At 50.3% G+C, this 57,671-nt stretch carries 42 protein-coding genes, 2 pseudogenes and 1 riboswitch (1 of these 45 only partly in view); of the genes and pseudogenes, 29 read left to right on the top strand and 15 right to left on the bottom strand.

The features are described 5' to 3' along the window. A protein-coding gene (locus HRM2_RS13250; protein ID WP_187149249.1) for an LPS-assembly protein LptD crosses the window boundary here: on the bottom strand, positions 1–254 show its start. It extends 2,050 nt beyond the left edge of the window; the window shows 254 of its 2,304 coding nt (coding positions 1–254); it begins with the start codon at positions 252–254; the stop codon falls past the left edge of the window. A gap of 167 nt (positions 255–421) precedes the next feature. Between HRM2_RS13250 and tmk the strand changes: the two genes are divergently transcribed. The 7 genes from tmk (at position 422) to HRM2_RS13215 (ending at position 8,720) form a co-directional block, all read left to right on the top strand. Further along, a complete protein-coding gene (gene tmk / locus HRM2_RS13245) occupies positions 422–1,105 on the top strand; it encodes a dTMP kinase (RefSeq protein ID WP_015904532.1) in 684 nt (227 codons plus the stop codon). A 6-nt stretch (positions 1,106–1,111) separates the two neighbouring features. Beyond that, on the top strand, positions 1,112–3,391 hold the full coding sequence (locus HRM2_RS13240; protein ID WP_015904531.1) for a cysteine synthase: 2,280 nt from the start codon (positions 1,112–1,114) through the stop codon (positions 3,389–3,391). A 10-nt stretch (positions 3,392–3,401) separates the two neighbouring features. Further along, a complete protein-coding gene (locus HRM2_RS13235) occupies positions 3,402–4,415 on the top strand; it encodes a hypothetical protein (RefSeq protein WP_015904530.1) in 1,014 nt (337 codons plus the stop codon). A 92-nt stretch (positions 4,416–4,507) separates the two neighbouring features. Further along, positions 4,508–4,696 carry a 4Fe-4S binding protein gene (locus tag HRM2_RS13230; protein ID WP_015904529.1) on the top strand — a complete coding sequence of 63 codons (189 nt, stop codon included), beginning with the start codon at positions 4,508–4,510 and terminating at the stop codon, positions 4,694–4,696. A 683-nt stretch (positions 4,697–5,379) separates the two neighbouring features. Continuing rightward, entirely contained in the window at positions 5,380–6,354 is a 975-nt protein-coding gene (locus HRM2_RS13225; protein WP_015904528.1) for a TAXI family TRAP transporter solute-binding subunit, read from the top strand. A gap of 77 nt (positions 6,355–6,431) precedes the next feature. After that, on the top strand, positions 6,432–8,162 hold the full coding sequence (locus tag HRM2_RS13220; protein WP_015904527.1) for a TRAP transporter permease: 1,731 nt from the start codon (positions 6,432–6,434) through the stop codon (positions 8,160–8,162). 24 nt (positions 8,163–8,186) lie between these two features. Beyond that, positions 8,187–8,720, top strand: a complete 534-nt coding sequence (locus tag HRM2_RS13215; protein WP_015904526.1) for a universal stress protein — start codon at positions 8,187–8,189, stop codon at positions 8,718–8,720. Here the strand turns inward: HRM2_RS13215 and aat are convergent. From aat to argC, 6 genes are all read right to left on the bottom strand, one after another. Then, positions 8,717–9,406, bottom strand: a complete 690-nt coding sequence (aat, locus tag HRM2_RS13210) for a leucyl/phenylalanyl-tRNA--protein transferase (protein WP_015904525.1) — start codon at positions 9,404–9,406, stop codon at positions 8,717–8,719. The two genes, HRM2_RS13215 and aat, sit on opposite strands and share 4 nt — an antisense overlap. Next, positions 9,407–11,656: an ATP-dependent Clp protease ATP-binding subunit ClpA gene (gene clpA / locus HRM2_RS13205; RefSeq protein ID WP_015904524.1), complete on the bottom strand. Its 2,250-nt coding sequence runs from the start codon at positions 11,654–11,656 to the stop codon at positions 9,407–9,409. Positions 11,657–11,658: 2 nt separating this feature from the next. Further along, a complete protein-coding gene (gene clpS, locus HRM2_RS13200; RefSeq protein WP_015904523.1) occupies positions 11,659–11,973 on the bottom strand; it encodes an ATP-dependent Clp protease adapter ClpS in 315 nt (104 codons plus the stop codon). Positions 11,974–11,980: 7 nt separating this feature from the next. Continuing rightward, complete coding sequence (secA, locus tag HRM2_RS13195) at positions 11,981–14,503, bottom strand: preprotein translocase subunit SecA (protein WP_015904522.1); 2,523 nt, start codon at positions 14,501–14,503, stop codon at positions 11,981–11,983. A gap of 286 nt (positions 14,504–14,789) precedes the next feature. Next, a complete protein-coding gene (locus tag HRM2_RS13190) occupies positions 14,790–15,719 on the bottom strand; it encodes a M23 family metallopeptidase (protein WP_015904521.1) in 930 nt (309 codons plus the stop codon). Between the two features lie 57 nt (positions 15,720–15,776). After that, on the bottom strand, positions 15,777–16,814 hold the full coding sequence (gene argC, locus HRM2_RS13185) for an N-acetyl-gamma-glutamyl-phosphate reductase (protein WP_015904520.1): 1,038 nt from the start codon (positions 16,812–16,814) through the stop codon (positions 15,777–15,779). Positions 16,815–16,972: 158 nt separating this feature from the next. Here argC and HRM2_RS13180 point away from each other — a divergent pair, with 158 nt between their 5' ends. Beyond that, positions 16,973–18,244 (top strand): CinA family nicotinamide mononucleotide deamidase-related protein, encoded by a 1,272-nt coding sequence (locus tag HRM2_RS13180; RefSeq protein WP_015904519.1) that lies wholly within the window; start codon positions 16,973–16,975, stop codon positions 18,242–18,244. Here the strand turns inward: HRM2_RS13180 and HRM2_RS13175 are convergent. Further along, positions 18,222–18,962 (bottom strand): alpha/beta hydrolase, encoded by a 741-nt coding sequence (locus HRM2_RS13175; RefSeq protein ID WP_148214623.1) that lies wholly within the window; start codon positions 18,960–18,962, stop codon positions 18,222–18,224. The genes HRM2_RS13180 and HRM2_RS13175 overlap by 23 nt on opposite strands. Before the next feature lie 89 nt (positions 18,963–19,051). Here HRM2_RS13175 and rlmD point away from each other — a divergent pair, with 89 nt between their 5' ends. The 9 genes from rlmD (at position 19,052) to HRM2_RS13130 (ending at position 31,212) form a co-directional block, all read left to right on the top strand. After that, positions 19,052–20,440 carry a 23S rRNA (uracil(1939)-C(5))-methyltransferase RlmD gene (rlmD, locus tag HRM2_RS13170; RefSeq protein ID WP_015904517.1) on the top strand — a complete coding sequence of 463 codons (1,389 nt, stop codon included), beginning with the start codon at positions 19,052–19,054 and terminating at the stop codon, positions 20,438–20,440. A 328-nt stretch (positions 20,441–20,768) separates the two neighbouring features. Further along, positions 20,769–22,748 carry an FAD-dependent oxidoreductase gene (locus HRM2_RS13165; protein ID WP_015904516.1) on the top strand — a complete coding sequence of 660 codons (1,980 nt, stop codon included), beginning with the start codon at positions 20,769–20,771 and terminating at the stop codon, positions 22,746–22,748. 14 nt (positions 22,749–22,762) lie between these two features. Further along, positions 22,763–24,562, top strand: coding sequence for an NADH-dependent [FeFe] hydrogenase, group A6 (locus HRM2_RS13160; protein ID WP_015904515.1), 1,800 nt, complete (start codon positions 22,763–22,765; stop codon positions 24,560–24,562). Further along, a complete protein-coding gene (locus tag HRM2_RS13155) occupies positions 24,559–25,482 on the top strand; it encodes an ABC transporter substrate-binding protein (RefSeq protein WP_041273267.1) in 924 nt (307 codons plus the stop codon). The genes HRM2_RS13160 and HRM2_RS13155 overlap by 4 nt, the downstream gene beginning before the upstream one ends. After that, positions 25,457–26,206 (top strand): ABC transporter permease, encoded by a 750-nt coding sequence (locus tag HRM2_RS13150; protein ID WP_041273266.1) that lies wholly within the window; start codon positions 25,457–25,459, stop codon positions 26,204–26,206. The genes HRM2_RS13155 and HRM2_RS13150 overlap by 26 nt, the downstream gene beginning before the upstream one ends. A 34-nt stretch (positions 26,207–26,240) precedes the next feature. Beyond that, positions 26,241–26,855, top strand: a complete 615-nt coding sequence (locus HRM2_RS13145; protein ID WP_015904512.1) for an ATP-binding cassette domain-containing protein — start codon at positions 26,241–26,243, stop codon at positions 26,853–26,855. Positions 26,856–27,074: 219 nt separating this feature from the next. Next, complete coding sequence (gene hrpB / locus HRM2_RS13140) at positions 27,075–29,609, top strand: ATP-dependent helicase HrpB (protein ID WP_015904511.1); 2,535 nt, start codon at positions 27,075–27,077, stop codon at positions 29,607–29,609. A gap of 226 nt (positions 29,610–29,835) precedes the next feature. Then, positions 29,836–30,303, top strand: coding sequence for a hypothetical protein (locus tag HRM2_RS13135; protein WP_015904510.1), 468 nt, complete (start codon positions 29,836–29,838; stop codon positions 30,301–30,303). A gap of 12 nt (positions 30,304–30,315) precedes the next feature. Further along, positions 30,316–31,212 carry a pseudouridine synthase gene (locus tag HRM2_RS13130; RefSeq protein ID WP_015904509.1) on the top strand — a complete coding sequence of 299 codons (897 nt, stop codon included), beginning with the start codon at positions 30,316–30,318 and terminating at the stop codon, positions 31,210–31,212. Between the two features lie 50 nt (positions 31,213–31,262). Here HRM2_RS13130 and HRM2_RS13125 read toward each other — a convergent pair whose 3' ends face one another. Next, complete coding sequence (locus HRM2_RS13125) at positions 31,263–32,555, bottom strand: tetratricopeptide repeat protein (protein WP_015904508.1); 1,293 nt, start codon at positions 32,553–32,555, stop codon at positions 31,263–31,265. A gap of 292 nt (positions 32,556–32,847) precedes the next feature. Here HRM2_RS13125 and recC point away from each other — a divergent pair, with 292 nt between their 5' ends. From recC to recD, 3 genes are read left to right on the top strand one after another with little or no spacing between them, the layout of a single operon-like run. Further along, on the top strand, positions 32,848–36,468 hold the full coding sequence (gene recC, locus HRM2_RS13120) for an exodeoxyribonuclease V subunit gamma (RefSeq protein ID WP_015904507.1): 3,621 nt from the start codon (positions 32,848–32,850) through the stop codon (positions 36,466–36,468). A 2-nt stretch (positions 36,469–36,470) separates the two neighbouring features. Then, positions 36,471–40,199, top strand: coding sequence for an exodeoxyribonuclease V subunit beta (recB, locus tag HRM2_RS13115; protein ID WP_015904506.1), 3,729 nt, complete (start codon positions 36,471–36,473; stop codon positions 40,197–40,199). Continuing rightward, the gene (gene recD, locus HRM2_RS13110; RefSeq protein ID WP_015904505.1) at positions 40,183–42,180 is read left to right on the top strand and encodes an exodeoxyribonuclease V subunit alpha; all 1,998 of its coding nucleotides are present in this window, start codon (positions 40,183–40,185) and stop codon (positions 42,178–42,180) included. Before recB ends, recD begins: the two co-directional genes overlap by 17 nt. A gap of 389 nt (positions 42,181–42,569) precedes the next feature. On the opposite strand, the gene HRM2_RS13105 is transcribed toward recD, so the two are convergent. Beyond that, positions 42,570–42,887 carry a TRAP transporter large permease subunit gene (locus HRM2_RS13105; RefSeq protein WP_332306318.1) on the bottom strand — a complete coding sequence of 106 codons (318 nt, stop codon included), beginning with the start codon at positions 42,885–42,887 and terminating at the stop codon, positions 42,570–42,572. A 58-nt stretch (positions 42,888–42,945) separates the two neighbouring features. On the opposite strand from HRM2_RS13105, the pseudogene HRM2_RS26630 reads away from it, so the two are divergent. The 3 genes and pseudogenes from HRM2_RS26630 to HRM2_RS13090 form a co-directional block, all read left to right on the top strand. After that, positions 42,946–43,334 (top strand): annotated as a pseudogene (locus HRM2_RS26630) (ISNCY family transposase); the annotation flags it as partial. 262 nt (positions 43,335–43,596) lie between these two features. Next, positions 43,597–43,935, top strand: coding sequence for a type II toxin-antitoxin system RelE/ParE family toxin (locus HRM2_RS13095; protein ID WP_015904501.1), 339 nt, complete (start codon positions 43,597–43,599; stop codon positions 43,933–43,935). Further along, positions 43,932–44,231, top strand: a complete 300-nt coding sequence (locus tag HRM2_RS13090; RefSeq protein ID WP_232364023.1) for an addiction module antidote protein — start codon at positions 43,932–43,934, stop codon at positions 44,229–44,231. Before HRM2_RS13095 ends, HRM2_RS13090 begins: the two co-directional genes overlap by 4 nt. A 271-nt stretch (positions 44,232–44,502) precedes the next feature. On the opposite strand, the gene HRM2_RS13085 is transcribed toward HRM2_RS13090, so the two are convergent. Continuing rightward, positions 44,503–45,195, bottom strand: coding sequence for a transposase (locus HRM2_RS13085; protein ID WP_015904499.1), 693 nt, complete (start codon positions 45,193–45,195; stop codon positions 44,503–44,505). Between the two features lie 445 nt (positions 45,196–45,640). Beyond that, positions 45,641–45,720: riboswitch (cyclic di-GMP riboswitch) on the top strand. 62 nt (positions 45,721–45,782) lie between these two features. On the opposite strand from HRM2_RS13085, the gene HRM2_RS13075 reads away from it, so the two are divergent. Together HRM2_RS13075 and HRM2_RS28355 are read left to right on the top strand one after the other, a co-directional pair. Continuing rightward, positions 45,783–47,837: an Ig-like domain-containing protein gene (locus HRM2_RS13075; protein WP_015904497.1), complete on the top strand. Its 2,055-nt coding sequence runs from the start codon at positions 45,783–45,785 to the stop codon at positions 47,835–47,837. Between the two features lie 816 nt (positions 47,838–48,653). Beyond that, positions 48,654–49,214: pseudogene (locus tag HRM2_RS28355) on the top strand (reverse transcriptase domain-containing protein); the annotation flags it as partial. On the opposite strand, the gene HRM2_RS28350 reads toward HRM2_RS28355, so the two are convergent. From HRM2_RS28350 to HRM2_RS13040, 4 genes are all read right to left on the bottom strand, one after another. Then, positions 49,136–49,720, bottom strand: coding sequence for a reverse transcriptase domain-containing protein (locus HRM2_RS28350; protein WP_269719621.1), 585 nt, complete (start codon positions 49,718–49,720; stop codon positions 49,136–49,138). The pseudogene HRM2_RS28355 and the gene HRM2_RS28350 overlap by 79 nt on opposite strands. Before the next feature lie 891 nt (positions 49,721–50,611). Continuing rightward, a complete protein-coding gene (locus HRM2_RS13050; RefSeq protein ID WP_015904493.1) occupies positions 50,612–51,625 on the bottom strand; it encodes a site-specific integrase in 1,014 nt (337 codons plus the stop codon). After that, positions 51,612–52,628, bottom strand: coding sequence for a tyrosine-type recombinase/integrase (locus HRM2_RS13045; RefSeq protein WP_015904492.1), 1,017 nt, complete (start codon positions 52,626–52,628; stop codon positions 51,612–51,614). The genes HRM2_RS13050 and HRM2_RS13045 overlap by 14 nt, the downstream gene beginning before the upstream one ends. After that, positions 52,595–53,824: a site-specific integrase gene (locus HRM2_RS13040; RefSeq protein ID WP_015904491.1), complete on the bottom strand. Its 1,230-nt coding sequence runs from the start codon at positions 53,822–53,824 to the stop codon at positions 52,595–52,597. The genes HRM2_RS13045 and HRM2_RS13040 overlap by 34 nt, the downstream gene beginning before the upstream one ends. A 147-nt stretch (positions 53,825–53,971) precedes the next feature. On the opposite strand from HRM2_RS13040, the gene HRM2_RS13035 reads away from it, so the two are divergent. The 4 genes from HRM2_RS13035 (at position 53,972) to HRM2_RS13020 (ending at position 57,434) form a co-directional block, all read left to right on the top strand. Then, positions 53,972–54,634, top strand: a complete 663-nt coding sequence (locus tag HRM2_RS13035; RefSeq protein WP_332306317.1) for a group II intron maturase-specific domain-containing protein — start codon at positions 53,972–53,974, stop codon at positions 54,632–54,634. Then, positions 54,615–55,286, top strand: coding sequence for a group II intron maturase-specific domain-containing protein (locus tag HRM2_RS13030; RefSeq protein ID WP_015904489.1), 672 nt, complete (start codon positions 54,615–54,617; stop codon positions 55,284–55,286). The genes HRM2_RS13035 and HRM2_RS13030 overlap by 20 nt, the downstream gene beginning before the upstream one ends. 421 nt (positions 55,287–55,707) lie before the next feature. Continuing rightward, a complete protein-coding gene (locus HRM2_RS27685; protein WP_232364021.1) occupies positions 55,708–55,878 on the top strand; it encodes a hypothetical protein in 171 nt (56 codons plus the stop codon). Next, positions 55,830–57,434, top strand: coding sequence for a S8 family serine peptidase (locus tag HRM2_RS13020; protein ID WP_015904487.1), 1,605 nt, complete (start codon positions 55,830–55,832; stop codon positions 57,432–57,434). The genes HRM2_RS27685 and HRM2_RS13020 overlap by 49 nt, the downstream gene beginning before the upstream one ends. Positions 57,435–57,671: the final 237 nt, after the last annotated feature.

Genomic DNA, 57,671 nt, shown 5'->3' with positions numbered 1-57,671 from the left:
TCTTCTCCAGAGATCAAGAGCACATGACCCCTTGCCATGGCATCATTTGTGGCGCTGTTAAACTCCAGATGGTCTGCCTCAAGTCGGGTTGTGCCGCCTTTGATTACAACCTCTCCGTCGGCAATATAGAGACCTCTTTCATAGTCGTGGGTTCCCTTTGCTGCTGAAATATGCCAGGCGACCGGCTGATCTTGTTTGTCCATGAGGGCTTTAGCCGTGGCGGGCAGAGCCAGCAGTAACAGTATCAGCAGCATGGCTGCTCGTCTTTGTATGGGGGATGGGGATGATTCCATAGTTTGGTTGTCCGGCTTTTGGCAGCAACGCCTTTGCATTTTAACTTGGTTTGGTTTTGCACTTAACTAAAATTTACTGTATAAAGCCATTTTAAGCCTTAAAAGTCAAGCAATGTCGGGAGTCATTTATGTTTATCACACTTGAAGGGATTGAAGGTTCAGGCAAGACAACACAGATTAAACCATTGGTCGACTGTTTGGGTCAAAATGGGTATGAAGCCGTTGTCACAAGAGAGCCTGGAGCTACGGTTATTGGAAAAAAAATACGAGCCATCCTCCTTGATCCCGGGAACAGCGGGATGTCGGATCTGTGTGAGCTTTTTCTTTATGGTGCAGACCGGGCCCAGCATCTGTCTGAAGTGATAATTCCTGCATTGGGGGCGGGGAAAACCGTTGTTTGCGACAGGTTCACCGATGCCACCACGGTCTATCAGGGGGCGGCCCGGGGAATATCCAAAGAGCTGATCGACATCATCCATTCGGTGGTTGTCAAGGACCTTTGCCCGGACCTCACCATTTTGTTTGACCTTGATCCTGAAACAGGCCTCGCCCGGACAGTTAAAGCATTGACGGATGGTGAAAGGACCCTTGATGAAAGCCGGTTTGAAAGGGAAACCCTCGAGTTCCACGAACGGGTAAGACAGGGTTATCTTGCCCTTGCTGCAGCAGAACAGGACCGTTTTCTTGTGGTTGATGCAAGGGGAACCCAGGAGCAGGTTTTTACCGAAATTGTTTCTGGAATTAACAGACGCCTTGGTATTGATCTTGTCGGCATTGATTCGGCCATGATTGATCCCAGGGTTAAAGGATGAGCCACCATGACCTATTCTATTCTTGACGCCATTGGAAACACCCCACTGGTTGAAATAAAAAACATGCATTCCTTTCCAGGTGTTACCATCCTTGCCAAGCTTGAGTATTTGAATCCTGGCGGGTCCATTAAGGACCGGGCTGCCCTGTCCATGATTGAACAGGGGGAGATCAGCGGTGAGTTGATTCCGGGGAAGACAGTAATCGAAGCAACAAGCGGGAATACGGGAATTGGACTTGCCATGATCTGTTCGGTAAAGGGGTATCCCTTGCTTTTGACCATGGCCGAATCCGCAAGCGAAGAGAGAAAGAGCATTCTTAAGGCAAGGGGTGCTGAAATCAGGCTTACACCGGGTCACCTCGGATCGGACGGTGCCATTGAGGAGGTGTACCGGCTTGCCCGGGAAAATCCTGACACCTATTTCATGACAGACCAGTACAACAATCCTGCAAACTGGCTTGCCCACTACCGGACAACGGCACCTGAGATCTGGGAACAGACCTGTGGAAAGGTGACCAGCGTTGTGGCTTCCCTTGGCACCAGCGGCACTCTTATGGGTATCTCCCGCAGATTAAAGGAGCTTAATCCCCTGATACGAATCGTGGGTGCAGAACCCTATCTCGGCCACGGGATTCAGGGGCTTAAAAACATGAAGGAGTCGTACCGGCCCGATATATTTGATAAAACATTGTTGGATGAAAAAATAAACATCGACGATGAAACCGCCTTTGCGACGGCTCGAATGCTGGCAAAAAAAGAAGGATTGTTTGTGGGCATGAGCAGCGGTGCTGCCATGGCCGTTGCCCTTGTTGAGGCAGCCAGGATAGAGAAGGGCACGGTGGTGGTTATTTTCCCAGACGGTGGTGAAAGATATCTTTCAACCTCTCTTTTCAAGGTCAAGGACAATATTAACCTTACGCTTTACAACACCCTGACCCGCAGCCAGGAGCGGTTTGAACCAAAGGCCCAGGGCAAGGTTGCCGTCTACACCTGCGGGCCAACGGTTCATAAAGCCATGGACCCGACCCGGTTCAGGCGCTTTGTGGCAACGGATCTTCTGGTTCGCTACCTTGAATACCGTGGACTGACCGTCAACCATGTGGTGAACATAACAGATCTGGATGATCGGACCATCAAGGGATCTGAGCGTATGGACATGACGGTTCCTGAATTCACACGCCCCCATATTCGATCATTTAAAAAAGACCTCACTCGTCTGGGGGTGCGTCCGGCCCAGGCCTATCCCCTTGTTTCTGAGCACATCGAAGATATGGTGGCGGTTGCAGAAAGGCTTGTTGAACAAGGGGTTGCCTATGAAAAACTCAACTCCCTCTATTGTGATATTTCAAGCCTGGAAGGTTATGGCTCTCTTTCCGGGGTGAATCTTGATAAAATAAGGGTTGGGGCAACCGTTGACCTGGATGATTATGAGAAAGATAATCCAAGGGATTTTACCCTCCTTAAAAGGGTGGGGCTTTCCGAGCTCAAAAGGGGGGTGTGCGTCCGGACAAAGTGGGGCAACGTTCGACCTTCCCTTCATCTCCAGTGTGCGGCCCTTGCAATGAAATACCATGGTGGCGGGTTTGACATCCATACGGGGTCAAGGGAGTTGTTGTTTCCCCACCATGAGAACGAGAACGCCATGTCAAGGGCTCTTGTAAAAGAGCCCCTTGCAAGAATCTGGGTGCACTGTGATTGCGTGACCTATGATGGCAGTCTGGGAGTGGAAACCCTTGGGGAGGTTGACCTTGATCTGCTTGAAAAACTTGGTTGGGAGCCGAGGGTTGTACGGTTTTTTCTTCTCTCCTGTCACTATCGTAAACCCCTGACCTTCTCAAGCCAGGGGCTCATTGACGCAGGGAGGGCCCTTGACCGGTTTGATCGTTGTATTGAGTCCCTTTCCCAGGTTCGGGAGGGGGAACCCTTTCCTGGGATGGATCAGCTCCTTTATGACATACGCAATGGTTTCATCTCTTCAATGGACGATGATCTTAAAATTTCAGGGGTGATGGCTGTGCTGTTCAAAGGGGTAAAAACCCTCAACCGTCTCATTGCCTGCCATCAGATTGACGCCAGGGGTGCCCGGGAGGTTTTGGCGCTTTTCAGGGAGATCAACGGCGTGTTGAACATATTTGAATTCGAACCGGGAAAATCGGTTTCCCATGAGGCAGCAGCCCTTATTGAAAAGAGAGAGGCTGCAAGGTTGAGCGGGCAATGGACCCTTGCAGACCGACTCAGACAGGAAATCAAAGCCCTGGGTGTTGAGATTAACGACAAAAAGGTGTGAGACTAAATAGATGAAACCCCTGTTTTTTCCGTTTACCCATGTGAGTGAAGAGGATGCTGCAGCCCTGTTAACCTGTTTTAACGGATTCTGCCGTTTGGGTGTCAGTCGGTTGGAAGAACTGACGCCCCAGGAACCGGCCGCTGAGGTTGTGCTGCCGTCCGACAAGGAGATCGGTTCTGTTTTTGCCATGATCGAGGATTATCGACAATGGGCAAGGGTCAACCAGGGCGGGGCAGGACAGCTCAAAGCCCGGGTGCCTGACATTCCTTATTTTACAAGCGATACCGGGATATCTTCCCTTAAATCAACCATTGAAAGCCAAGCCGGTGACGGGGTCGGGCAAGACCTGGATGGCGGGGATAAACAACGGAATGCCTTGCTCAATGCCCTCGTGTTTTTAAGGATGGCCCAGGAGGCTGATGGGGAAATTGATCAAATCGACAAGAAATTTTCTTTGATTTCAAAGAGTGAAGCCAGGCTTTTTTCAGCCCTTAGGGGCAACGGTCTGCCTTCTGCCGTTGATGTTGCTTCTTCTGACAGCTCCCCGGTCGTGAACAAGGATAGGGGTTGTTCCAGAACGGACAAGCGAATTCTCTCATGGGCCTGTTTTTTCCGGGAAAAGATAGCGTTTTCAACGGATACAGAACCCCTTCTTCCCGTCACCACAAGCTCGGCTGTTATGGACTATTTCCTGTCAATGGCAAAAAAGTCCACAAAGGTCCTTGACATTGGTAATTTTAAAGTGCATGAAAGGTCATGTGACCAGAGCAACCCGTGGAAACGTCACTTAAATGATGTCATTTGGGATGCTGTTTCGGGCATCCACAGGGATGAAAATAGATTGATCGAGGCAAGTGACGGCTGTGCCGTTATTGTTGACGTTCAACTCCATCTTTTTTCAGACAAGGCCGTGACCGACATATTCTGCCCGCCGGGCCAAAAGGGTAGAAAAAACAGACTGATCCAAGGGAAGGGAGGCGAAATTCCCATTTGCCTTGTTCATGTGAAGAATAAAAATGCTTGATTTGATGGGTTACCTGTTATAATAGGCGCTCTTGTTAGTGTTATTTATAATAGACTTTACGTTAAACTTTTTTTTTATGGAGGCTTTAAAAAATGGCTTTTAATCCAGTAGTTGATGAGGCAAAGTGCGTTGGCTGTGAAGAGTGTGTTGATGTGTGTCCTGTAGAGGTTTTTGAGATGCAGAACGAGAAATCAGTTCCTGTCAATGCCGAAGAGTGCATGGGTTGCGAGAGCTGTGTTGAAGTATGTGAGCAGGACGCCATCACCGTAGAAGAGGACTGATTCTCTCTTATACCGGGCACCGCTTTAAACATTAAAGCCCCTGGAAAAGTCTGTATCGGGCTTTTCCAGGGGCTTTATTTTTTTGGAATACCTTTCCGAACCCTAACATTCCATGCTTCGTTGTGGCCGAGAGCTCCATACCCCGCTCCGGCCGTGCCGGTTATATAAGAAACTCCCGTTGAAACATCATTGTGAAAGTATCGACTTTAGAGCCCCCTTTGGTTACCCTGACCGGAACCTTGTAAACCAAAGGGGATAGGATTTTTGCCCTTCCAGGCGTTAAGAAGCGCAGGCTATTTGAGGACTTTAGCCCGCAGTTCCTGCGCTTTAGTCTGGAAGGGCAGAAATCCCCCCGACGTTTACCGTTCCGGTCAGGGTAACCAAAGGGGGCGGAATGGTACGGTCACCTCTGCTGTCGAAGGTTTAAGTTTTATGCTTTATTGTGTTTGAGAGCCCATACCCCGTTCCGGCCGTGCCGGTTATACTGAAAGTTTTTTCCCCTTGTTTTATCCATGGCCGATCGGTCAAAATGTAAGAAAATTACCTACATAACAATCAGAAATCTGCCAATTGACCCGGGGTGTTATTGCTGCTACTGTTACCAAAATGGAGGTGTTTCTCCACTATTGTCGACCCAGAATCATCAATAACCGGTTACGTTTTATTACAATCAGGAGGATTTTATGGGAAGTAAACAGTTCGCAGCCAGTATTGCCGTCACACTATTGACAGGTGTCTCCTTGCTCTTCACCCCTTCAGCCTTTGCAAAGGAACGGGTTGTCTTTGGCGGCGGCCCTGCCGGAGGAACCTTCCAGGTGGTCGCAAATGCAATTCAAGTGTTTAAACCCATGAAATCGGTGGCTGAATTCAAGGTTCAGGCGCAGTCCTCTGCAGGTTCCGTTGAAAATCTGCGTAAAACAGATGCCAACCGTCAGCAAATGAGTGTTGTTTACTCCGGTCATGTCTGGCTTGGCCGCAACGGTAAGATGAAGAATGACACTAAAAAATATGAGAATGTTCTTGCCGTATCCTATCTTTATGGAGCACCTGCCCAGCTGGTAACAAGAAAAGGCTCGGGCATTAAAAGCGTTGCTGATCTTGCCGGGAAAAAAGTCGGTGTGGGCAATGCCGGATCCGGCGCCTTTGCCAATTGTGAGCTTTTCTTTAATTACATGAAGGTGTGGGACAAGGTCGAAAGAAACGCCATGGGTTATAATGATGCAGCACAGGCCTTTGGCAACAATCAGCTGGACGCATTCTGGCTCTTTACCGCCTTCCCAAGCGGTGCCGTCATCATGGCAGCCCAGACCAACGACATCGAGCTTGTAAATCTCCATGAGGATGCTGTCAACAGCGGTTTTTATAAAGAGTACCCCTATTTTGCAAAACTCATTATTCCGGCCAACACCTACAAGGGTGTTACCATGGATATGCCATCATTCCAGGATTCGACCCTGTGGGTTGCAAGCTCCCAGGTTCCTGCTGATACGGTCTACAAAATGCTCTCCCTTGTTTATTCTGATGAAGGTCTAAAACACATGGTCAGCCAGAAAAAAACGTTTAAGGAAATGAGTATTGAAACGGGTGCCAAAGGAATTGTAACCCCTCTCCATCCGGGTGCAGAACGGTTCTGGAAGGAAAAAGGCGTTTTAAAATAGAAATTTGACCCCGGGGACGGAGTTTATATCCGTCCCTTTGTTGCTAATTGTTTTAAATCAACATAGGCAGGCCAATTGTGTACGAAAAATTAAACAGGTACGAACAGATATTATTTGATGCATGTTCGGTGATTCTTGTTCTCTTCTACTCCTATGCAGCCGTGATTCAGCCCATGGCAACCCAGTATCACAGGGGGGTCTACGTTATCATCACCTATCTGCTCATTTTTCTGCTCTACCGTTCCAAATCAAAAATCATGCGGGTGGTGGATTATTGCCTCATGGGACTCTCCGTGGGAACCATCGGTTACTGGATAGTCAACTTTGAAACGATCAACTACCGAACCGGCGCTGAAACCCAGCTTGACATGATCATTGCCATTATCGGCGTACTCATCGGCATCGAGCTTGCCAGAAGGGTGGTGGGCAGCGTATTTGTCATCATCGGGGTGGTGATGCTCCTCTTTGGTGTTTACGGTTACATGGCACCGGATCTTATTTCCCATGCAGGCGCGCCGTTTACCGAACTTTGCGTCAGCATTTTCTACAAGAGTGACGGCGTATTCGGCATCATGGCCAACGTTCTTGCCACCTATGTGATTCTTTTTGTCATCTTTGGTGCGTTCCTTGAAAAATGTGGTGCCCAGAAGTTTTTCATTGACTGGCCCCTGGCAGCTGTGGGGCATAAGATCGGCGGGCCTGGCAAGGTGTCTGTCATTGCATCGGGGCTTATGGGTTCTATTTCCGGGAGCGCCATTGCCAATACGGTCTCCACGGGCATGTTCACCATTCCCATGATGAAAAAGGCAGGATTTAAACCCCATGTGGCAGGCGGCATTGAACCTGCGGCTTCCATCGGCGGGATGTTCATGCCGCCCATCATGGGGGCCGGTGGTTTTATCATGGCCGAACTCACGGGCCTTCCCTACTCAAGGATTATGCTGGTGGCCATCTTTCCTGCCATGATGTACTTTTTTTCAGTGTTTGTCATGGTTCACTACGAGGCCAAGATGCACAACATCGTGGGTGAAAAATCCGAACATTCATCCATGGAAATTTTGAAAAAAGAGTGGTTTTATACCCTTCCCCTGGTGGTCATCACCATTTTCATGCTCACGGGTTATTCTCCGGCCTACTCGGCAATCCTGGGTCTTGCCAGCTGCCTTGTAATTTCCTATTTTAGAAAAGAGACCCGCATCGGGGTCAAGGAGTTCATTGAGGCGTCAAGGGAAGGTACCAAGAGCAGCCTCAAAATCGGCGCCACCGTAGGTATTATCGGTATCATCATCGGGGTGTTGACCTTTTCAGGGCTGGTGCTCACCTTTGCAGACATCGTGATCGAGCTTGCAGGCGGTTCCCTGCTGATGACCATTTTTCTCATTGCCCTGGCTTCCCTTGTTCTTGGTATGGGGGTTCCGGTGACAGCTGCCTATCTCATCACTGCCGTTGTCGCCGTTCCGGCCCTGACCCATCTGGGGGTTAACGAGCTTGCAGCCCATATGATCGTGTACTGGCTCTCCCAGGATTCCAACATCACACCACCCGTCTGTATTGCCGCTTTTGCAGGGGCAACCATTGCAAAGGCAAATATGTGGAAAACTGCCTTTACCTCATTTAAGTTTGCCAAGTTTCTCTACCTAGGTCCTTTGCTTTTTGCCTATGTACCAGGGTTCTCCCTGGACGGATCATCCGTTGACATTGTCAAGGCGTTTATATATATACTTCTCGGAACCTGGGCCTATTCCTGGTTTATGAGCGGCATCTGGATTGGGTCGCTCAAACGGGTTTTCATTAAAGCAGATAATTAATTTCAGGAGAAAAAACAGAGCGCCATGATATTACCGGAAGTTAAAATAAAAAATATACTCTATGCAACGGACCTGTCGGACAGTGCGCGTTATGCCTTTGCCCATGCTGTAAGCCTTGCTGAGCACTATGGGGCAAAAATAACCATTCTCCATGTGATTCCCGAAACCCATGACTATTTTGAAAAAAGCATCCTCGGCTATGTGTCCAAGGAGAGCTGGGATGAGATCAAGGTCAAAAACCTCCAGGAGGCCCGCCATTCCCTGATCGGTAAAAAAAGGGACAACGTGATGATCCATGAGGTGCTGGAACAGTTCGCCAATGATGCGAAGCGTGAATCAAACGCTGAAATTGAATTTGCCGATGAAATTGTTATTGACCGGGGAAATCCGGTCAAGCAGATTTTAAAGCAGGCAGAACTGAGGGATTGTGATATTATTGTCATGGGCAGCCACGGGCAGAGCACTCTTACCGGTGTGGTCATGGGAAGTATCACCAAACGGGTCCTCAGAAGGTCCCGGAAACCTGTCCTTGTGATCCGTCTGCCGGAAATAGATTAAAACCCTGTAAATATCCACGGTCCCTTGATCGTTTTTTTTTCAAGGGAGCCGTGGATCCGGGTCAGGAAATCTTTCCTTGGGATTTCCACCCCTCCCATGGAGACCAGATGATCTGTTTTTACCTGGCAGTCAATGAGATCAAATTTTTGTTTGACAAGGTGGCGGTCCAGGGCTGCAAGGGCTGTTTTTGAGCTGTCCGCCATGGTTGAAAACATGGATTCTCCAAAAAAACATCCTCCAAGTGATATTCCATAGAGACCCCCTGCCAGCGTTCCAGCGTTCCACGCCTCAACCGAGTGGGCATACCCCCTTTCATGCAGTCCGATATAGGCCTCAATCATTTCCTGAACAAGCCAGGTACCCTGGCCCGAGCGGTTACGTAAATCTGCGCAGGCGTTTATCACCCTGCCAAAGGCCTGATCCATGGTGATGGTATAAACATTTCGGTTGATTCTCTTTTGAAGGCTTCTCGAAACCCTAAGTTGTCCGGGAAGGATGACAAGCCTTGGGTCTGGAGACCACCAGAGCAGGGGATCTCCCGGGGAGAACCATGGAAAGATCCCATTTTGATACGCAAGGAGAATCCTTTCGGGTGTGAGGTCTCCTCCTAGGCAGAGGAGACCGTCATGTCTTGCCAGATGGGGGCTTGGAAATACAAGTCTGTCAGAGAGTCTGAAAACCGGCATTCACTGCTTGAAACTGAAGGTGACAGCGTTGTTTTTAAGACCCAGAGTTACCTTTCCACCCTTTTCAAGGGCGCCGAACAATATCTCGTTGGTGAGCTTGTCCTTGATCTTTTTCTGAATCACCCGGTCCAGGGGCCGGGCACCGAATTTGGGATCATACCCCTTTTTGGCAAGCCAGGTTCTCACCTTTGGCGGATACTGGATGGTTATTTTCCTGGGTTTCAAAAGGGCCTTGAGTTCCAGCATGTTTTTATCCACAATACGTTCCATGATCTTCTGGGACAGGGCGTGGAACTGTACAACGGCATCCAGCCGGTTTCGAAATTCAGGACTGAAGGTCTTTTCAACGGCCTTTGCCCCCTTGGCATCCACATCCTCCAGTTGATCACCAAAGCCGATGCGGTTGGCACTCATCTCCCTTGCTCCGGCATTGGAGGTCATGATGATGATGACATTCCTGAAGTCGGCCGCCTTTCCGTTGTTGTCGGTCAGGGTGGCGTAATCCATCACCTGGAGCAGGATGTTGAAAAGGTCTTGATGGGCCTTTTCTATTTCGTCCAGGAGCAACACGGAATGGGGATGCTTTCTGATGTTGTCGGTCAGAATTCCCCCCTGGTCAAAGCCCACATACCCTGGAGGTGCCCCGATGAGTCTTGATACGGTATGTTTTTCCATGTATTCACTCATGTCAAACCGTAAAAATTCAATGCCAAGGTTTGCGGCAAGCTGTTTTGCCACCTCTGTTTTGCCGACCCCGGTGGGACCGGTAAAGAGAAATGAACCAATGGGCCGACCTGGAGACGAGAGTCCTGCCCTGGATCGTTTGATGGAGGTTGTCAGGGTTTCAATGGCATGGTCCTGGCCAAAGATGGTCTGTTCAAGTTTGGTGCTAAGCTGTTCAAGGTTGGTTTTGTCCGATGCCGTGACGTTCTGGGCTGGGATCTTGGCCATTTTTGCAACGGTTCTCTCGATGTCGAGGGGGTGAACCTTTGTTCTTCTGGCCGACCCTGAAAGCCGTATGAACGAACCTGTCTCATCCATGACATCAATGGCCTTGTCCGGCAGGAATCGGTCGTTGATGTGTTTGGCGGCAAGGCGGGCACAGGCCTCAATGGCTTCATCCGTGTATTCAAGCCCGTGGTGCTCCTCATAGCAGCTCTTGAGACCCATCAAAATTTCTATGGTCTCTTCAACCGTGGGCTCTGCCACTTCGATTTTCTCAAATCTGCGGGAGAGTGCCCGGTCCTTTTCAAAGAAGTTCTTGTACTCCTCGTAGGTGGTGGATCCAAGGCAACGGAGGGCGCCTGAGGAAAGTGCAGGTTTCAGGATGTTTGATGCATCCATGGAACCGCTGCTTGTGGCACCTGCACCCACCACGGTGTGGATCTCATCAATGACCAACAGGGCGTTTTCCTTTTCTTCAAGGGCTGAAATGACATCCTTGAGCCGCTGCTCAAAGTCTCCCCGGTATTTGGTTCCGGCCAAAAGGGCGCCCATGTCAAGGGAGAACATTTCTGAATCTTTTAGAAAATCAGGGACATCCTTGTTAAAGGCCTTTAGGGCGATACCTTCGGCAATGGCTGTTTTCCCCACACCTGGATCCCCGACAAAAACAGGGTTGTTCTTGCGCCTTCGGCAGAGAACCTGCATGGCACGCTGGGTCTCATTTTCCCTGCCGATGAGTGGGTCAATTTTTCCCTGCTCTGCCTTTTCCAGAAGATTGGTTGTGAAAAGGGTCAATGGATCGGGCTTTCCCGATTTTTTGGGTTGTTTTCCCGGCTTTAAAAAGCCCTGGTCCGGTTTGTTGAGGCCGGCCTTTGGCAGGTCCGAACCATGGGAGATATAGTTTAGAACATCCAGACGGGTGATTCCTTCGGCCTCGAGAAAATAGGCCGCATGGGAATCTTTTTCCTGGAAAATGGATGCAATGATATCACCCAGGCTTACCTCGTTCTTTTCGGCTGAGCGGGCATGGTTGATGGCCCTCTGGATCATTCTTTGAAAACCGATGGTCTGTTGGAGGACATACTCTTCGCCTTCGCCCATGACGGTCATCTTTTCCTGGAAAAAGGTATCCAGGTTTTTCTTTATGACCTCCGGATCTCCACCGCATTTTTCAACGGTTTCAGACCCGGTTTCGTGGTGCAAAATTGCATAGAGAACATGTTCAACGCAGACGTACTCGTGGCGTCTTTTTTTGGCTTCCCGAACGGCCGCTCCGAGGGTTGCACTAAGTTCCTTGCTTATCATGGCTACTCCTTCTCCATCGTGCTCTTTAAGGGGAATCCCTGCTCTCTTGCCAGGTGATGAACCGTATTTACCTTGGTCTCTGCAACTTCCCTTGTGTAAGACCCGCAAATACCCTTTCCCTGTTTATGTATATTAAGCATTATTATGGACGCTTTTTCAAGGGATTTTCCAAAAACCGTTATGAGAATCTGAACGACAAACTCCATGGTGGTGTAATCGTCATTGTGAAGAACAACCCTGTACATGGGAGGGTACCCTTCTTTTTTTTCAACTTTTGACGAAGTTCTCTGTTTTATTGAAGGTTCGTTAAGGCTCATGATTTCCTTAAGCCCCACAGCATTTTTTGTATTTTTTACCGCTGCCGCAGGGGCAGAGGTCGTTTCGCCCCACTTTTTCCTGGGCACGTTTAACGGGTTTTTTAACGTTTGAATCATCAGAATGGGAAAAAACCAGGTTTTCCTGCCTCGGTTTCTGAATGGGTTCAAGGGGTTCACTTTCGGCGATCTGGATTCTGAAAAAGATGCCAAGGGTTTCCTCTTTTATCCGTTCCACAAGGCCCTCAAACATCTCATATCCCTCTTTTTTGTAGAGAATCAGCGGGTTCTGCTGGGCATAACCCCTGAGGCCGATTCCCTCTTTGAGATGATCCATGTTGAGAAGATGGTCTTTCCAGAGGCTGTCAACGGTCTGGAGCATAATGTACCGTTCAAGGCGTTGGGTGTCAATGGGGCCCAGAAGGGACTCCTTGGCTTTATACGCGTCTATTGCGGTTGTTTCAATGAGTTCTCCCAGAGCGTCAGCGTCGATATCCTCGCACACCGCCGGGGAAAGATCGATTTCAAGGTTAAACTGTTTTTTAACGGTGTCCTTCAACCCCTCAAGGTCCCATTCCATTGGGTGCTGCTTGTCGTTTTTGTACATGGCGTGGATCTGCCATGCCTGGTCTTGAATCATATCCTTAAACAGGGTTGAAAGATCGGAGTCCGTGAGAATCTGGCGCCTCTGGCGGTAGATCACCTCTCTCTGCTGGTTCATGACATCATCATACTCAATCAGCTGTTTTCTGATCTCAAAGTTGTGCCCCTCGACCTTGGACTGGGCATTTTCAATGGCACGACTGATGAGGCCGTGCTCAATGGGTTCTCCCTCATCAATGCCCAGTTTGTTCATAATAGCGGTGATTCTATCTCCGCCAAAAATTCTGAGAAGATCATCCTCAAGGGAAAGGTAAAAGCGTGAGGATCCAGGATCTCCCTGGCGACCTGAACGGCCCCGCAACTGGTTGTCAATTCGCCTTGATTCATGGCGACTGGTACCAAGAATGTGTAGCCCCCCAAGTTCTTTTACTCCTTCCCCCAGAACAATATCAGTTCCCCGGCCTGCCATGTTGGTGGAAATGGTAACAGCCCCCCGCTGACCTGCATTAGCAACGATTTCAGCCTCTGCCTTGTGGTGCTTGGCATTGAGAACCGTGTGGGGAATGCCCCGTTTTTTCAGTTTGTCACTGATGTCTTCTGAAACGTCAATGGCGATGGTGCCCACAAGAACGGGCTGTCCCTTTTTATGCAGGGAGATGATTTCCTGGATGGCTGCCTGGTATTTTTCCTTCTGGGTCTTGTAGATTAAATCAGGAAAATCTTTTCTCACCATGGGTTTGTGGGTGGGGATGACCAGCACGTCAAGATCATATATTTTCTTGAACTCTGCTGCCTCGGTTTCGGCAGTACCGGTCATGCCGGAAAGTTTTTTGTACATCCTGAAAAAGTTCTGAAAGGTGACCGAGGCAAGGGTCTGATTCTCATTGGCGATCTTTACCCCCTCCTTTGCCTCCAGGGCCTGGTGAAGACCTTCGCTGTAGCGCCTTCCAGTCATTAACCGGCCGGTGAACTCGTCAACGATCACCACTTCGTCGTTTTTTACAATATAGTCCACATCCCGCTTGAACAGAGTGTGAGCTTTGATGGCTTGATTCAGGTGATGGAGGATTTCAATGTTTGAAGGATCGTAGAGGTTTTCAACCCCAAGCAGTTGTTCACCCAGGGCGACCCCCTCTTCGGTCAGGGTGGATGATTTTGCCTTTTCATCCACATTGTAGTGGATGTCCTTTTTAAAGGCTGAAATGATGGTGTCTGTCTGGGCGTAGAGGGTGGTGGATTTTTCCGCAGGTCCAGAAATGATCAGCGGTGTCCTTGCCTCATCAATTAGAATACTGTCCACCTCATCCACAATGGCGAAATTGAGTTCTTTCTGGGCAAGGGATTCCCGGTCAAATTTCATGTTGTCCCGAAGATAATCAAAACCGAACTCGTTGTTGGTTCCATAGGTGATGTCTGAAGCGTAGGCTTTTTTTCTTTCTTCATCGTTCAGATCGTGGACAATTATGCCGACGGAGAGATTCAAAAAGTTGTAGATGGTGCTCATCCATTCGGCATCACGCCTGGCAAGGTAGTCATTGACCGTAACAATGTGGACCCCTTTCCCGGAAAGGGCATTCAGGTAAGCGGGGAGGGTGGCGGCAAGGGTCTTTCCCTCACCGGTTTTCATCTCGGCAATAATGCCCTGGTGTAGGGCAATGCCTCCGATGAGCTGGGCATCAAAGTGGCGCATTTTTAAGGTCCGCCAGGAGGCTTCCCTTACCAGGGCAAAGGCTTCGCAAAGAAGGTCATCCAGGGTTTCACCATTGGCAAGTCTGAGTTTAAAGCTCGCCGTGGTCTCGGCCAGTTCATTGTCAGTGAGTTTCTGGAACCGGGGCTCAAGGGCATTGATCTTGTCAACCAGGGGTTGTAGCCTTTTTACTGCTCTTTCATTGCTTGAGCCAAACACTCGTGTAAGAAAATTGAGTACCATATGATTGCGTTACCTTCGATAATAGGGTTTATATGAAACTTCCACCGAAGCATTGCAATCAGAGGCGTTTCATTATTTTTTGTGGCCGGAGCCGATATCATGTTCCAGCCATGCTGGTTAGTTCGTTTTTGTTTTACTAAACATATAAGCACTATTTTTGAAAATTAAAATTATTTTTGCAAGAAAGATGCTGTTTGTAGAAAATGTTTCACGTTTCCTGGGAGGAAGGCAAAACTACATCATGGGGGGTATGGGGCATGGGGAGGCGGTTTCAATTCCTGGGGGTTCAGTTGACGATGTATTTTTCAGGATTCACAGGTGTACCGTTTATTCTGACCTCATAGTGAACGTGGGACCCTGTGCTTCGGCCGGTGTTGCCCATGAGGCCAATGACCTCTCCCCTGTTCACCTCTGCTCCTTTTTTTACAAAAATTTTGTCCATATGACCGAATTTGGTCACGATACCATGGCCATGATCTATCATGACCATCTTGCCAATGAGCCTCTTTTCACCTGCATAGGCAACCACACCGTTTGCCGTAGCAACGATTTTTTTGCCCTTTTTGTTTGCAATGTCAAGGCCCGAGTGGAATTCTTTTTTCCCGGTAAACGGTGAGGATCGATAGCCAAAGGGTGAGGTGATCCATCCCTTGGCCGGCCGGATCGAAGGGGTTGCGGCAAGCAGGTTACGTTTTTTATTCAAGATGGTTAAAAGTTCTTCAAAATTGACCTTTTGTTGCTGGGCCGAAAGATTGATCTGGTCTGTCTGCTGGTGCATCTCCCGCATCAGGCTGTTGTGTCGCTCGTAGAGGGGGATATCAGGGTCGATATCTTCTCCTGAGACGCCGCCAATGCCAAAAAAACCACCATTGACGTCATCTTTCTTTTTTATGTTTGCAACGATTCTGACCTTGTTTTCAAAGTTTGACAGGGCAGAGACATTGTCCTTTATCTTGTTGATCTCACTGGCCAAGGCCTGGAGTTGGGATCTTTGGAGACTGATTTCGCTGTCTTGATTTTCAATCTGCCTGCACAGAAGATCATTTTCAAAGGAGGCGTTTTTAAGTTTTGCGTAATCATACCCAAAATAGACAAGGACCGTTACCACTAAAAAAGGGATGAACAAAAGGCCTATGAGTTGTGGTTTTGAGACGGTAAATTCCCTGATGTTTGAAGTCGAGTCCGTGTGAAGCCATATTTTTATTTTTTTTTTCATAGATGTATTTTAATAAATCAAATAAGGGACTCTGTCAAGTCAGGGGTGCGCAGTTTATTATAGTGCCCCCGGGAATAGCTCAAGTCCGGTTTGTTCTTCCAGGCCAAACAAGATGTTCATATTTTGAACGGCTTGGCCAGCTGCACCTTTCAGAAGATTGTCAATGGCAGAGACCAAAATGAGCTGCCCGGATCCTGGGTCAAGGTGAAACCCGATATCGCAGAAATTGGTTCCCCTGACATGGCGGATGTCGGGAAATTCTCCCTGGGGAAGCACCCTCACAAATGTGTCTGAGTCATACTGGTCCATGAGGGCCGTTCTGATCATGGACTGGGTGGTACCCGTTGTTACCCGGGCATAGATGGTGGAGAGCATTCCCCGGGTCAAAGGCAGAAGATGGGGAACAAAGGTGATGCTGACCGGCTCGTTTGCCTCAAGGCTTATCACCTCTTCCATTTCAGGAACATGGCGGTGGTTGCCGATTTTGTAGGGCTTGAACGACTCGTTGACCTCGCAGAAATGGCTGCCAAGGGAGGGGGCTCGACCCGCACCGCTGACCCCGGATTTTGAGTCTGAAATAATGCCGCAGGTTTCAACAAGCCCTTTTCTGACAAGGGGAACAAGGGGAAGAAGAACGCTTGTCGGATAGCATCCCGGGTTGCCCACCAGGTTTGAACCGGCAATCTTGTCCCGGTAGAGTTCACACAACCCATATACCGCCTCGTTTAAAAGACTTTTTGCCGAATGTTCCTGGTAGGCGGCTTCATAGGCTGAAGCATTCTGAAATCTGAAGTCAGCGGAAAGATCCACCACTTTAACCTTGTTCTCTATAAATTGCGGTGCATACCCCATGGAAACTTTGTGGGGAAGGGCAAGAAAGACACAGTCCACCCGCTGACTGATGGCGTTGATGTCAAGGGGTTCGCACACAAGATCCACAACGCCTCTCATGGCGGGAAATATCTCCTGGATGGCCCGGCCACTGTAGGATTGTGATGTCACGGCCGCGAGCTTGGCCTCTTTATGTCCTGTGATTAATTTAACAAGTTCAGCCCCGGTATAGCCTGTAGCCCCTGCAATGGCGACTCTGATCATTGTTCTCTCTCCCGTGTTTTCCGTGTTGTCCGATGACCGCTTGGGGTAAAAAATACTAAAAGACTTTAGCAGATAACCCGGTTATTTTCAAGTGAAGAATAGTGTGTTACCATGCGTTACGATTGGGCCTTTGCTCACTAATAAATGGACACAAACCTATGAAAATAAAAATTTTATCAACCGGAGATGAGATTGTTTCAGGAGGCGTGGTTGACACCAACGCTTCCTGGCTTGCTGCCTCCCTGTTGGGCCTGGGGTTGACTGTTGATTGCTTTGTCGCCGTGGGGGATGATTTTGGAACGTTGCGCCGCACCATTGCTGATTTGGCAGCAGAGACTGATATTCTGATTGTTACAGGAGGGCTTGGGCCTACGAATGATGATATCACGGCAGAGGCTGCGGCAGGTGCTGTGAACACAAAGACCATCCTCAATCCCGAGGCCCTTGGGCTCGTGACGGATTATTTTAATCGAAAAGGATGGCCCATGAACCCATCCAACAAGAAACAGGCCGTACTTCCCAGGGATTGCCGGGTTATTGAAAATGAGGTGGGTACGGCCCCTGGGTTTTATCTGCGTATTTCAGGTTGCCATGGTTTTTTCATGCCCGGTGTGCCAAAGGAGATGAAGGCCATGACCCTCAATTGGGTTTTGCCCTGGATTCAACGGTATGCAGCAAAGAACCTTGGTCGTACCCTGACGGATATTACCCCAAGAACCATTACCGTGTTTGGTCTGCCCGAGTCCGAGGTGGGTGCCCGATTAAAGGATTTGGCAACCCAGTTTCCCGGCGTCAGGCCGGGTTTCAGGGCGGATTTTCCCCTGATCCAGGTGAAGCTCTATCCTGATTCGGAAAAAAGAGGTGGGGGTGAAAATATCCTTGATCAGGCTGAACAATTTGTTGTGACCACCCTGGGGCGTTGGGTGATTTCAAGGGAGGGACTTACCATGGAACAGGAGGTGGGTAGACTTCTGGTTCAGAAAAAGGCAACCATAGCCCTTGCCGAAAGCTGTACCGGCGGTCTCATGGCAAGCATGCTCACCGACGTTCCAGGCAGTTCAGAATATTTTATCTTTTCCGGTGTCACCTACTCAAACGAGGCCAAGATCCGTGTCCTTGGCGTCAGGCAATCCACCCTTGAAAGCCATGGTGCCGTATCTGAAGAGACAGCAGGGGAAATGGCCCAGGGGGTGAGGCGTCTGACCCAGGCAACCTATGGCATTTCAACATCGGGTGTCGCAGGACCCGGTGGAGGTAGTCCTGAAAAGCCCGTGGGAATGGTTTGTATCGGTATTGCAGGACCTGGATTCTGTACGACAAAGCGTTATGGTTTCGCCTTTAATGATCGAACCATGAACAAGCAGATCTTTGCCGTAACCGCCCTTGGAGCGCTAAGAAAACGGATGCTCATGCAAGGAGGCAGTGTTTGAACCAAAGGGCTGTTCTACGGGTAAAATCCTTCTGGTGCTCCGGGTCAGACATCCTGTGTCCGCCGTTTGGGTGGATGACCAACTCCTTGGGATCAAGGGCCAGATCAAAGAGTCTATGGGCATTTTCAACCGGAACCACCTCATCCTTTCCGCCGTGAAAGACAAGTAGATGGTGAATACTTCCAGCGGACCGGGTCAGGTCAAAGAGCAGGTTTTGCTCAAAAAATTCAATGGGCAGGGCAGGGCGGTGCAGGTTTCCCTCAAGGGGGATGTTCTTTATGGTTCGACTGACCAGGGGAGTGGCACACACCACTGCCCCCAGGGGGAAAATTTCCTGGGATTCAAGAAGTGTCCACGCCTTAATGGCCGTGGCGCCGCCAAGGCTGCTGCCAAAAAGGGCTATCCTTTGGCTGGTCAGGCCAAGGGAGATAACGTGGGCTGTTGCTGCCACCATGTCGGCTGCCCGAAGGTCAAGGGATGTATCGTTTTCAAACCGGCCATCGCTCTTGCCGCATCCCCTGTGGTCAAAGCGTAGAAAGGCAATGCCAAGACCCGGCAGAAGGTCGGCAAGCAGTCGTTGCTTGGCAGAATCCATTGTGCCTTCAAGTCCATGGGAGCCGATGACGACGGGCGGATTTATGGTGTCAGGAAGGTGGAGAACGCCATGGAGAGTCATGTTGTCGCTGGTGAATCTCACCTGTTGTGTTCGTATATTCATCCTTGTTTTTATGGCACAGAACAGGTAATATCTCAAGTTTATTTGCACCCTGCCAACCAATAAAAAAGCCCCCAGGGGCTGGGAAACATATGAAGATACAAAAGAGAAAGCCCGTTGAACTTGAAATTATCGATCTTGCCTTTGGTGGCAAGGGCCTTGCCAAACCTGACGGCTACCCCATATTTGTGGATCGCACCGTGCCGGGTGACAGGATCATTGCCAGGATCACCAAAAAAAAGAAAAGTTATGGTGAGGCAACCCTTGTCTCCCTTGTGACGCCCTCAGTCCTCAGGCAGGACCCGCCCTGCGAATATGCGGCCCATTGCGGCGGATGCCGGTGGCAGACCCTTGCCTATGAAACCCAGCTTGAGTACAAACAGCGCCATGTGACTGAATCCCTTGAGCACATCGGTCTGTTAAAGGATGTTGAGGTGCTGCCCGTGATCCCCTCCCGAAAGATTTTCGGGTTCAGAAACAAGATGGAATTTTCCTGCACCACCAGTCGCTGGCTGATGCCGGAAGATCTTGAAAATCCTGACATTAAAAAGGGGTTTGGCCTGGGCCTCCATGTGCCTGGAACCTTTGATCGCATCATTGATATTGACAAATGTCTGATCCAGCCGGATACGGGCAACCAGATCATGCAGGTTGTGAGGCAATATATTGTTGAATCCGGGGTGCCGGCCTACGGCCTTCGTTCCCACGAGGGGTTCTGGCGTTTCCTCATGCTCAGAAGTTCGTCGGCATTCAATACCTGGATGGTCAACATTGTTACCAGTGAAGAGAACGACGCCCTTCTGATTCCCCTTGCCGAACACCTTAAAAATATGTTTCCCTCAATTGTCTCCATTGTTAACAATGTCACGGCCAAAAAGGCCGGTATTGCCACGGGGGATTATGAGAAACTCCTTGCAGGCGAACAATTTATCCGGGAAAAACTTGGCCGGTTTACCTTTGAAATTTCAGCTAACAGCTTTTTTCAGACCAATACCGCTGGTGCGGAACAGCTTTATTCCCTGGTCTCTGAATATGCCGATCTGACGGGCAACGAAACCGTGGTGGATCTCTATTCCGGCACGGGCACCATTCCCATCTGGTTGTCTGACCGGGCCAAAAAGGTTGTGGGTATTGAAATTGTGGAGAGCGCCGTTGTTGATGCTAAAAAAAATGCAGCCCTGAATCAGATCGACAACTGTGAATTTTTTGTGGGCGACATCAAAGATGTGCTGCCCCAGCTGGATGCCACCTGCAACGTCATGATCATTGATCCCCCAAGGGTGGGGATGCACAAGGATGTGGTCGCCCAGGTCATGGCCATTGCACCGAAAAAAATTGTCTATGTCTCGTGCAATCCTGCAACCCTTGCAAGGGACCTTGGTATGCTCAAGGAACGCTATCGGGTAGTCAAGGTTCAGCCCGTGGACATGTTTCCCCACACCTTTCACATCGAATCCGTTGCCCTGCTTGAGGCCTTGTAGTTCGCACTGTCGAGCACAGCCAGGCGTGAAACTCGACAACAGAGGCGGGCGGGAACATTAAATGGCAGCGGTCAACAGGAATATTCAAGGAGCTGCCATTCCCCTCGGAGCTGCCCAGGACGGGCTGCGGGAATGGGTGGAAGGCAACGCCTGTTCCCGTTCGTCGGTTCGAAGCGGTTCGTCGGTTCGAAGCGAATTCATGCTTTCCTGTGTTTCTACTATGGTATTTATTTTGCATAAGGCTATCCTAAACGGATAAAGGCTAAGGGGATGCAGTGACCCCCCTGAATAAAAAATAACAGGGTTAATAAAAAACGGGACGCTATCTATGGCTAAAGTAATTTTTGGAGCATGGGACGGCAAGGTGATTGACAATAGAACCCGGCCGATCTTTGAAATCGAAGATCAACCTGAGTTCAGTGATTTTGATGAGTTCAACGCAGGAAATCCCATCAAAGCGTTTTTCGGCGGGCACGGGTTCTTTGTGTTTGAAAAGAAAGTCAATCTTCTGGATGCCCTGCTTCAGTATATGGAGCGGGTTGCAAAGGAGTCGTGCGGCAAGTGTACCCCCTGCAGGGTGGGCACCCAGATTATCCGGCATAAGTTGGAAGACCTGGTGAACCGCAAGGCAGATGCGGAGGCCCTTGATGAGATTGCGGTTATTGCAGAGCATGTGAGGGATACCTCCCTTTGCGGGCTCGGGCAAACGGCGACCGTTGCCCTGTTAGAAGTGCTGGCTCACTTCAGGGAAGAACTGGTGGCGGAACTTTCCACCCCTGCCCCTGTTCGCCAGCGGTGCGTGACCTATGTTACGGCTCCCTGCATTGAGGCCTGTCCGTCCAAGGTGGATGTGCCCAAGTATATCGACTATATCAAAGACGGTAAATTTACCCATTCCCTTGGGGTCATTCTTCAGAAATACCCCATGGCAGCCACCTGTGGCCGGGTTTGTGTCCGTTTCTGCGAGATGGCCTGCCGTAGAACCCAGGTGGATGAGGCCGTAGGCATCAAGGTGCTCAAGCGTTTTGTTGCTGACCACGAGGAGGGGGTGATCAACCAGTGGTTTTCCGCCTATACCCCGGATGAACCAAAGGATCCCAACCTCAAGGTCGCCGTTGTGGGTACAGGCCCTGCAGGTATTTCCGCGGCCTATCACCTGCTGCTCAAGGGGTACAGGGTGGATATCTTTGAGGGGAAATCAATCCCGGGCGGCATGGCAGCCACGGGAATTCCCGAGTACCGCCTGCCAAAGGCTGTGCTTGCCAAGGAGGTCTCGATTATTGAAACCCTTGGTGGCCGTATTTTTTACAACCAGAAACTGGGCAGGGACTTTACCCTGGATGACCTTTCACAGCGGTGCTACGCCGCTGTTTTCCTAGGTATTGGAACCCACAAGGGCAAAATGATGGAGGTGGCCTATGAAGACCCGGAGCTTGAGGGATATGATTTTGGCGTCGACTTTTTGCTGCGCATCAACCACGATTACATAGACCGTGGCATTCCCATGTCCCTTGGCCAAAAGATGGTGGTGGTCGGCGGCGGTAACGTGGCCATGGACTGTGCCCGTTCGGCCCTTAGAATGGGTGTAAATGAGGTACATCTCGTTTACCGGAGAAGCAGGAAGGAGATGCCCGCAGATCATGAAGAGATTGAGGCAGCCATGGAGGAAGGGGTGGTTTTTCACTTCTTGACCAATCCCACCAAAATTATAGTAAAAGATGGAAAAATAGAGGGTATCGAAGCCGTTAAAATGAGCCTGGGAGAGCCTGACGAGACGGGGCGGTCAAAGGTCATGCCCATTGTCGACAGTGAATTCATCATCAAGACCAATCATATTATTCCGGCCATTGGCCAGCAGGTAGAGCTTGGGTTTGTCAATCCCAGGGACGGCCTGGAACTCAATCCCTGGGGAACCATTCGGGTGAATCCTTCTTCCCTCATGACCACAAGAAAGGGCGTTTTTGCAGGTGGTGACTGTGTGACGGGCCCTGCCACCCTGGTTCAAGCCATGGCCCAGGGGGAAAAGGTGGCAAGGAACATTGATGATTACCTGACCCTTGGCCGTGTCAGATTCCAGCCCAACGAGAGAATGTCCCAGCTTGTGGCCGATGTTCAGCCCATGATCTCAAAGGGGATCAACATCCCGGTAAAACATGAATACAGGGTAAAGATCAAAGAACTTGATCCAGTGATCCGCAAGAAGATCTTTGAAGAGGTTGCAAAGCCCATCTCTGTGGAAGAGGCTTATGCCGAAGCCCAGCGATGCATGCGCTGTTACCGTGTCTATTCAGTTATTACCGAGCAATAGGGAGGGCCATAGGAATGATAGGAACCATTAATGGTAAAAAGGTAGAATTCAGCAAGGACCAGACCGTTCTGGAAGTAGCCAGGGCAAACGGCCATTTTATTCCCACCCTTTGTGAACTTGCAGACCTTGATCATACACCGGGTACATGCAGGGTTTGCCTGGTGGACATAAAGCGCAGGAATGATGTAAACCACCGGATTGTCACCTCCTGCACCACCCCCATGGAAGAGGGCATGGCCGTGCTCACAAGGACACCCAAGGTCAGACAGATGCAGCGGCTTCAAGTGGAGCTTCTCCTTGCCGACCATAACCAGGATTGCGCCTCCTGTGTTCGCCATGGAAATTGTGAACTCCAGGATGTGGCCCAGTTTGTGGGCCTTGAACAGACCCGATATAACTATCCTGAATTTTATGAGCGGCGTACCCGGGATTACTCGTCCCCTTCGGTAGTCAGGGACATGAGCAAGTGTATCCGCTGTTTTCGCTGTGTCAAGGTGTGCCGGGAGATCCAGGGAATAGACGCCCTGGTGATCACGCAAAAAGGTCTTGAAACTGAAATCAGCGTCAGGGATCACCTGCCCCTTAACGAGTCAGACTGTATCTCCTGCGGCCAGTGCATCCTTGTCTGTCCCGTGGGGGCACTTGCCGGCCGTAACAATATTGAAGATGCCATGGATCTTATTTACAACCCTGAATTGATCACCGTGGTTCAATTTGCCCCGGCAGTGAGAACAGCTATGGGGGAAGAGTTCAACATGGCCAAGGGAGAAAATGTCGAGGCAAAGATGATCACTGCCCTTAAACGCCTGGGTGTTGACGTGGTGCTTGACACCAATTTTGCCGCAGACCTTGTAATCATGGAAGAGGGCAGCGAACTTCTTCATCGCTTAAAGAACAAGGGAACCCTTCCCATGTTTACCTCCTGCTGTCCCGGTTGGGTCAATTTTGTCGAAAAGAACTATCCTGAGATGACCCCCAACATCTCCACCACAAGTTCTCCCCAGCAATGCCTGGGTGCCATGGCCAAGACCTATCTTGCCGAAAAAATGGACCTCGATCCGGATCGTATACGGGTCATTTCCATCATGCCCTGTACGGCCAAAAAGGGCGAAGCCCAGCGACCTGAATTTCAGAGAAACGGCCGTCCAGATGTGGATGTGGTGTTGACCACAAGGGAGTTTTCAAGGCTGCTCAAACGTGAGGGTCTTGATCTTGCCAAGCTTGAAGATTCTCAATTTGACAATCCCTGGATGACCGATTACTCGGGCGCTGCCGTGATCTTCGGCAACACCGGCGGTGTCATGGAGGCTGCCGTAAGAACCGTTCACAAACTGGTGACGGGCAATGAGCTTGACGCCGTTGAGTATACCGATCTTCGGGGGGATGCCCTCCGCAGGGAGGCAACGGTTGATCTGGGCCCTGCCCTGGGAGAGGTAAAACTCGCCGTGGTGCACACCCTTAAAGAGGCCCGCAGGCTCATGGATGAGATAAAGTCTGGAAACAGCCCCTATGGGTTTGTGGAAGTAATGGCATGTCCTGGTGGCTGCCAAGGTGGAGGGGGACAGCCAAGGAGCAAGCACTCCTACCATGGCACTGCCCGGGAACGAAGCCAGGGGATTTACAATATTGACAAGAACCGTACCATCCGCCAGTCCCACAACAACCCCATGATAAAAAGGCTTTATGCTGATTTTTTAAAAAAACCCCTGGGCCACAAGAGTCATGAGCTTCTCCACACCACCTACAGGGATCGTCGGCGAAGGATCAACCACTCCATGCACGAGATATGGAAGGAGATCGAAGAGCGCTCGTGAGAATATTTTTTATCAGAATTTTTCTTGTTCTCCTTGTCTGCCTTGCCCCCCTTGAAAGGGGCAGGGCAGATGCCCAATCCGACCCGAATCCGCTGCTGCTTGTCCCTGCATCCCCGGCCGCCATTCCCCTGATCCTTGCCGCCCAAAGCCTTGAGCATTTGGAGGTAAAGGTTTTTCACAATCACTCCCAGGCCCATGCCCTTTTTTTAAGGGGGCAGGCCCAGCTTCTTTCAACCGGACTGAGCGTGGGTGTCCATTTCTTTAACCAGGGCGTGCCGGTAAAGATCATCAGTTCCCATGTGGCAGGGCTGAGTTATCTTGTCTCCACCCGGCCCGTCAACGGATTTGGGGAGCTTGCCGGACAGAAAATCTGGTTGCCCTTTCCAGGCTCTCCCCTGGAGGAGATCTGCCGGTTCTTTGCAAAGCAGGAGGGGCTTGTCTGGACAACTGATATTCTTGTGGGTTACTCAATGTTTGACGCTTCGGTCAATATGCTCAAAATGCACAAAATTGATTTTCTTCCATTGCCTGAACCCTTTGTTACCCTGGCTACGAAGGGAGCGTCGGATCTCTTTGTCAGTCTTGATTTTGCACGTCTTTGGGAACATTATACGGGCAATCCCAACGGTTGCCCCCAGGTGGGCACCCTTGTCAATAAAACCTGGGTCGGGACCCATGGGGATCTGATCGTTCTGTTCAACCAGGCCCTTGAACAGGCCATTGTTCTTTGCGCCCAGGATCCGGATTTTGCAGTTAAACAGTCCCAGCCCCTTCTCGGGTTCTCCCTGGATGTTTTAAGGGTTGCCCTGGAGCGTACCCGGTTTCACCTGATGACGGGCCAAACATTGAAAGACGGTGTTTTTGACTACTATGGGACCATTGGTTCTCCCCTTGATGAAACCTTTAACGAATTTTTTTAGGCCCCTTCTCTCCCTTGGGGCCTTTATGGGCATCTGGTCCCTGGCCTCGCTTTTTTTTGAGCCCTATGTGCTGCCTTCCCCCCTTGAAATTGTAGAAGATTTTGATCACCTGTACACCCCTGATCTGCTGGATCATTTAAGGATTACCCTTTTAAGGGTGATAGCGGGATTTATGGTCTCGTTTGCCGCAGGCACCTCCATGGGCATCCTGGGCCATGTGCTGAAAATCACCCCCTGGGTTGAAGGGGCAATGATGATGGTCCAGGTGATACCCGGGGTCATCCTGGGAGTCATTTTGCTGCTGCTGGTCGGGCAGGGAAGTGAGGTCCCTGTGATGCTCATCATTGTCCTGACCACGCCTTTAATCGCCATGAACACGGGCGCTGCGCTCGCCCGGCGCAATCCCTCCATGGAGGGGGTTATCCTGTCCTTTGGCGGAACACGTCGGCATCTTGTAAAGGATCTTTATCTGCCCATGCTTGTTCCTGCCATGCGCTCCAATGCCGGAATCGGCATGGCCATGGCGGTCAAGGTTGTCGTTCTTGGCGAATTCATCGCAACAGACAACGGGCTTGGCTATCTGATAAATATGGCAAGGATTTATTTTAACATGGCAGACGTGCTTTTTTATGTGATGATCATCCTTGTTCTGATTCTTGGGTTCCAACTGATGATCGACGCTGTTTTCTTCTTTTTTTTAAAAAAGTATTTTTATCCGGGTTGATCGCCATTGACCCCGCAGTGTGGAAAGGAATTTTATGCTAAAGGTATCTGAAGTTACCAAGAAATGGAACGATCAGACCATCCTTCATTGCTTGAGTTTCAGCGTCAAACAAGGAGAGCGGGTCGCCTTGACCGCACCGTCGGGCACGGGTAAAACCACCCTGATTTCCATTCTGGCTGGGATTGACAAGGAGTTTTCAGGTACTGTTGCCTTAAAATGTAAAAAACGAGGGGTGGTATTCCAGGAGCCGGGCCTGTTCTGGTATAAGACCGTTGGACAAAATATTTTATACCCCCTTGAACTTGAGAAACTTCCCCTGGACAGGCAGATTCAGGAACGCTATCGCCTATGGCTTTGTGTGACCGGTCTTGGCAAATACGAGGATCATTATCCCCATGAGATTTCCCGGGGCATGAAGCAGAAAACAGCATTGGTGAGAGCCCTTATCTTAAACCCGGATTTTCTGCTCATGGACGAGCCCTTCAGTGCCATGGACAAAGCGTCTGTAACGTCCATTGTCAATCACATCCATTCCTCCTGTCCCGGCATTACCCTGGTTGCGGCAAGTCATACCCTTGAGGGGTCCCTGGATTTCTTTGACAAGGTTCTGGTTGCTGAAAAGACTCCCATTACAAAGTTTGAAATCTGAAGTGTCCGTCAAGCTTGCTGACACCTGGGGTTGCAAGTTGTAAAAAAATCAGGCAGTTTTTTTATCTCCATTGTGAGAAAGAGATGATTTTAAGCTGAAGAAATAGCGGTTTTCTGCTATTGTTTATTTTTTTCAAAATTGTCAAGGTATCGAAAAGATGCTTTGGATACAAATTGGTAAAAAACTTAAATTTTAACCCTACCAGCTTCCCAGGCTTCCATGGAAAATGTTCTTCTTCCAATTGATCGGGTAATGCCCGAAATTAAAGCGGCCCTGATGACAAATCAGCGGGTGATTATCAAGGCTCCGCCTGGTGCAGGTAAGACCACCCGGGTCCCTTTGGCCCTGCTTGACGAGCCCTGGCTTGGCCACAGAAACATCCTTGTACTTGAACCCAGGCGCATTGCCGCAAGGGCTGCGGCCAGCCGCATGTCAGATCTTCTCCATGAACCCCTGGGGCAAACCGTTGGCTATCACATCAGCATGGACAGAAAGGTATCACCAAAGACCCGCATTGAGGTGATCACCGAGGGGATACTGACCCGCAGGATACAGAGTGATCCAGGTCTTCTGGGCACAGGTCTTGTCATCTTTGATGAGTTCCACGAGCGCAATTTAAGTTCAGACCTCGGGCTTGCCCTCTGCCTTGATGCCATGGGCGCCTTTTGTGAGGATCTCAAGATCGTTGTCATGTCCGCCACCCTTGAGGCCGCCCCCCTGTGCGAGCTCATGGGCAGGGCCGGGGTGGTGGAATCCCAGGGAAAAATTTTTCCCGTTGATACCCGTTACCTTGAACCCGGTCCGGGGGCAAAAAAAGACGAATTCCTTGAGGTTCGCATGGCCCGTGTGATCCTGAATGCGCTTGCCCGGGACAGGGGGGATATTCTGGCCTTTCTGCCTGGTGTCGGTGAAATCAGACGCACGGCAGCCCTTTTAAACCCCAGTAAGCTTTCCGCCTGCGTCAGTGTCCTGCCCCTCCACGGCAACCTTACTCAAAAGGATCAGGACAGGGCCATCCAGGCTGCCAGGGCTGGTCAACGAAAGGTTGTCCTTGCCACGGCCATTGCCGAAACCTCCCTCACCATTGAAGGGGTCCATGTGGTGGTTGACTCAGGCCTGGTGCGCGAACCCAGGTTTTCCCCAAGGACCGGGATGTCCGCCCTTGAAACCTTTGATGCATCCAAAGCGTCGGTGGACCAGCGGCGGGGAAGGGCGGGCAGGACAGGACCCGGCATCTGTTATCGGCTCTGGTCAAGGCAAACCCAGGGGGATAGAACTGAGAATGTCCGGCCGGAAATATTCAACACTGATCTTGCCGGCCTTGCACTGGAGCTTGCCCTCTGGGGGGTTCGTGATCCAGGAGAACTCAAATGGTTGGATCAGCCCCCAAAGGCTGCAATGGACCAGGCCCGAACGCTTCTTGTGCGTTTAGGTGCCCTGGACGCCCAGGGAAGGATCAAGGCCCATGGGCGAGCACTTGCCGGTCTCGGGGTGCACCCAAGGCTTGGCCATATGCTGCTGACGGGCAAAGCCATGGGAATGGGAGCCCTTGCCTGCCTTGTGGCAGCCATTGTCCAGGAGCCCGATTTTATGGTCCGTACGAACAACGCCTGGGATGCCGACCTCCGTTTGCGTGTGGAACTTCTTGTATCTGACCCTAGGTCCATTCGGGATAGATCACTCAAGGGGGGGACCCTGGCAAGGGTCAGGAAAATCGCTGGAAAACTCAGGCACACCCTTGGCGTTAAAGATGAGAGTGTTGATCCCAACAGGGCCGGAAACCTTCTGGCCCTTGCCTATCCCGAGCGGGTCGCCATGAACCGCAATTCCCGGGACGGTCGGTTTCTCCTGGCATCGGGCCGGGGGGGAATCCTTCCCAAGGCCGATCCTCTGGCCTGGGAGGAGATGATCGTTGCCGCCCATGTGGATGGGAAAAATACTAATGCCAAAATTTTCATGGCCGCTCCGATTTCACGGACTGAACTTGAGCAGACCTTTGAGCAGAATATCCAGGTCGTTGATCGGGTCTTCTGGGATGCATCGGCAAAGGCTGTGAAGGCTGTGAAGGAACGCTGTTACATGGGGCTTGTTCTTTCAAGCCACGCCCTGGAAAACCCGAATCCGGAATTGATCCTTTCGGGGCTCCTCCAGGGTATCCGTGACCAGGGGGTGGGCATTCTTGCCTGGACTCCTGGGTTGAGGCGCTTCCAGGCAAGGGCGGTGTTTCTAAACAGGATCCTTGGTGATGAAGGGTTTCCAGACCTGTCGGACAAGGTTCTGGAAGAGAGCCTGGAGCGCTGGTTTGTACCGTTCATGGGAACGGCTCTTTCAATGTCCCGGGTCAAACGGATGGACCTTAAGGTCCCTCTTCTGTCCCTGTTAACCCATGGCGAACACCGCCTCCTTGAGCGCCACGCCCCCTCCCATCTCCTTGTGCCTAGTGGGTCAAAAATCTTGCTTGACTATGGGGAACAAGCAAGTGGATGCATTGACTCGCCCGTTTTAAGGGTCCGCATTCAGGAGATGTTCGCCTGTACCACCACCCCGACGGTTGCCATGGGACGGGTGCCTGTTACCATCCATCTGCTCTCCCCGGCCCAGAGGCCCGTTCAGGTCACCCAGGATCTTGCAAGCTTCTGGGACAACACCTACGCCCAGGTTAAAAAGGAACTCAAGGGAAGATACCCCAAACATTTCTGGCCCGATGATCCAAGAAGCGCCCCTGCCACACGACGGACAATGCGGAATTCATGATTTACCTGACCCCATGGATGCATGGCGTAAATTTATTGGCATTGGACTGGAAACATGGTAATAGAAGCCTATGACCATGGGGGATTTCCCGTGGTTTTGCTGTTTGCTTAGGGTCTCAGATGTAAATAAATCCACCAATATGGAGCTGCAAGACAGGCAAGATCTATGAATTGTTTGTTTCTGAGTCCCTTACCTTGAGTCTGTTTAGAACAAATGAGGAGATAAAATGCAGGACATTTCTACGATAAAACCAGGGAGAGGGCTTGGCTCAATCCATTTTGGTGCAACCATGGATGAATGCAGGGATTATTTTGGTAAGCCAAAGGAAGAGTTAAAAGAAGAGTTTGAAGACGAAGAGTATATCACCTGGTATTATGGTGAAGGAGACATTGCCTTGAGCTTTGAGGGATCAGAGGATTTCAAGCTCGGAACCATCATTCTTTCCCACCCCGACGCCACCCTGGACAACGAAAAGATCATCGGGAAGAGCGTTGCTGATATCAAACAGTATCTGAAGCGAAAATCTTACTTTTACCTGGAAGAGGCCGATGAGCTTGATCCCACCATGATGGTCATCAATGTGGGCGCCCTTGAGTGCAACTTCATGTTCACAGACGGGCTGCTTGACGGGGTCCAGTGGAGCTACCTGTGGGTTGACGATGACACCCCGGACTGGCCCCAGATCGTTGCCTGATAGGCTGATCTAATGGTTGTTTCAGTTTCACCCTCAACGGTAACAGTGCCCCGGGAAAACCCTGAAGGTTTTGTTCTTCTCCTGGATTTTCTTGACGCCAGATTTCCCTGGATCGGCAGGCAGGAGTGGGTGCGGCGAATTAATGCAAGTCGTGTCATCCAAGAGGATAAAACCCCTTTTAACATCTCCTCACCCCTTATTCCCGGGTCAAAGGTCCTTTACTATCGCGAGGTTGAAACTGAACCCCTGATCCCCTTTAAGGAGGAGATCCTTTTCCACAACGATCACCTCATTGCGGCGTGCAAACCCCACTTTCTGCCGGTGGTGCCATCGGGTCCCCATGTGAACGAGACCCTTTTAAACCGCCTTAAAATTCGTTTTTCCAATCCAGATATTGTACCCATCCATCGCCTGGACAGGGAGACCGCCGGTGTGGTGCTCTTTTCGGTTGAGCCGGAAACCAGGGGCGCCTTTCAGCATTTGTTCATGGAGAAAAAGGTAAAAAAGACCTACGAGGCCGTTACCCGAAGGCCCGGCACGCTCCCCCATCTGCCGTCTGTGATTGTCAATCGTATTGAAAGGGGTGAGCCCTGGTTCCGGAACACAATTGTTCCGGGCAGGCCCAATGCCGAAACCCGCCTGGAACTTGTGGGGGCAGACCGTGACAGGGCCTTTTTTCGGCTCTATCCCCAAACAGGTAAAAAGCACCAGTTGCGCCTTCACCTTGCATCCCTGGGTTTCCCCATAGAAAACGATCGATGCTATCCTGATCTTCTGCCCAAGCAAGGTGACGACTGGGAACATCCCCTGATGCTGCTTTCCAGGGAGGTCCGGTTCATGGATCCCATTGCAGGCAGGGAGCGTGTGTTTACCTCCCCTCGATGGGTAGATCCCCTGTCTGATTGTTGATAACCTTCTGGTGCATGGCCCAATTCTGGTAGAGCCTTGTTGGGAAAAGCCTACTCCTGGGGGTGTGAATTTTCCCGGGCAAACCCATTGAAACGCTGGGCCTGGGTCTCTTCTCCCAGGGCTGCATATATCTGGCTTACCCGCTGGAAGTAACGGCCCTTGTTTTCAGGGTCCTTCACGGCAAGGTCCAGGTAGATGTCAAGTAGCTTGTCGGAATAGTCTCCAAGGGTTATGCAGGTTTCGGCAAACCGCAGACGCAGGGAGTCATCGGGTCTTGCCCCACACCTTGAACAATGGTTGATGAGTTCAAGGTAGAGTTCGTTGGCTGTGCGATGGTCCCCAAGACGTTCACAGGCCATGGCAAGGTGCCTTAAAATGGCGTCGTCCCGGTTGCCAGCCTTTAAAAGGCCCTGGTACAGGGATTGGGCCTCCTTGATCCGGTTGGATCGAATCAGGGTTTCTCCCCTTAAAATTTCCATGTCCGTGGTCTGGGTGATGGATTCGGGGCAGGCGGCAAAACGATCCAGGGCCTGGTCAAATTCTTCCAGGCTCCACAGGGTTTCGCCCAGGATCTGCCAGCCCCTCACAGAGGTGGGAAAGGCGTCGATGAATTCAAGAACAAGGTCCTTTGCCTGGTCAGCCTGGTTGAGGTTGACAAGACAGGTGGCAAGTTCAAGATGGACAAAGCTGGTTTGACTGCCGTGCTCGTCCAGGGCCGTTGTAAAGGCCGTTGATGCCCCTTGAAAATCTCCCTGGTTCATGGACACAAACCCCTTGATAAAGTTGGGCCCATAAAGGGGATATGCGGCCTGTTCTTCGGGGGGAAGGGCATTGACCAGGGCTTCGAAGACCTCGGTTTCATCCACATCCAGTCCATCATTCAGAATATCATCCGAATACGGCTCATTCGAATAGATCTCATCTGGAACCGGCCCGTTTGGATCCGGGGCATTATCCGGTGTGCCAGTGCCATTTTTGGCCGGGTGCTGGACAGGCATATCTTTTTTGTTCCCCATGGCCTGGATTGCGTCCAGAAGGGTCGTGTCTGTGGTCAATGTCGCTGCAAGATCCAGGCGGTCTGCTGCATCATCAAAGCAACCGGCCTCCACAAGCTCCTGGGCCCTGTTAAAGTGCTCAAGGGCAAGGCTGTGCTTTGCTGCACCAATCTTTTGTTCAATGCGGCCTGTGAAATCAGGGTCCTTGCTTGGGCTGACCCGGTTTCGGGCCGCGGCCTTTTCATATTCCAGTTTTCCCGGGCCAAAGGCGTTGCGTTCAACCAGCTGGTCCCCCTTTGCCTCTATGGCTTCAGGCGTTTTTCCCGAAAAAAAGCTAAACAGTCCCATGGCATTCTCCTGGTAAAAAATAACAATTTAAGGTGTAATCTATGGGGTGTTGATACCATCAACCCGGACTAAAAGTCCAATTGTATTCATCAAATACCGTGACAGCAATTCTATCGGTTGACACACAGACCGTTTGTTTATAGATTGCAAGCCATCGGGGACAGTAAACCCTCGGGGACAGGCTCTCCTTGTTGCCGTTCTTTAGACGCAACCGGCTCTGGCTATGGGAAGAATATGCGCCTGATTCCATGTGGCACTGAATTTTTTAAGGAGATTTTTTTTAGAATAAACAATGGGCACTCAACCCCATGACAGCCGACCCGGACTCCTGCCCGGGCTTTCCATCATCCATGCCAATCACCTTGAAGATTTGAGAGATGTGGCGGTTCACTGGGTCAGGACACATCCTTTGGGAGTGCTTGAAACCGAACAGTTCATTGTCCAGAGCAAGGGCATGGCCCAGTGGCTCAAACTTGCCGTTGCAGCCGACGATGGGTGCGGCATCAGCGCAGGCATTGAGACCCAGCTGCCCGGGACCTGGGTCTGGACCGCCTACCGCGCCATCCTCGGGAATGACACCATTCCAACGGATTCTCCCTATGACAGGGAACGCCTGGTGTGGCGTTTTTTTTCCATTCTGCCGACCCTTTTAACTGACGACATTTTTTCACCCCTGAACCGGTTCCTTGAAAACGACACAGACCAGCGAAGACAGTACCAACTGGCCTGCCGTCTTGCCGACCTTTTTGACCAATACCAGGTCTACCGGGCCGACTGGCTCAAGCAGTGGGCAGGGGAAAAGGACCAGCTCCTCACTGGAGGGGGACAATGGGTGGACATACCCCCCCAGCACGCCTGGCAGGCTGAGTTGTGGCGCAGGTTAAGGGCACGGGTGCCGGCATCGCTTCGAAATATCGGCCGTTCAGACCTTCACCAGGCATTTCTTCAAAAGGCTTCAGATACAAGGGTCCGGCCGGAGATACTGCCGCCACGGGTGATCGTGTTTGGCATCTCTTCGTTGCCCAAGCAGGTGCTTGAAACCCTGTACGCCGTTTCCCACCTGTGCCAGGTGCTGCTGTTTGTGAACAACCCCTGTCGGCATTTCTGGGCTGACATCATCGAGGACCGAGAGCTTCTGCGCATTGACCATGCCCGTCATTCGGGCAAGGCGACCATGCCGACACCCCTTGATCCGGTTGACGTATACCGCCATGCCAATCCGTTGCTTGCGGCCTGGGGCAAGCAGGGCAGGGACTATATCGGCCTTGTCTACGGCTATGACACCCCTGAAACCTATCGAAAAAATTTTGCCGAAATCGATCTCTTCCGGGATGTGATTGCTCAGGATACCCGGGGCACGCTCCTGCACGAAATTCAGCAGGCCATCCTTGACCTTGAACCTTCTGCACCAGACAATGAATCCCGACGGCCAATTGCCAGGGGGGATCGAACCATCACCTTCCAGGTGGCCCACAGCCGCCAGCGTGAGGTGGAGATCCTCCAGGACCAGCTGCTCCACAGCTTTGAGACCCTTGACAACCTCCTTCCCAGGGATGTGGTCGTGATGACGCCGGATATCGAGGGCTATGCCCCCCATATTGAGGCCGTGTTCGGCAACCTCTCCCTGGATGACCCGCGATTCATCCCCTTTACCATTGCAGACCATCCAGGCAAGAAGAGCGTGCCCCTGGTAAAGGCCCTTGAACGACTGCTCCATCTGCCCGATCTTCGCATGGCAGCAAGGGACCTCATGGATTTACTAGAGGTTCCGGCCTTTCAACGACGGTTCGGCTTTAAGGAGACGGATCTGCCACGGCTGTTCCAGTGGATAAAGGGGGCGGGTATCAGCTGGGGGTTGAACAAATCCCAGCGCGCTTCTTTCGGGCTGCCCCCGGATCTTGACCAGACCACCTGGGCCTTTGGGCTCAACCGAATGCTGCTTGGCTATGCCGTGGGTAACAATAAGGCATGGCACAACATTGAACCCTATGATGAAATAGGGGGGCTTGAGGCCCACCTTGTGGGGCTTGTAGCCGGGGTTGTGGAACGCCTTGAGGCCCTCTGGACGACCCTTCAGTCTTCGGCCTGTCCGGAAAGATGGTGCCTGATCCTGAGAACCCTTGCCCGGGATTTTTTTGAGCCCGTGGACGCTTCTGAACGCCTGGTTCTCAACCGCATGGACCAGGTGCTTGACGACTGGCTTAACGCATGCACCCAGGCAGACCTTGACCAGGAGTTGACCCTGTGCGTGGTGCGGGACTATTTTCTGGAAAAAATGGCTGTCCAGGGTGTGTCCCAGAAATTTCTTGCCGGTATGGTCAACTTTGGCACCCTCATGCCCATGCGGGCCATCCCCTTTAAGGTGGTCTGCCTTTTGGGAATGAACGACGGGGCCTTTCCCAGAAGCCATCCCCCCCTGGATTTTGATCTGATGGCTGAACCTGGCATGTACCGGCCAGGTGATCGTTCCACAAGGGAGGACGACCGTTACCTCTTTCTTGAGGCCCTGCTCTCGGCCCGGGAAACGTTTTACCTGAGCCATGTGGGACGAGATGTCCGGGACAACGGCGAACGTACCCCCTCAGTGCTTGTTGGCCAGCTCAGGGACTACATCGACGCTGGCTGGACCCTTGAACCCGGGTGTGCGGAGCCGGAACGTCCGGAATCGGAGTGCTCAGAACCGGAACGTTTGGGATCGGAGTGCCCGGAATCCGGGCAACCCAACTATGAAGGTTCCGGCCTGCTGGATCACCTCACCACGATCCATCCCCTCCAGCCCTTTGGCCGGGCCTATTTTTCCAGCCCGGAAGCCCCCCTTTTCACCTATGCCCAGGAGTGGCGGAACTGCCTTGGCCGGAGGGAAGATCAGCCCCGGGAAGAATTTCTGGAGACCCCTCCTTGTGTGGACGCCCTTACCCTGAGCCCGTTGATCGGATTCATGAAAAACCCGGTGAAATTCTTTTATAACCACTGCCTGTCCATCCGTTTTGACGATATCAGCCTTGAAAACCTGGATCATGAACCCTTTGCCCTGGACCTGCTTGCCCCCTTTAACCTTGGCGCCACCCTTCTTTCAGCAGGGCTTGCAGCAGGTGTCAGCCCTGAACTTTACCCTGGAAGGGGCGGGCCCTGTGTTGTTGAAGCCGCTGTGGTTGAAGCGGCCGATCGCCTGACCCGTACGGGTGAACTGCCCATGGCAGGGTTTGGCACCCTTGCGGCAAAAAACCTTACAGCCCCTGTGATTGCCATGCTCACCCGTTATGGGAGCCTTGCGGAACGCTGGCCCCGGGCCTGTGACCCCATGGAGATCGCCCTTGTTATTGAACAGGACGGTTGGCCAGAAATACGGCTGGACGACTGGCTGGATAATATGATTACCACGGATTTCGATGACCCTGGCGCCATCCTGCCTCAATTTGCAAGGCAGCAGTTTTATCCCCGTAACATTCTGGACAAGGGGGGAAAGCTCTTGCTCCTGTATCCCCTGGTTCCCCTCTGGATCAGCCATGTTGCCGGGTGCGCCATGGGCATTGACCTTACGAGCCATTTGATCGCCCCGGATGCCGTGGCCGCCTTTCATCCCCTTGATAAAGCCGCTGCATTCAGTGTCCTCATGGATATCCTGACTGTTTTCAGGCAGGGCCTTGCCCGGCCGCTGCCCGTGACGGCAAAGACCGGGGTGGCCTATGTTGCGGCCCTGATGGCAAAGGATGAACAACGGGCAAAAAATGATGCCGCCAGGGTCTATGCCGGCGACGGGTTCAACGCAAGGGGAGAGCTTGGGTATGACCCTTATCTCCAGCGCACCTTTCCTGATTTTGATGCCCTCTGGCAGGCCCGGGACAACTTTTTCAAAGACCTTGCCGCAACCCTTTATCTGCCCATGGTTCAAGCCGTGGAAAGGGAGGGATGACCATGAACCGGAAATTGGATGCCCTGACCTTTCCCCTCCACGGCACCCGGCTCATTGAGGCCAGTGCCGGAACCGGCAAGACCTATACCATTGCAGCCCTTTATATCCGCCTGGTGCTGGGCCATGGGAAGGAAAACGGATTTTCACGACCCCTGGTTCCTCCTGAAATACTGGTGGTCACCTTTACCAATGCGGCCACCCAGGAGCTCAGGGAAAGAATCAGGGCCCGGCTTACCGAAGCCTGTGCCTTTTTCAGGGGAAGGGGAGGGGGGGACCCATTCCTCCAGGGTCTCAAGGACGATTATTCGCCCGGGGACCTGCCTGCCATGGCAAATCTTCTTGAACGGGCAGCCCTGTGGATGGACGAATCGGCCATCCACACCATCCACGCCTGGTGCCAGCGCATGCTTTTCCAGCACGCCTTTGACAGTTTGTCCCTGTTTGACCTCACCCTTGAGCCCGGGGATGACGACCTTCTGGAAGAGGCAGTCTGGGACTTCTGGCGCACAAACTTTTATCCAAGGGATGTTGAAACCCTCCAGGCCCTTGGGCAGGCCACCGGTCTGACCACCCCTGCTGATTTGTTGAAAAAGGTGCGGCCTCTGATGGCTGGAATAAACAATGCCGACATTGATGCTGGAGGGCTTGAATCTGTGCCCCTGGACCCGTTCCAGATGCTGGAACAGCGCAGGTCTGCCATTGAAAAGGCCCGGAGGGTGTGGCAGGCCGGTTTCAAGGAGGCCATTGACCTTGTCCAGAAGGCCCGGGCAGACAAGACCCTGAACAACAACCGCTACCGTCCGGCCTCCCTTGACACCTGGATCGCGGATATGGACAGCTGGGTCAATGGACAGGGGGATCTGCCCACTGATACGGTGCTTGAAAAATTCTCAGCAACAGGCCTTGCCCAGGGCACGTCAAAGAAAGGAACCCCGCCTGCCCACCCTGCCTTTGACGCCCTTGACCGGTTAAACGACAGCCTGGGCAGCCTTGATGTTAAACAGGCCCTTTTCGCCCATGGGGCACGTGAAATCAATGACCGTGTCATGGCGGCCAAGGCCCGGCTCTCCCGCATGGGGTTCAACGATCTGATCACGCGGCTGGGGCAGGCCCTTGCCCGCCCGGACACCTGTCTGGCCCAGCTCATCCGCGCCCAGTTTCCCGTGGCCATGATCGACGAGTTCCAGGATACGGATCCGGTGCAGTATACCCTGTTCAACACCATCTATCTTGACCAAGAGCAATCAGGCCTGTTCATGATCGGGGATCCCAAACAGGCCATCTACGCCTTTCGTGGGGCTGACATCCACACATATCTCAGGGCCAGACAAGACGCCGGGGATCGCCTTTACACCCTTGATAAAAATTTTCGGTCCTCGTCGGGGATGGTTGCGGCGGTGAATCAGATCTTCAGCCACGGGGCAAAATTTCCCCTTGGCGCCTTTTTGTTCAAAGAGATGATCCCCTTTGATCCGGTCCTTGCCCAGGATAGGGATGAGACGTTCATGGTCGAAGGGCAGGCAGCTGTGCCCATGACCCTGTGGCAGATGCAGGACGGCCCTGTTGCAAAGGGTGGCCCTGACGGCTACCTTTCCACCATGGCAGGGGCAGCTGCCAGTGAAATGGTGAGATTGCTCAACCTGGGACAACAGCGGCCCCAGGGTGCAGGGTTCCTGCAGAAGGACGGATCCTTTGTTCCCCTGGTGCCGTCGGACATTGCCGTTCTTGTTCGGGATGTAAATGAGGCCCGGCACATTCGGTCGGCCCTTGACCTCAGGGGAGTAAGGTCGGTCTACCTGTCGGACCGGGAGTCTGTGTTTGAGAGCCAGGAGGCTGTTTCCCTGGTTTATATCCTCAAGGCCTGTTTTGATCCCACCAACGAGCGGGCCGTAAGGGCGGCACTTGCCACCCCCCTTCTGGATCTTTCCCTGAAAACCCTTGAAACACTCAACAATGACGAGTCTGCCTGGGAAACCGCGGTCATTCAGTTTAAATCGTTCCAGAAGACCTGGCGCACCAAGGGGGTGCTGCCCATGGTCAGGGCATTGGTTTTCGAGTTTGATGTGGGGGCCCGTCTGCTGTCGACCCTTGCAGGAGAACGAAAGCTGACCAACCTGCTTCACCTGGGTGAAATCCTCCAGGCAGAATCAGCCGCCCTTGATGGCGAGCAGGGGGTGATCCGGTGGCTCGGGGACCAGATCGCACGTCCCCAGATCAGCGTTGAGGATGATATCCTCCGACTGGAAAGTGACCAGAGGCTTGTGCGGGTGATCACCATCCATAAATCCAAAGGTCTTGAGTATCCCCTGGTGTTTCTGCCCTTTGCCTGCAGCGCCAGAAAACTCACCCAGGCCAACGCTTCCGTGGTAACCGCCCATGACCCTGACGGTACCCCTTTCCTGGTTGTCAACCCGGATGCCAAAGCCCTTGAAGCTGCAGACCAGGAGCGTCTGGCCGAAGAATTAAGGATGCTCTATGTAGCCCTGACCCGTTCGTGCTTTGCCTGTTTCCTCGGCATCGGCGTTATGGGAAAAACCCTCAAATCAGGGGAGGTCACCACCCTCCACGAATCGGCCATGGGGTATCTCATGGCAGGACAAACCATGGTTGAAACAGCTCAACTGCCAGGGCTTTTGAACGAATTAAAGGGGGGCAGCGACGCCATTGTCATTACCCCGCTGCCCCCGCCTGGCAAGGAGATGTTCGTGCCAGGATCGGAATTGCCGTCTCTGTTGCCTGCCCGCTTGTTCAACGGAACCATTCCCAACAATTGGCGGATCACGAGCTACTCGGGCATTCTTGCCAATGCGGCCATGCCTGAAAAAGGCGTGGTAGCCTTCCCGGTGGATGTGGAGGTGCCCGACTCAGCCTCCCAGGACCAACTCCAGGAGGCCCAGCTCCAGGAAGCCCAGATTCAGGAGGAACAGATCCAGGAACAGCAGATCCAGATGGCCATGGTCTCCAATATTCATTCACCGGCCTTGTCCATCCATGGGTTTCCAAGGGGACCCGAGCCAGGCACCTTTCTCCACGACCTTCTTGAATGGGCCGCAATCCAGGGGTTTGACAGGGTTGCACAGGACAGACCCCTGGCCCTGGATCACATTCAACGGGCCTGTGTTGCCCGGGGATGGGAGCCGTGGACAGGGGTGCTGGTTGACTGGCTCATGGATTTTGTGACCGTGCCCCTGACCGTTGATGGGGTAACATTCACCCTTGCCGACCTTGGCAAGCAGCAGTGCCGGCCGGAAATGGAGTTCATGTTTGCCTCCCACGGGGTGGCCGTGGGGAAGGTTGACCAATTGGTTTGCTCCCATGTGTTGCCGGGCAACCTGCGGCCCGTGTTAAACCCCAACCGGTTAAACGGCATGGTAAAGGGGTTTATTGATCTGGTTTTCTGCTTCAAGGACCGGTATTACATCCTTGATTACAAGTCCAACCACCTGGGGGACGAGGCCGGGGCCTATGACGCTGCCGCCATGAACCAGGCCATGCTGGGCCATCGTTATGACCTTCAATATGTGCTCTACACCTTGGCCCTTCACCGTTTGCTCAAGTCAAGGGTTGTTGATTACGATTACGACCGCGACCTTGGCGGGGCGGTCTACCTTTTTTTAAGGGGCGTCAACTCCACGGGCCAGGGGGTCTATTTTGACAGGCCCCCCAAGGACCTGATCGAAACCCTTGACCGGTTTTTCCAGGGGGGAGGTGAACATGGCCCATACGCATGATGGTTTGACGCCCTCGGCATTGAACGGTCTTTCAGAATTTCCCGACGTTCTACAACTTGTGGAAACCTGGACAACCCTGGGATGGTTAAGGCCCCTTGACCGGGCCTTTGTGGTCTTTCTGCACCACCAGGAAAAGGACGCGGGTTTCCTTGTTCTCCTGGGAGCCGCCTTGGTGAGCCATCAGCTCGCCCGGGGGCATATCTGCCTTGACCTTGGGCCGCTGCTGGCGGATCCGGATGGTGTGCTTGCCCTGCCCCCCGAGGGGATGACGGCAAAGGAGACTCTGACCCCGTCCCGACTGCTCTCGGGCGTCACACAGGATCTGTGGGAACAGCATCTTGATTGTTCTCCCCTGGTGGGAGGGGACACGGGCAACACTCCCCTTGCCCTGGTTTCCGGGCGTCTCTATCTTCGGCGATACTGGGACTGCACACGCCAGGTGGCCGAACAGATCAAGCGGCTGTCAGCAAAGAAAATAGATGTTCCCCATGATCTTGAACAACGTCTTGATGGAATATTCGGGGCGATGCGAACCCCCGAAGAAAACGAAAAAACCGAGATTCACTGGCAGAGCGTTGCCGCAGCCATTGCAGCCACCAACGCCCTGAGCATCATCTCGGGCGGCCCTGGCACGGGCAAAACAACCACCGTGGTTCAGCTTTTAGGGATACTCCAGACCCTTGCCATGGAAGCGGGCAGGGGACTGCGCATCAGCCTTGCAGCCCCAACTGGCAAGGCTGCGGCCCGGTTGACAGAATCCATTGCCAAGGCCGTTGACAGGCTTAGTCTGCCGGTCCAAGAAAAGATGCCCAAGTCGGTTTCAACCCTTCATCGGCTGCTGGGCTCCCGGCCCGATTCCCGCAACTTTATCCACGACCAGAATAACCCCCTCCATGTGGACCTTCTTGTGGTGGACGAGGCTTCCATGATCGACCTTGAGATGATGAATGCGCTTTTACAGGCTATTCCCCCGGGGGCAAGGCTGATTCTCCTCGGGGACAAGGACCAGCTTGCCTCGGTGGAGGCGGGGTCTGTCCTTGGCGATCTTTGCGAAAGCCCGGCCACCGCCTGTTTTTTGCCGGCGACCGTGGCGTTTCTGCAACAGGCCACAGGGTTTGATCTTTCCGAATTTTCAGGTCCGGGCCGGGAAATTGACCAGCAGATCGTTGTCCTGAGAAAGAGCCACCGCTTTGGTGAACACAGCGGGATCGGCGCCCTTGCAGGGGCGGTCAACCAGGGGGATAAAAACGGGGTGGCCGAAGTCTGGCGCCAGGGATTTTCAGATATCTTTCAGGTGCGGGTGCCCACCTGCCACGATAACCGGTTCCATCGCCTGGTCCTGGACGGCCATTCCACCACCACTGGCAAAGAGGGTCCCCAGGGGTATCGCGTCTTCCTTGAAACACTGTCCCAGGGTCCCGGAGCCTTTGGTTCTGAGACCGACTGGCTCAAGGCCGTGCTCCATGGGTTTAACCAGTTCCAGGTGCTCACCCCCCTTCGAAGGGGGGAGTGGGGGGTGGAAGCCCTTAATCTTGCCATTGCCGATGTCTTGTATCGATCCGACCTTATCGACGCAACCCAGGGGTGGTACCCTGGACGGCCCGTGCTCGTCACCCGCAACGATTACAGCCTGGGACTCATGAACGGGGACATGGGCATTGTGGCGCCAACCACCCGGGGCATGAGGGTGGTGTTTCCCATGGGTGATGGATCGTTGAAACTGCTGCTCCCCTCAAGGCTTTCAAACGTTGAAACGGTTTACGCCATGACCGTCCATAAATCCCAGGGGTCTGAGTTTGATCACACGGCCATGGTTCTCCCAGGGACCGTCACTCCCGTGATCACCCGGGAGCTCGTGTATACGGGCATTACCCGGGCAAGGTCCTGGTTCACTCTGGTCTGTCCCCATGAAGTGATTCTTGCCGCAGCCGTTGAACAAAGAACCCAGAGGGCCTCGGGCCTTGGAGAGTTGATCGGTTAAAAGGATGTCCCACACCGGCAGGTGGTACAGCATTCTCAAATCAAGTTCCTATCCTTCTATCCTTATTATCATCCAGCCAGAAAACACAAGGCTCGTCCACGACGCCTTTCGTTCGTCAGACCTCAAGGCCCATTGGATTCCTGGAAATTGGAAATTGCGTAAGGGTGTCCCTTTCGAAAAAACAGTGGTCGTATAGCACGTGAATGCAGCCACACTTCAAGAAGTTGTCGGCAAGGCATAAATCGTCGTCGATGCACTCCACATTTAATCTCCCTTAAATCGGGTTATTAAATGACTGATTCTATATGATTTTTTTGTTGAGTTATTTCTAAACCTCGAATTTTTGTTTATATTTTTCATCACTTGTTGTATTGTTTTTAACAAATCATCTATACTATACAACCATATTTAATTTTCAAGTGAGATATAACCGATGCCAGCAGGGGCAGGATGATCAAGGTGATTTCAATCCAGTCCAGAAAAAATCCCAAAAAGAATACAATACCAAGAATAGAGGCCACGATGCCGTAGGGGCCGAACGGCAGGCTTGTCAGTGTTTCTTCCACCAGGGCGTCACCGCCCAGTTCCCGCAATACCAGGGCAAAACAGGTGGCCCCGATCACTATGGCAACAATATAGGCAGTGATGCTAAAGGTCTGGTGGACCACTTCCATTAGAACCTTAAAATTGAACTGGCCGTTGACAATGGTGAGAACCAGGCCACCCAGGGCGTAGTCCCAGTCTGTCCGCCATCATGACCAGCATAAGGTGGCCGTTGCCATGGTCGATGCCGCTCAAAGCAAGTTCCCAAACCTCAAAGGATGCAGTTTTGACAAAGGTTTCTACAGTCCTGAAAATAAGAAAGCTTTGAAAGACAATTTCACTCTCCTGGTGCTTCCGAAAAAGGGAAGCGAAACAAAGCTGAATTTGAAGAAGAAACAGCCGAGGAGTTCCGGCGATCCAAGAGAAAACACTCGGCAGTTGAGTCCGCCGTCAACGGATTAGAAAACCATGGTCTGGATAGATGCCCGGATCATGGCATTCATGGTTTTAAGCGGTATGTCAGTTTGTCCGTTCTGGCAAGGAATCTCCAGATTATCGGACATCATATTCAACAAAAAGAGCTAAAACGGATTCAACGTAAATCTGGCTAAACCAAAACAGCAGAGAAAGAGGACGATTCTAGTGAAAAGGGATAGTCACGTCCAAAATCAAGCTCAATTGTCAAAGATCAGCAAAAAAAGAACATCACACCTCGCATAGCCCCTTGGAGAGATGAACATCGAGGATTTATGAGGACATCCGAAGGCATCTCAAAGGGGTTTTCGGTCAGCCACTATCTACTGATCTTATCAAAAACGAATTCCTGTCTACAATTAAATAAACTTGACAATATGTAGCTTAAAAGCTACTTTAATGAAGATGGAAGCAAGGGAAAGAATCATACATGAATATGTCACCAAAGAGGGAAATATCCCTTTCAGAGAATGGCTTAACTCCATAAAGGATTTAAGAGCCCAAGCGAAGGTTGATGTAAGGATCGCAAGATTGAGGCTTGGTAACTTCGGAGACTCAAAAAGTGTCGGAAAAGATGTGCATGAAATAAGGATTCCATATGGCCCTGGTTACAGAATTTATTACGGCCTTGAAGGGAATAGGGTCGTTATCTTGCTCTGCGCTGGTGATAAAAGCCGCCAGAAAAAGGATATCAAAAAAGCACACCAATATTGGAAAGAGCATATAGGAGAAGAATGATGGCTACTGCAAATTATAGAGAAGGACTTATGGAAAGATTGCAGAATCCTGAATATGCTACGGAATATTTAAACGAGGCTCTTAGAGAAGGGTCACAAGAAGTATTTATGTTAGCACTCAGGGATGTTGCCAAGGCAAAAGGGATCTCATATATTGCCAATGAAGCGAATCTTAACAGAGAGACTATGTACCGAATGTTGTCAGAAAAAGGGAATCCAAATCTTTCGAGCCTGAATAAAATATTGGGTTCACTGGGGCTTACCCTATCAATAGAAGCAAAAGAAAGTGTTGCCTAATTGTGAGGGGCGACCTGAAAGTGCCATATTCTTCCTGGTTTGAAGATGTAAAACAAATAGGGGAAACAAATAGGGGACAAAATGCAAATAGGGTGCAAATAGGGTGCAAATAGGGTGCAAATAGGGTGTAGCAAATAGGGGACAGACCACGTTTTAGCAAATAGTGACAAATAGGCAAATAGGGGACAGACCACGTTTTTAAAACAAAAGCAAATAGGGGAAAAAACAAATAGGGGACAGACCATGACAAATAGGGGACAGACCACGTTTTTTATGAATTTTTTGTCCTCGGTCGGCCTGCTTTACCCGGAAAAGCACGCCTACCCAGCATTATGCTGATTTCATCCTGAAATCGTTTGGCCCCCAATGCAAAATTTCCATTCGTGGCTTTTCTGATTTGATCTATTTCATCAGGTTCCAATTCATACCGGAATAATTCCCTATAAGTTGATTGCTTTTGGTCATTTGTTTCGCCAAGACCCTGGTAAAGGATATGTGGTGTAATTAAATCCGACATTTCTCCCTGCCCATTATGACGATAACTCGACCATCTAAATTCTCCCGGGTGTTCTAAAATACCCGCACGGACCGGGTTTAGTTCTATGTACCGCTGACACGTCAACAAATATGTCTCCTCTTGAACCAGGCAGGATCGATACCTTCCTTCCCATAGGGTACCCGTTCTTCTATACGTTCGGTTGATATATTGAACATACCGTTGACCCAGACGTTTCAATAAATCCCCGGCACTGCTGCTACTTTTAGGGGTCAGCAACAGATGGACATGATTTGTCATCAAAACGTAAGCGTGGATTAGACAATCCGAGGTTAATGCATATTCCTCAAGCCATTTAAGATAAAACAAGTAGTCATCATCGGCAAAGAAACAAGCCTGCTTGTTATTCCCCCTTTGAATAATGTGAAGAGGGATGTTGGGAACGACTATTCTCGGACGTCTTGGCATAATGCCAATTTACATTGATTTAAAAGAAGATACAATTATAAAATCGTGGTCTGTCCCCAATTTTGCCCAATTTTGTGCCCAATTTTGTGTAAAATCGTGGTCTGTCCCCAATTTTGTGTCCCCAATTTTGTGTCTGTCCCCAATTTTGACAATTTTTGCCCAATTTTTGCCAATTTTAGTCCCCAATTTTATAGGAAATCCCCATCCCATGGAAGAAAAAAGCTGCCATGGTCATTAAATGTTTTATCAGAGAAGGTTAATTATTTAATGATATTTCACCACATTGTTTAACTATCGTTAACTCATGTGTGTTAGATGTCAATTGTTATAGAAAACCAAAATTTTGAATGGGAAAGGAAAGGCATATCAACAAAAATGGAGAAGACATTTTTTATTTTTTACATAACGATGGTATATCTTTTGCTTTAACACTTCGGCAGAACGTTTCCGACAAAGGTAACCCGTGGGTAACCACGGTTCACAAAGCTTATGGGTCCGTCATTGGCGGATAGCCGAGTTGCCGAAGAAACAAGTCACCTCCATTTATGGATGCTTGTTTCCTGGCAAGTAACGAATGGAGGTCCAAAATGATAAAAAGATTAAAAACCAACTTGCAGACAATAGTGACCATTGCCATCGCAATGGTATTGGTTCTGGCCGGATCCGGCCTTGTCCAGGCAGACAGTAAAAAGTTTGTACCCGGGGAGCTACTTATCCAGGTAAAACAAGGTGTTACAAAAGGTGCTGTGGATAAACTCCTCAACTCCTATGATGCTGCCACAGCCGGAGAGATAGAAAGCATAAAAACACGTCGGATCAAGGTGCCTGTGCATGCCCTTGAACAGGTCAAAAAGGCGTTGTCAAAGAATCCGAATATCCAGTTTGTAGAAGAAAATTTCTATGCAGAAGCAGGGTATGTGCCCAATGACGATCGGTATTCTTCCCAGTGGCACCTGCCGATGATTTCAGCCCCCGGCGCATGGGATCTGACAACGGGGTCCCCAAGCGTTCCCATTGCCATCATTGATTCCGGTGTTGACCCCACCCATCCCGATCTTGCGGGCAATCTTATTGCCGGGTATAACTTTCTTGAAAACAATACAGATACCCAGGATGTTCTCGGACACGGCACGGCAGTAGCCGGATCTGCCGCAGCCATGACCGATAACATTACCGGCGTTGCCGGCGTGGCAGGGGACAGTCCGATCATGCCCCTGGTGGTTTTAGACGCCAATGATTATGCCACGTATTATGATATCGCCCGAGCCATTAATTATGCTGCTGACCAGGGCGTCAGGATCATAAACATCAGTATCGGTGGATCAAGTTACTCTTCCACCCTGCAGAATGCGGTTAATTACGCCTGGAACAAGGGTGCGGTTATCTTTGCCTGTGCCCATAACTATTCAACCGACACACCATACTATCCTGCAGCCTGTGCCAATGTGGTAGCGGTGTCCGCCACCACCTCAACAGATACCTTTGCCAGTTTTTCAAATCACGGGGACTGGATCGACATCTCAGCACCAGGCACATACATTTTGACAACTTCCCGGGGTGGTGGGTATGGAAACTGGAACGGGACCTCCTTTTCATCACCCATCACCGCCGGTGTAGCTGCTCTGATTCTTTCAGCCAACCCGTCGTTAACCAATACCCAGGTCGTGAATATCCTTACCCAGAGTGCTGACGATCTGGGAAGCACGGGGTTTGATAACTACTTCGGTTACGGCAGGGTGAACGCACTTCAGAGCATCCTGGCGGCATTGGCTGCTGTGCCTGAAGAGGATACCATTGATCCTTCCGTGGCCATCACATCACCCCAGAACGATACAACCGTCAACGGCAGCTTGACCGTTAGCGTTTCAGCAACGGACGAAGGGGGTGTGGATCGGGTTGAACTGCACGTTAACGGTGAACTTTTATCATCTGATACCACTTCGCCCTACACCTTTTCCTGGGACACGTATGGCTATGCAAACAGCGATCATGAACTAATGGCCGTGGCCTATGACACCGCAGGAAATGCCGGTTGGTCCAGTGTCATTACAGTGACTGTGGCAAATGAAAGTGACGATGATACGCAGGCACCCGTTGTTGCTATTACATCCATTCAGGGGGGTGCGCTTGTCAGTGGCGGTATCACTGTGGATGTCTCTGCCACGGATGAGGGCGGTGTTGCTCTGGTGGAACTCTACCTTGACGGCGTACTTCTTGATGAACACATCACGTCTCCCTATGCATTTTTCTGGGACACCACGGCCTATGCCAATGGAACGTACGCGTTAGTGGCTGTGGCCTTTGATACAGCCGGGAACCAGGGTGTATCCGAAGCAATCAATGTGAGTGTGGACAACGTGATTTTTGAAGACACTGAGGCGCCTGTCGTCACCATTACTTCACCCGGGGACGGTGCATCAATCGGCAACAGGGAAACGGTACAGGCGTCAGCTTCAGATGCCGGCGGCATCAGCCGGATGGAACTTTTTCTGAACGAAGAGCTGACGGCGGTAAAATATAAAAGTGAATTGAGTTGGAACTGGAATACCCGGAAGCTGTCAAAAGGTACTTACACGCTTTCAGTGAAGGCATTTGATACGGCAGGAAATGAAGGGATCGATACCATAACGGTTTACAAATAACTATGCGGCGGCAATCCTGACTTCAGGTTGCCGCGCAACGGAAAGCAAAAGAGTGTAAATCGGACAAAGAGCTTTTTGAAAAACAAGTGATCTAAAAAGGCAGGGTTGAATTACCACCCTGCCTTTTTTGTTTGCCCGGCATGGCGGGCAACCCCAGCCTCCGAAACGCAGGCGTCACCCCGACCAAGGGGAAGACATTCTGAATTGCAAGGGCGTTGCTGGTAACGGCAGGGTCTGAAGGAAGCAGCAGTATATAGCGTAAGCAAACCAGAATCGGCATTATGGGTGGGTAAGCGTGCAAAATAGCGCAAAGCCCCTTACCTGGTCAGGCCCATGGTGTGATTGAGGATGGCATTGCTCACAGGGAGTTCGCCTTAACCGGGGAAGCCTCATACTGTTTTCCTTGCTTATGGGATAAGTGAAATCAAGAGGAAACTCAGGACAAACCGATGCGGTGAGAGGTGGCAGATAAATCCGTAGTAGTAATGAAATTCCGGCCAATGAAGCCTGGTAACAGTGTGGAGGATAAAACCGGAATGACCTGTAGCCTGTTTGCAGGGACTGGCCATAACCAAAAGCCTGGTCAGTTGCGAAGGGAGGAAGTATATCTGAATATTTTTTTGGAAACTGTAAGTGATATTTGTGCCGGACACAGGCTGCTCGACGGAGCAGGGCACTTTATCAGCGGTTAGTTGTGACAGATGCACTGCTGATTCAGGCCGTCCAATGGAGTATTCCAAGTTTATCGTGTAAATTGCCGTAAGGATAGAATGCAGGATGATTTGGGAGAAGAACCAAGGCAACAGATCATAAGCAATGGAAGGAAATGCAGAAAACGACATGGTTAAGATTTACTACAGCCTGTATGACAGAATGCTATCTTACATAAATTTGGAGAATGCGTTCAAAAAAGTGAAGGCCTCGAAAGGCGCTGCCGGAATAGATGGGCAGACCATTGGGAACTTCGACAAGTCGCGGGAGAAGAATTTATCCATTTTGATTAACGAACTGAAAGCCAAGCAATATCGCACTCAACCTGTGAAGCGTGTAGAAATACCCAAACCGGGAGGGGCAATAAGAAAACTTGGCATTCCTACGGTTCGTGACCGCGTTGTACAGCAGGTCCTTCGGGAAATCCTGGAGCCAATATTCGACCCGGGTTTTCATCCGTCCAGTTACGGATATAGGCCTGGCAGGAGTTGTCACCATGCCATATCTAAAGCTCAGCTGTTCATACGTGAATATGGGTTCAAATGGGTTGTGGACATGGATTTGTCCAAATGTTTTGATACGCTTGATCATGAGATTATCCTCAAATCAATCAGAAAGCGTGTGACAGACGGTAGTATCCTGAATTTGGTAAGGATGTTCCTGACACGCGGGGTAATGGAAAACGGCAACTGGCAAGCAAGCACAGAAGGCAGTCCCCAAGGCGGGTTATGCAAAGCTTTGCATAACCCACCTTGTGGCGTCCCTTTCTCTGGATAGACGAGTGTCTTGTCCGTCATATAAATCGGGGTTTTCAGCCACCTCTCTATATACAGGAGCACCCATTTCTCTTTCGTGTGCCAGCGTACTGCTTTCATCAAGAGATCATGATCGATATTATCGAAAAATCCCTTAATATCAAGGTCCAGAACCCAATCGTATCTCCAGCAATTCTTACGTGCCTTGCCAACTGCATCCAAGGCAGATTTACCCGGTCGATAACCATAGGAGTCGGGGTGGAAACATTTCTCCAACTCAGGCTCCAGATACTGTTTAACGACCTGCTGGGCAATCCTGTCCGATACCGTTGGTATTCCAAGCGGTCTCATCCTACCATCACCTTTGGGTATTTCAACCCGAAGTACCGGTGGTGGAAAATAACTGCCGGAAGACATTCGATTCCAGAGTTTGTAAAGGTTACCCTTCAAATATGTCTCTAACTCCTTTATCGACTGCCCATCGACGCCAGCCGCCCCTTTATTTGCTCTTACCCGTTTATATGCTTCCCATACCTCAAGTTTAGGTATACAAAACGGCTTTGCCTGGTTCAATCCAATCCTCCTGTTTCCAGTTGTCTTCTTTACTTCAAGCTGGACAATGCTTCCCCTTCGCTCCAATTCCATTACAGAATCTTCATCACTACTACGGGTTGCTCCGCCCCTGTGCTCTGCATTGGTACTCTCATACTTGTGGGACTTCCACTTGTATTTCTCCCTTACCATCAGAGCGACAGGTTCCCACGTTCCACACAAAAGCCTGTCTCAAGTTCACGCCACCTTCATGCCGGAGACCATTCGGCCAGTAAACAGGTAACCGCCGAACTTATCCCGGGGTAACGATTACCCCCCGGTTTTGACCTCGTCCCTACGCTTTCGACACTTCAATAGTGATTCACTTGCGTTCGTCTCCTTGAAACACACCTGACAAAATCTGGTCTTGCCTTTTCCGTAACGCTCACCACCCCGGCTCTTAACCGACGCAGCTTACGGTGGTTTGAAGCCTCCACCTGCATGGCGGCTTCGAGGGGCCCTCCCTCATCTTTTGTGCAGCATGACTGCACTGTTAATATTACATCAATGCATGCCTTCGTGGCACACTATCATCGGCATATCTTACTATCCGGTGTCCCCTACCCATCATAAACTGATAAAGGCATCAATGTAAATATTTGCGATTAAAGGACTGATCACCCCGCCTTATGCGAAGTAAACGATTATGCAAAGTAACTCGCTAAGACCACCAAATTTACATCACCTTCACGGGATTTACTTTGCATAAAATCACGACTACTTCAGATTTGAAAGCCAATCAAGTAATGCAGCATCCTTATTCCAATCAGGAAGATTATTATCGACAATATCTGGATATGCATTCGCAATTGCCTGACGTTTCAATTCAGAATCACACTTTGCGTAAATTTCGGTGGTTCTGACATCTTGATGCCCAAGAAAATCCCTGATATAGATAAGGTTAACGTCGGCCTGTAGCAAGTGAACTGCCTTGCTGTGTCTGAACATATGCGGCGTTACTTTTTTTGGCATACTTGCAGACATCCTTTTTGCTGGACCAACATATTGAGATATTATGTAGGCTATGCCTTCCTTGGTGAGTTTGTTTCGTTGCTTATTGATAAAGAGCGGATAGTCCCTTTTCCAATCTTTATCAAGGGAATGCTCCTGAAGATAATTTTGAAGCAAAACCAGAGTATTTCTCATCAGTGGAACCCTACGTATTTTATTACCTTTGCCGGTAAGAATCAGCACCGCTGGATTGTCCAGGATAACATTCCGTATCTTGAGATCGATTAATTCCTGCACTCTGCATCCAGAATCGTAAAGGACGCTTAAAAGCGTTATGTCCCGTCGGCCCTTTGCAGTCATTTTATCCGGCTGTGACAGCAAAAGTTTCATTGTTTCCGGTGTCAGATGCGGTACTGACGGCTTGGGTGCTTTCTTGATCGGCAGGGCGATTATTTTTTGAAAATGAAGGATTCCTGATGGCTCTTCGTATTGGGCATACCTAAAAAAGGAATGAATGGCTGCAAGCCTTTGATTACGGGTTGCAATGCAGCATTTACGTTCTTCTTCAAGCCATTCAAGAAAATCAGTAATTATTACATGGCTCAGCATGCTCATGTTCAGTTTTTCGACAGGTATGTCCTTTTGTTCCAAACAAAAACGGAGCAGCAGTTTAAAGGTATCACGGTAGGATGCTATCGTATTTTTACTGGCATTTTTCTGCCGGGGCAGATATACGGAGAGAAATTCAGTAAGATGAGTCGCAAAATCAGTAGGTTTCATCGCCATCACCCTCCAGTTGGGGAATGATTTCGGGATAACATCCTTCGAGTTTGATGGATATATCCGGAAAAATATCAGCCGTTAGCCTCAGGTAATAAGCTGTTTCCTTAAAGGAGTAGTGACCCATAAATGTTTTCAGTACAGGAAAATATTCTTCAATGTCTTTTCCTTCGGTCACCCATCTTTTTAGGCAGTGACAGGCAAATGTATGACGAAAATCAGTTACTCTCGGGCCTTTTCCTCTCCCTCCATGGGAGATACCGGCTTTCCATAGGAATCGCCTGAAATTATGGTAGACGTTTACTATAGTCATTGGTTTTCCATTCAGTCCTGGGAAAAACCAATCAGATCCCTTTGAAAGGTTATGCACACTTTCAGAGTAATTCCTGCATAGTTCTGTAAGTTGGTCTGACATCGCAACCAAGCGGCTATTGTCTTTCTTTGAATGATGAATGCTCAGCATACCTGTAATTATATCCACATCCTCTACTGTCAAAAGTCTTGCTTCCGAAGAGCGAAGGCCGCAGGTATAAATGATCCGAAAAAATATCGGCATGATGAGATGTCGATATAAACATTCACCGACGTAACAACATTGATCTGTCTGGTAAAAAAATCGCTTCAGTTCATCTTTCGTATAGATGTGGGGGACATACAGTTGTGCTGCAGAATAATATCCCTTTGGAAGGACGTATGCGCGGACCCCAATGCCATCCATATATTTTGCAAGTTGTCGCAGGATGGATGATCTTGCACACTGGTTGGCCTGTGCCTCATAGCTTCTTTTTGCGCACCACTCCAGTACTATTTTCTTTGATAGGATTGACGCTTCGGGATATTTTTCAGCGGTAAAGGAGGAAAATATTAACAGGTGCTTTGCTTCTGCGTCATATTTATACCCAACCGCCTGTTTCAACTGGACATGATTTTTGATGTGTTCTGCAAATGGACCACTGAACAGGTAATTTCTCATGAGCGCACCTCCGGTGTATCCAAACAGCATTCTTTTAATTTTTTGATGTCCACTTTTAAATAAACTGCTGTAGAGTCTGTATCCATATGACCCAAGATATCCGAAATGACAACAAGCGGAGTACCATGCTCAAGCATTCTTGAAGCTGCCGTATGGCGAAGAGAGTGCATGCCACGACGCTTTTTTAATGTAGGCAGATGTGCAATCCGCATATAATCACGGATTATCTGATGCAGATGATCTTTTTCTGAAAAAGGCAAAAAAGGGGCCAGATGTCTTACAAAAATAATAGGAGAATCCACTTTGGGTCTGCTGTATTTCAGATAATCAATAACGGCCCATCCAACTTCGGAAGGAAGCGGCAGGGTTACTGTTTCCCTTGTTTTTGACTGGGTGAATATCAGCTCCTTCGTCTCCCAGTGGAAACAATCAAAAGTAAGGTTTTTAATATCAGTAACTCTCAGACCTAGCACACAGGCAAGTAGGATAATGGCATAATCTCTTTTTCCTTTTGGATTTCCCCGGACAATGGCGCCTATCAGTGTATCCAACTCATCTTTCGTCCAAACGGATGGGATGCGTGTCTGTTTGCGAGCCTGAATCATTGGTGTCTTAGAAGCCAGGTCCGTTTTCAAGATCTCCTTTTCCAGAAGATACCTTAAAAAAGAACGTATGGAGCAGAGATTCTGTTCCACAGTTTTATAGGTATATCCAGCCAGTGTCCGTATATACCCGTTAACAGCAGGCATATCGATATCATGGCAATCACTGATTCCATTTGAAATTAGATAATCCATGAAACGCTCTGATTGCTTCACGTAATGATCTACGGTTACTTTGGAATAATCCTTTTGCTCACAGTATTTTTTAAAATTTTTGCTGATCTCTTTGTAATAAGGATCTGAAAGCAGGTCCCTGTGCTTGTAGTACCGTCTGAGGACAGTGTGGTGAAGTTGAAAATCTCCAATCATACGAATGATGCGGAGTTCTTGCGTATCTTTCTGGGATAGTGTTTTATCAAAATCTTTTTTCAGGATCTGGTAGTGGTGTTCGATATACTCGATTCCAAGTTGCTCAGAATAGAAAACCTCATTCCGCTCCTCAGCGAATTGGATAATTTTCTTCCAACGGTTGCGGTAAAACTTCATAGAGCCTTCAGTGTAACCGAGCCGCAATAGCTCCTGCTCCAAATCTTGTAACAATTCATTTAATGGTTTCTTTTGCATAAGATAATCTCCTTTAATGGGTGATTGAGCTTTTGCTCTGCCACAATCAATGGAGATTATGCTAAGTAAATCAATAAGAAATCCTTGAATTATGATTGGTTTTGAAGCTTACTTGTCATAATTACTTTCTTTGCATAAGGGGGAGTTATTAGTCCTTTGTTGGCAAATCTATTTTTGCATTATGCATTTGACAAATGGATGGAAAGAGAACATTCGTCTATACCATTTGAAAGATATGCCGATGATGCAGTGTGTCACTGTAAAAACCAGGCCCAGGCAGAATATCTGCTAAGAAGGCTGAATGAGCGTATGAGTGAGGTAGGGCTGGAGCTACATCCGGAAAAGACAAAGATTGTCTATTGTAAGGATGGTGACCGGCGGAAAGATTTTGCTCTTACACGCTTTGATTTTTTTGGTTATACGTACCGTGCCCGGAGATCAAAGAACAAATGGGGGAAGTATTTTATCAACTTTACTCCTGCAATCAGCAATAAAGCAGCTAAAGCAATTCGGCATACTTCACGTGGTTGGAATTGGCCCAAACGTAGTGACAAAGATTTGGAGGATTTATCCCAAATGTTTAATCCAATCATTCAAGGATGGATCAACTACTATGGTCGATACTATAAATCTGCTTTGTACCCTACCTTGAGGTGCCTGGATCGTCGACTGGCGATGTGGGCAACCAGGAAATATAAACGCCTGCGGTGTCATCGACGGAGGGCGGCACAGTGGCTGAACCGTATAGCACGGAGACAGCCGAACTTATTCGCCCACTGGAGATTGATGAATGCAGTGGCTGGACGATAGGAGCCGGATGAGCGGAGACGTTCACGTCCGGTTCTGTGAGAGCCTGAGGGGGAAGCTCCCTCGGGCTACTCGACTCCTGATCTTTAAAAAAACGAAAAAAACGGCTGAGAATGTCTGCGAGCAAGCGACACGATACCTGGAAGGCTCTTTGACGTTGACAGTGAATCAGGAAAAGACACATATTATACACAGTTTTAAGGACGTAAAATTCTTAGGGGTTATAATCCATACCGGATTTACCCGTATCCAGAATAAAAAGGTGAGAGCATTTAAAGACAAGGTGAAGCTAATCACCCGTCGAAATTCACCTGTAAACCTTGAAACAGTAATAAAGGATCTGAATCCGGTATGCAGAGGATTTGCCAATTACTTCAGAATTGCCAATTGTAAACAGGTGTTTGAAAGATTGTTTCAGTGGATAAGGCGACGCCTTCGAGCCAAACAGTTAAAGTTATGGAAAAAGCCCGACCGCCTGCATCGTCGATTAAGACAGCTTGGATACCAAGGAGAGTTCAAATGTATCAAAATGAACTCCTGGCGTAACTCATCAAGCCCTCTGGCAAGCTACTCACTTCCCAATAAGTATTTTGAGGAACTTGGTCTGTTTGACATGAGGAATGTACAGACAGTGATTTCTGTCTTACTGATATAGGATAAGGATATACAGGAGCCGTATACGAGGCCCGTACGTACGGTTCTGTTACCGGGATGAAGCGGGAAAGATCATTCCGCTTCACCCTACTCGATTTTATTCTCGCACAAAGTCTCAAAGGCACAAAGAGCCATAAAATCAAATATAATCTTTGTGTCTTAGTGTCTTTGTGCGAGCTTTTCGACAGAAAACGTTTCATATTCAGAATTGATGAAAAATGCAGCGTTGTATTCCCAGATGCCGGAATATGTGTTATCGACTTGATATTGAAAATTTTATCCTAAAAGTTGGAAAAGACTTTTGGCGTAAACACAGTCTTCCCAACTTTTTTATTTTTGCTGTCAGTCAACATTGTGCTGTGATTCCTCTACACCTGGGGGTCCAACGTGAAAAAAAATTTAAAACTAACTTGCAAACAATAATGATTATTGCCGTCGTAATGGTCATGATCCTGGCCGGATCTGGCCTTGTCCAGGCAGGCAGTAGTAAAAAATTTGTACCAGGGGAACTACTTATCCAGGTCCGGGTGTTACAAGAGGGGCTGTGGATAAGCTTCTTCACTCCCATGGTGCTGCCACAGCCGGAGAGATAGAAAACATAAGAGTACATCGGATCACAGTGCCTGAGCATGCCCTTGAACAGGTCAAAAAGGCGCTGTCAAAGAATCCGAATATCCAGTTTGTAGAAGAAAATTTCATTGCAGAATCAGGGTATGTGCCCAATGATGAGCGGTACTCTTCCCAGTGGCACCTGCCGATGATTTCAGCGCCCGATGGATGGGATCTGACAACGGGCTCCCCAAGCGTTCCCATCGCCATCATTGATTCCGGTGTTGACTCCACCCATCCCGATCTTGCGGGCAATCTTATTGCCGGGTATAACTTTCTTGAAAACAATACAGATACCCAGGATGTTCTCGGACACGGCACGGCTGTAGCCGGATCTGCCGCAGCCATAACCGATAACATTACCGGCGTTGCCGGCGTGGCAGGGGACAGCCCAATCATGCCCCTGGTGATTTTAGACGCCAATGATTATGCCACGTATTATGATATCGCCCGGGCCATGAATTATGCGGCTGATCAGGGCGTCAGGATCATAAACATCAGTATCGGTGGATCAAGCTACTCTTCCACCCTGCAGAATGCAGTTAATTACGCCTGGAACAAGGGTGCGGCTATCTTTGCCCGTGCCCATAACTATTCAACTGACACACCATACTATCCTGCAGCCTGTGCCAATGTGGTAGCGGTGTCCGCCACCACGTCATCCGACACTCTGGCAAGTTTTTCAAATTATGGGGACTGGATCGACATATCTGCACCGGGGGCATACATTTTGACAACTACCCGGGGTGGTGGGTATGGAAACTGGAACGGGACCTCCTTTTCATCCCCCATCACCGCCGGTGTAGCTGCCCTGATTCTTTCAGCCAATCCGTCCTTAACCAATGCCCAGGTTGTGGATATCCTCACCCAGAGTGCTGACGCTCTGGGAAGCACGAGGTTTGATACATATTTCGGTTATGGCAGGGTAAACGCCCTTGAGAGCATCCTGACTGCATTGGGTGCTGCTCCTGACGAGGATACCATTGATCCTTCTGTGGCCATCACATCACCCCAGAACGATACAACCGTCAACGGCAGTTTGACCGTAAGCGTTTCAGCGGCGGACGAGAGAGGTGTGGATCGGGTTGAACTATACGTTGACGGTGAGCTTTTTGATGAAGACATCACATCTCCCTATTCATTTTTCTGGGACACCACGACTGATGCCAATGATACTTACGAGTTAGTGGCCGTGGCCTATGACACTGCCGGAAACTCGGGACAGTCCGGCGTAATCAGTGTGAGCGTGGACAACGTTATTTTTAAAGACACTGGAGCGCTTATTGTCACCATCTCTTCACACAAGGACGGTGCATCCATTGGAGACCTGGAAAAGGTTCAGGCGTCGGCTTCGGATGACAGCGGCATCAGCCGGATGGAACTTTTTCTGGACGGCGAGCTTAAAGCGGTAAAATATAAAAGCGAATTGAGGTGGAACTGGAATACCCGTAAGCTGTCAAAAGGTGCTTACACGTTTTCAGTGAAGGCATTTGATACAGCAGGAAATGAAGGGATAGAGACTATAACGGTTTACAAGTAGCTTTCATGTGGCAGTCCTGACTTTGGGCTGCCGCACAACGGAAAGAGAAAGGGTTTAAATCGGACAAAAATCCTTTCGAAAAACAAACGGAATAAAAAAGGCAGGGTTAACTTTTCCACCCTGCCTTTTTCCATGACATGTTTAAATCTGAATTATTTTTTTCTTCTTGAAACGCTTACAAGCCCCAGCAGTCTGATGCCAAAAAGAATAAGAGTCGCTTGGGCCTGAGACAGCGGC

Origin of the sequence: Desulforapulum autotrophicum HRM2, assembly GCF_000020365.1 — a bacterium.
Classification (GTDB): domain Bacteria; phylum Desulfobacterota; class Desulfobacteria; order Desulfobacterales; family Desulfobacteraceae; genus Desulforapulum; species Desulforapulum autotrophicum.
The sequence above is the reverse complement of the archived record's forward strand: the minus strand, read 5'-3'. Positions and strand labels throughout refer to the sequence as shown.

What these genes read in the sequence shown, in the direction of transcription:
- HRM2_RS13130 (WP_015904509.1), top strand. Translation starts at nt 30,316, where the DNA reads ATGGTTGTTTCAGTTTCACCCTCAACGGTAACAGTGCCCCGGGAAAAC.
- HRM2_RS13125 (WP_015904508.1), bottom strand. Translation starts at nt 32,555, where the DNA reads ATGGGACTGTTTAGCTTTTTTTCGGGAAAAACGCCTGAAGCCATAGAG.
- HRM2_RS13135 (WP_015904510.1), top strand. Translation starts at nt 29,836, where the DNA reads ATGCAGGACATTTCTACGATAAAACCAGGGAGAGGGCTTGGCTCAATC.
- HRM2_RS13175 (WP_148214623.1), bottom strand. Translation starts at nt 18,962, where the DNA reads ATGAATATACGAACACAACAGGTGAGATTCACCAGCGACAACATGACT.
- HRM2_RS13160 (WP_015904515.1), top strand. Translation starts at nt 22,763, where the DNA reads ATGATAGGAACCATTAATGGTAAAAAGGTAGAATTCAGCAAGGACCAG.
- HRM2_RS13180 (WP_015904519.1), top strand. Translation starts at nt 16,973, where the DNA reads ATGAAAATAAAAATTTTATCAACCGGAGATGAGATTGTTTCAGGAGGC.
- clpA (WP_015904524.1), bottom strand. Translation starts at nt 11,656, where the DNA reads ATGATAAGCAAGGAACTTAGTGCAACCCTCGGAGCGGCCGTTCGGGAA.
- HRM2_RS13225 (WP_015904528.1), top strand. Translation starts at nt 5,380, where the DNA reads ATGGGAAGTAAACAGTTCGCAGCCAGTATTGCCGTCACACTATTGACA.
- rlmD (WP_015904517.1), top strand. Translation starts at nt 19,052, where the DNA reads ATGAAGATACAAAAGAGAAAGCCCGTTGAACTTGAAATTATCGATCTT.
- HRM2_RS13215 (WP_015904526.1), top strand. Translation starts at nt 8,187, where the DNA reads ATGATATTACCGGAAGTTAAAATAAAAAATATACTCTATGCAACGGAC.
- HRM2_RS13040 (WP_015904491.1), bottom strand. Translation starts at nt 53,824, where the DNA reads ATGCAAAAGAAACCATTAAATGAATTGTTACAAGATTTGGAGCAGGAG.
- HRM2_RS13240 (WP_015904531.1), top strand. Translation starts at nt 1,112, where the DNA reads ATGACCTATTCTATTCTTGACGCCATTGGAAACACCCCACTGGTTGAA.
- HRM2_RS13085 (WP_015904499.1), bottom strand. Translation starts at nt 45,195, where the DNA reads ATGCCAAGACGTCCGAGAATAGTCGTTCCCAACATCCCTCTTCACATT.
- recD (WP_015904505.1), top strand. Translation starts at nt 40,183, where the DNA reads ATGGCCCATACGCATGATGGTTTGACGCCCTCGGCATTGAACGGTCTT.
- clpS (WP_015904523.1), bottom strand. Translation starts at nt 11,973, where the DNA reads ATGAGCCTTAACGAACCTTCAATAAAACAGAGAACTTCGTCAAAAGTT.
- HRM2_RS13190 (WP_015904521.1), bottom strand. Translation starts at nt 15,719, where the DNA reads ATGAAAAAAAAAATAAAAATATGGCTTCACACGGACTCGACTTCAAAC.
- HRM2_RS13230 (WP_015904529.1), top strand. Translation starts at nt 4,508, where the DNA reads ATGGCTTTTAATCCAGTAGTTGATGAGGCAAAGTGCGTTGGCTGTGAA.
- HRM2_RS13145 (WP_015904512.1), top strand. Translation starts at nt 26,241, where the DNA reads ATGCTAAAGGTATCTGAAGTTACCAAGAAATGGAACGATCAGACCATC.
- HRM2_RS13165 (WP_015904516.1), top strand. Translation starts at nt 20,769, where the DNA reads ATGGCTAAAGTAATTTTTGGAGCATGGGACGGCAAGGTGATTGACAAT.
- HRM2_RS13150 (WP_041273266.1), top strand. Translation starts at nt 25,457, where the DNA reads ATGAAACCTTTAACGAATTTTTTTAGGCCCCTTCTCTCCCTTGGGGCC.
- hrpB (WP_015904511.1), top strand. Translation starts at nt 27,075, where the DNA reads ATGGAAAATGTTCTTCTTCCAATTGATCGGGTAATGCCCGAAATTAAA.
- argC (WP_015904520.1), bottom strand. Translation starts at nt 16,814, where the DNA reads ATGATCAGAGTCGCCATTGCAGGGGCTACAGGCTATACCGGGGCTGAA.
- HRM2_RS13090 (WP_232364023.1), top strand. Translation starts at nt 43,932, where the DNA reads ATGATGGCTACTGCAAATTATAGAGAAGGACTTATGGAAAGATTGCAG.
- HRM2_RS13045 (WP_015904492.1), bottom strand. Translation starts at nt 52,628, where the DNA reads ATGCTGTTTGGATACACCGGAGGTGCGCTCATGAGAAATTACCTGTTC.
- HRM2_RS13095 (WP_015904501.1), top strand. Translation starts at nt 43,597, where the DNA reads ATGAAGATGGAAGCAAGGGAAAGAATCATACATGAATATGTCACCAAA.
- recB (WP_015904506.1), top strand. Translation starts at nt 36,471, where the DNA reads ATGAACCGGAAATTGGATGCCCTGACCTTTCCCCTCCACGGCACCCGG.
- aat (WP_015904525.1), bottom strand. Translation starts at nt 9,406, where the DNA reads ATGCCGGTTTTCAGACTCTCTGACAGACTTGTATTTCCAAGCCCCCAT.
- HRM2_RS28350 (WP_269719621.1), bottom strand. Translation starts at nt 49,720, where the DNA reads ATGTCTTCCGGCAGTTATTTTCCACCACCGGTACTTCGGGTTGAAATA.
- tmk (WP_015904532.1), top strand. Translation starts at nt 422, where the DNA reads ATGTTTATCACACTTGAAGGGATTGAAGGTTCAGGCAAGACAACACAG.
- HRM2_RS13235 (WP_015904530.1), top strand. Translation starts at nt 3,402, where the DNA reads ATGAAACCCCTGTTTTTTCCGTTTACCCATGTGAGTGAAGAGGATGCT.
- recC (WP_015904507.1), top strand. Translation starts at nt 32,848, where the DNA reads ATGGGCACTCAACCCCATGACAGCCGACCCGGACTCCTGCCCGGGCTT.
- secA (WP_015904522.1), bottom strand. Translation starts at nt 14,503, where the DNA reads ATGGTACTCAATTTTCTTACACGAGTGTTTGGCTCAAGCAATGAAAGA.
- HRM2_RS13075 (WP_015904497.1), top strand. Translation starts at nt 45,783, where the DNA reads ATGATAAAAAGATTAAAAACCAACTTGCAGACAATAGTGACCATTGCC.
- HRM2_RS13050 (WP_015904493.1), bottom strand. Translation starts at nt 51,625, where the DNA reads ATGAAACCTACTGATTTTGCGACTCATCTTACTGAATTTCTCTCCGTA.
- HRM2_RS13030 (WP_015904489.1), top strand. Translation starts at nt 54,615, where the DNA reads ATGCAGTGGCTGGACGATAGGAGCCGGATGAGCGGAGACGTTCACGTC.
- HRM2_RS27685 (WP_232364021.1), top strand. Translation starts at nt 55,708, where the DNA reads ATGATTATTGCCGTCGTAATGGTCATGATCCTGGCCGGATCTGGCCTT.